General features: G+C 71.9%; 54 protein-coding genes, 2 pseudogenes and 1 riboswitch (1 of these 57 cut by a window edge). Of the genes and pseudogenes, 12 read left to right on the plus strand and 44 right to left on the minus strand.

Translation table 11 applies throughout. From position 1 onward, the window contains the following. Positions 1-586: 586 nt before the first annotated feature. Positions 587-1,879, minus strand: coding sequence for a tyrosine--tRNA ligase (gene tyrS / locus ABZU43_RS26285; protein ID WP_355009238.1), 1,293 nt, complete (start codon positions 1,877-1,879; stop codon positions 587-589). Between the two features lie 99 nt (positions 1,880-1,978). Between tyrS and ABZU43_RS26290 the strand changes: the two genes are divergently transcribed. Further along, positions 1,979-2,368 carry a PaaI family thioesterase gene (locus tag ABZU43_RS26290; protein WP_355009142.1) on the plus strand — a complete coding sequence of 130 codons (390 nt, stop codon included), beginning with the start codon at positions 1,979-1,981 and terminating at the stop codon, positions 2,366-2,368. Between the two features lie 22 nt (positions 2,369-2,390). Here the strand turns inward: ABZU43_RS26290 and ABZU43_RS26295 are convergent, their stop codons facing one another. From ABZU43_RS26295 to ABZU43_RS26315, 5 genes are all read right to left on the minus strand, one after another. Then, the gene (locus ABZU43_RS26295) at positions 2,391-3,728 is read right to left on the minus strand and encodes a hemolysin family protein (RefSeq protein ID WP_355009143.1); all 1,338 of its coding nucleotides are present in this window, start codon (positions 3,726-3,728) and stop codon (positions 2,391-2,393) included. A gap of 177 nt (positions 3,729-3,905) precedes the next feature. Beyond that, positions 3,906-4,547, minus strand: a complete 642-nt coding sequence (locus ABZU43_RS26300) for a hypothetical protein (protein ID WP_355009144.1) — start codon at positions 4,545-4,547, stop codon at positions 3,906-3,908. A gap of 9 nt (positions 4,548-4,556) precedes the next feature. Then, on the minus strand, positions 4,557-5,057 hold the full coding sequence (locus ABZU43_RS26305; RefSeq protein WP_355009145.1) for a GNAT family N-acetyltransferase: 501 nt from the start codon (positions 5,055-5,057) through the stop codon (positions 4,557-4,559). A gap of 46 nt (positions 5,058-5,103) precedes the next feature. After that, positions 5,104-6,579, minus strand: coding sequence for a serine hydrolase domain-containing protein (locus tag ABZU43_RS26310; protein WP_355009146.1), 1,476 nt, complete (start codon positions 6,577-6,579; stop codon positions 5,104-5,106). Between the two features lie 52 nt (positions 6,580-6,631). Beyond that, positions 6,632-7,132: a helix-turn-helix domain-containing protein gene (locus ABZU43_RS26315; protein ID WP_355009147.1), complete on the minus strand. Its 501-nt coding sequence runs from the start codon at positions 7,130-7,132 to the stop codon at positions 6,632-6,634. A gap of 128 nt (positions 7,133-7,260) precedes the next feature. On the opposite strand from ABZU43_RS26315, the gene ABZU43_RS26320 reads away from it, so the two are divergent. Further along, a complete protein-coding gene (locus ABZU43_RS26320; RefSeq protein ID WP_355009148.1) occupies positions 7,261-8,133 on the plus strand; it encodes a universal stress protein in 873 nt (290 codons plus the stop codon). Here the strand turns inward: ABZU43_RS26320 and ABZU43_RS26325 are convergent. The 5 genes from ABZU43_RS26325 to ABZU43_RS26345 form a co-directional block, all read right to left on the minus strand. Next, a complete protein-coding gene (locus ABZU43_RS26325) occupies positions 8,126-8,761 on the minus strand; it encodes an FMN reductase (RefSeq protein WP_355009149.1) in 636 nt (211 codons plus the stop codon). The genes ABZU43_RS26320 and ABZU43_RS26325 overlap by 8 nt on opposite strands. Further along, complete coding sequence (locus ABZU43_RS26330; protein WP_355009150.1) at positions 8,758-9,900, minus strand: LLM class flavin-dependent oxidoreductase; 1,143 nt, start codon at positions 9,898-9,900, stop codon at positions 8,758-8,760. Before ABZU43_RS26330 ends, ABZU43_RS26325 begins: the two co-directional genes overlap by 4 nt. Positions 9,901-10,063: 163 nt before the next feature. After that, on the minus strand, positions 10,064-10,339 hold the full coding sequence (locus ABZU43_RS26335; protein ID WP_355009151.1) for a ubiquitin-like small modifier protein 1: 276 nt from the start codon (positions 10,337-10,339) through the stop codon (positions 10,064-10,066). Positions 10,340-10,341: 2 nt separating this feature from the next. Further along, positions 10,342-11,427 (minus strand): exo-alpha-sialidase, encoded by a 1,086-nt coding sequence (locus ABZU43_RS26340; RefSeq protein WP_355009152.1) that lies wholly within the window; start codon positions 11,425-11,427, stop codon positions 10,342-10,344. An 86-nt stretch (positions 11,428-11,513) separates the two neighbouring features. Next, the gene (locus ABZU43_RS26345) at positions 11,514-12,155 is read right to left on the minus strand and encodes a DNA-3-methyladenine glycosylase (protein ID WP_355009153.1); all 642 of its coding nucleotides are present in this window, start codon (positions 12,153-12,155) and stop codon (positions 11,514-11,516) included. Positions 12,156-12,339: 184 nt separating this feature from the next. On the opposite strand from ABZU43_RS26345, the gene ABZU43_RS26350 reads away from it, so the two are divergent. From ABZU43_RS26350 to ABZU43_RS26360, 3 genes are all read left to right on the plus strand, one after another. Then, a complete protein-coding gene (locus ABZU43_RS26350; RefSeq protein ID WP_355009154.1) occupies positions 12,340-12,795 on the plus strand; it encodes a hypothetical protein in 456 nt (151 codons plus the stop codon). An 86-nt stretch (positions 12,796-12,881) separates the two neighbouring features. Next, positions 12,882-13,307, plus strand: coding sequence for a DNA-binding protein (locus ABZU43_RS26355; protein ID WP_355009155.1), 426 nt, complete (start codon positions 12,882-12,884; stop codon positions 13,305-13,307). An 81-nt stretch (positions 13,308-13,388) separates the two neighbouring features. After that, positions 13,389-13,742: an MmcQ/YjbR family DNA-binding protein gene (locus ABZU43_RS26360; protein WP_355009156.1), complete on the plus strand. Its 354-nt coding sequence runs from the start codon at positions 13,389-13,391 to the stop codon at positions 13,740-13,742. A gap of 43 nt (positions 13,743-13,785) precedes the next feature. On the opposite strand, the gene argH is transcribed toward ABZU43_RS26360, so the two are convergent. The 8 genes from argH to argC form a co-directional block, all read right to left on the minus strand. Further along, positions 13,786-15,249 carry an argininosuccinate lyase gene (argH, locus tag ABZU43_RS26365; protein ID WP_355009157.1) on the minus strand — a complete coding sequence of 488 codons (1,464 nt, stop codon included), beginning with the start codon at positions 15,247-15,249 and terminating at the stop codon, positions 13,786-13,788. Between the two features lie 76 nt (positions 15,250-15,325). Beyond that, complete coding sequence (locus tag ABZU43_RS26370; RefSeq protein WP_355009158.1) at positions 15,326-16,537, minus strand: argininosuccinate synthase; 1,212 nt, start codon at positions 16,535-16,537, stop codon at positions 15,326-15,328. Further along, positions 16,534-17,049, minus strand: a complete 516-nt coding sequence (locus tag ABZU43_RS26375; protein ID WP_355009159.1) for an arginine repressor — start codon at positions 17,047-17,049, stop codon at positions 16,534-16,536. Before ABZU43_RS26375 ends, ABZU43_RS26370 begins: the two co-directional genes overlap by 4 nt. Continuing rightward, on the minus strand, positions 17,046-17,999 hold the full coding sequence (gene argF, locus ABZU43_RS26380) for an ornithine carbamoyltransferase (protein WP_355009160.1): 954 nt from the start codon (positions 17,997-17,999) through the stop codon (positions 17,046-17,048). Before argF ends, ABZU43_RS26375 begins: the two co-directional genes overlap by 4 nt. After that, complete coding sequence (locus ABZU43_RS26385) at positions 17,996-19,225, minus strand: acetylornithine transaminase (RefSeq protein WP_355009161.1); 1,230 nt, start codon at positions 19,223-19,225, stop codon at positions 17,996-17,998. The genes argF and ABZU43_RS26385 overlap by 4 nt, the downstream gene beginning before the upstream one ends. Then, positions 19,222-20,127 carry an acetylglutamate kinase gene (gene argB / locus ABZU43_RS26390; protein ID WP_355009162.1) on the minus strand — a complete coding sequence of 302 codons (906 nt, stop codon included), beginning with the start codon at positions 20,125-20,127 and terminating at the stop codon, positions 19,222-19,224. Before argB ends, ABZU43_RS26385 begins: the two co-directional genes overlap by 4 nt. Before the next feature lie 114 nt (positions 20,128-20,241). Then, positions 20,242-21,414, minus strand: a complete 1,173-nt coding sequence (argJ, locus tag ABZU43_RS26395; RefSeq protein ID WP_355009163.1) for a bifunctional glutamate N-acetyltransferase/amino-acid acetyltransferase ArgJ — start codon at positions 21,412-21,414, stop codon at positions 20,242-20,244. Further along, complete coding sequence (gene argC / locus ABZU43_RS26400; protein ID WP_355009164.1) at positions 21,411-22,412, minus strand: N-acetyl-gamma-glutamyl-phosphate reductase; 1,002 nt, start codon at positions 22,410-22,412, stop codon at positions 21,411-21,413. The genes argJ and argC overlap by 4 nt, the downstream gene beginning before the upstream one ends. 158 nt (positions 22,413-22,570) lie before the next feature. Here argC and ABZU43_RS26405 point away from each other — a divergent pair. Then, positions 22,571-22,777: pseudogene (locus ABZU43_RS26405) on the plus strand (IS5/IS1182 family transposase); the annotation flags it as partial. Positions 22,778-22,787: 10 nt separating this feature from the next. Here ABZU43_RS26405 and ABZU43_RS26410 read toward each other — a convergent pair. After that, positions 22,788-23,441, minus strand: a complete 654-nt coding sequence (locus ABZU43_RS26410; RefSeq protein ID WP_355009165.1) for a type 1 glutamine amidotransferase domain-containing protein — start codon at positions 23,439-23,441, stop codon at positions 22,788-22,790. 281 nt (positions 23,442-23,722) lie between these two features. Here ABZU43_RS26410 and ABZU43_RS26415 point away from each other — a divergent pair, with 281 nt between their 5' ends. After that, positions 23,723-24,721: an alcohol dehydrogenase catalytic domain-containing protein gene (locus tag ABZU43_RS26415; protein WP_355009166.1), complete on the plus strand. Its 999-nt coding sequence runs from the start codon at positions 23,723-23,725 to the stop codon at positions 24,719-24,721. A gap of 53 nt (positions 24,722-24,774) precedes the next feature. Here the strand turns inward: ABZU43_RS26415 and ABZU43_RS26420 are convergent. The 13 genes and pseudogenes from ABZU43_RS26420 to ABZU43_RS26480 form a co-directional block, all read right to left on the minus strand. Further along, a pseudogene (locus ABZU43_RS26420) lies at positions 24,775-25,194 on the minus strand (kinase); the annotation flags it as partial. Positions 25,195-25,421: 227 nt separating this feature from the next. Continuing rightward, positions 25,422-28,385 carry a hypothetical protein gene (locus ABZU43_RS26425; RefSeq protein WP_355009167.1) on the minus strand — a complete coding sequence of 988 codons (2,964 nt, stop codon included), beginning with the start codon at positions 28,383-28,385 and terminating at the stop codon, positions 25,422-25,424. Beyond that, positions 28,382-30,490 carry an NB-ARC domain-containing protein gene (locus ABZU43_RS26430; protein WP_355009168.1) on the minus strand — a complete coding sequence of 703 codons (2,109 nt, stop codon included), beginning with the start codon at positions 30,488-30,490 and terminating at the stop codon, positions 28,382-28,384. The genes ABZU43_RS26425 and ABZU43_RS26430 overlap by 4 nt, the downstream gene beginning before the upstream one ends. Before the next feature lie 16 nt (positions 30,491-30,506). Beyond that, positions 30,507-30,833: a hypothetical protein gene (locus ABZU43_RS26435; protein WP_355009169.1), complete on the minus strand. Its 327-nt coding sequence runs from the start codon at positions 30,831-30,833 to the stop codon at positions 30,507-30,509. Positions 30,834-31,173: 340 nt separating this feature from the next. Continuing rightward, on the minus strand, positions 31,174-33,756 hold the full coding sequence (pheT, locus tag ABZU43_RS26440) for a phenylalanine--tRNA ligase subunit beta (RefSeq protein ID WP_355009170.1): 2,583 nt from the start codon (positions 33,754-33,756) through the stop codon (positions 31,174-31,176). 40 nt (positions 33,757-33,796) lie between these two features. Then, on the minus strand, positions 33,797-34,876 hold the full coding sequence (gene pheS, locus ABZU43_RS26445; protein ID WP_355009171.1) for a phenylalanine--tRNA ligase subunit alpha: 1,080 nt from the start codon (positions 34,874-34,876) through the stop codon (positions 33,797-33,799). A gap of 219 nt (positions 34,877-35,095) precedes the next feature. Continuing rightward, positions 35,096-35,947 carry an RNA methyltransferase gene (locus tag ABZU43_RS26450; RefSeq protein WP_355009172.1) on the minus strand — a complete coding sequence of 284 codons (852 nt, stop codon included), beginning with the start codon at positions 35,945-35,947 and terminating at the stop codon, positions 35,096-35,098. A 29-nt stretch (positions 35,948-35,976) separates the two neighbouring features. After that, positions 35,977-36,369, minus strand: coding sequence for a 50S ribosomal protein L20 (gene rplT, locus ABZU43_RS26455; protein ID WP_030488429.1), 393 nt, complete (start codon positions 36,367-36,369; stop codon positions 35,977-35,979). Between the two features lie 31 nt (positions 36,370-36,400). After that, positions 36,401-36,595, minus strand: coding sequence for a 50S ribosomal protein L35 (rpmI, locus tag ABZU43_RS26460; RefSeq protein WP_007458415.1), 195 nt, complete (start codon positions 36,593-36,595; stop codon positions 36,401-36,403). Positions 36,596-36,614: 19 nt separating this feature from the next. After that, entirely contained in the window at positions 36,615-37,265 is a 651-nt protein-coding gene (gene infC, locus ABZU43_RS26465; protein WP_088947485.1) for a translation initiation factor IF-3, read from the minus strand. A 785-nt stretch (positions 37,266-38,050) separates the two neighbouring features. Then, entirely contained in the window at positions 38,051-38,524 is a 474-nt protein-coding gene (locus tag ABZU43_RS26470) for a PH domain-containing protein (protein ID WP_355009173.1), read from the minus strand. Positions 38,525-38,839: 315 nt separating this feature from the next. Then, entirely contained in the window at positions 38,840-39,685 is an 846-nt protein-coding gene (gene hisG, locus ABZU43_RS26475; RefSeq protein ID WP_355009174.1) for an ATP phosphoribosyltransferase, read from the minus strand. A 49-nt stretch (positions 39,686-39,734) separates the two neighbouring features. Next, entirely contained in the window at positions 39,735-39,998 is a 264-nt protein-coding gene (locus tag ABZU43_RS26480) for a phosphoribosyl-ATP diphosphatase (RefSeq protein WP_030335709.1), read from the minus strand. 133 nt (positions 39,999-40,131) lie between these two features. Between ABZU43_RS26480 and ABZU43_RS26485 the strand changes: the two genes are divergently transcribed. The 3 genes from ABZU43_RS26485 to ABZU43_RS26495 are packed head-to-tail and all read left to right on the plus strand — an operon-like array spanning position 40,132 to position 42,584. Beyond that, positions 40,132-40,995, plus strand: coding sequence for an ABC transporter substrate-binding protein (locus ABZU43_RS26485; protein ID WP_355009175.1), 864 nt, complete (start codon positions 40,132-40,134; stop codon positions 40,993-40,995). Continuing rightward, the gene (locus ABZU43_RS26490) at positions 40,995-41,837 is read left to right on the plus strand and encodes an amino acid ABC transporter permease (RefSeq protein WP_355009176.1); all 843 of its coding nucleotides are present in this window, start codon (positions 40,995-40,997) and stop codon (positions 41,835-41,837) included. Before ABZU43_RS26485 ends, ABZU43_RS26490 begins: the two co-directional genes overlap by 1 nt. Positions 41,838-41,840: 3 nt before the next feature. Next, on the plus strand, positions 41,841-42,584 hold the full coding sequence (locus ABZU43_RS26495; protein ID WP_355009177.1) for an amino acid ABC transporter ATP-binding protein: 744 nt from the start codon (positions 41,841-41,843) through the stop codon (positions 42,582-42,584). 28 nt (positions 42,585-42,612) lie between these two features. On the opposite strand, the gene ribH is transcribed toward ABZU43_RS26495, so the two are convergent. From ribH to rpe, 7 genes are all read right to left on the minus strand, one after another. Further along, the gene (ribH, locus tag ABZU43_RS26500; RefSeq protein ID WP_030335701.1) at positions 42,613-43,113 is read right to left on the minus strand and encodes a 6,7-dimethyl-8-ribityllumazine synthase; all 501 of its coding nucleotides are present in this window, start codon (positions 43,111-43,113) and stop codon (positions 42,613-42,615) included. 2 nt (positions 43,114-43,115) lie between these two features. Next, entirely contained in the window at positions 43,116-44,381 is a 1,266-nt protein-coding gene (locus tag ABZU43_RS26505) for a bifunctional 3,4-dihydroxy-2-butanone-4-phosphate synthase/GTP cyclohydrolase II (protein ID WP_355009178.1), read from the minus strand. After that, complete coding sequence (pnuC, locus tag ABZU43_RS26510) at positions 44,378-45,061, minus strand: nicotinamide riboside transporter PnuC (protein WP_355009179.1); 684 nt, start codon at positions 45,059-45,061, stop codon at positions 44,378-44,380. The genes ABZU43_RS26505 and pnuC overlap by 4 nt, the downstream gene beginning before the upstream one ends. Further along, the gene (locus ABZU43_RS26515) at positions 45,061-45,705 is read right to left on the minus strand and encodes a riboflavin synthase (RefSeq protein WP_355009180.1); all 645 of its coding nucleotides are present in this window, start codon (positions 45,703-45,705) and stop codon (positions 45,061-45,063) included. The genes pnuC and ABZU43_RS26515 overlap by 1 nt, the downstream gene beginning before the upstream one ends. A 1-nt stretch (position 45,706) precedes the next feature. Further along, a complete protein-coding gene (gene ribD / locus ABZU43_RS26520; RefSeq protein ID WP_355009181.1) occupies positions 45,707-46,768 on the minus strand; it encodes a bifunctional diaminohydroxyphosphoribosylaminopyrimidine deaminase/5-amino-6-(5-phosphoribosylamino)uracil reductase RibD in 1,062 nt (353 codons plus the stop codon). A gap of 165 nt (positions 46,769-46,933) precedes the next feature. Beyond that, a riboswitch (FMN riboswitch) is annotated at positions 46,934-47,104 on the minus strand. A 78-nt stretch (positions 47,105-47,182) separates the two neighbouring features. Next, a complete protein-coding gene (locus tag ABZU43_RS26525; protein ID WP_238686775.1) occupies positions 47,183-48,139 on the minus strand; it encodes a response regulator in 957 nt (318 codons plus the stop codon). Position 48,140: 1 nt separating this feature from the next. Further along, the gene (gene rpe, locus ABZU43_RS26530; protein WP_238671589.1) at positions 48,141-48,821 is read right to left on the minus strand and encodes a ribulose-phosphate 3-epimerase; all 681 of its coding nucleotides are present in this window, start codon (positions 48,819-48,821) and stop codon (positions 48,141-48,143) included. Positions 48,822-49,075: 254 nt separating this feature from the next. Between rpe and ABZU43_RS26535 the strand changes: the two genes are divergently transcribed. Both ABZU43_RS26535 and ABZU43_RS26540 read left to right on the plus strand, forming a co-directional pair. Further along, the gene (locus ABZU43_RS26535; RefSeq protein ID WP_355009182.1) at positions 49,076-49,966 is read left to right on the plus strand and encodes a septum formation family protein; all 891 of its coding nucleotides are present in this window, start codon (positions 49,076-49,078) and stop codon (positions 49,964-49,966) included. Positions 49,967-50,048: 82 nt separating this feature from the next. Then, entirely contained in the window at positions 50,049-50,939 is an 891-nt protein-coding gene (locus ABZU43_RS26540) for a septum formation family protein (protein ID WP_355009183.1), read from the plus strand. Positions 50,940-51,035: 96 nt separating this feature from the next. Here the strand turns inward: ABZU43_RS26540 and ABZU43_RS26545 are convergent, their stop codons facing one another. The 4 genes from ABZU43_RS26545 to ABZU43_RS26560 form a co-directional block, all read right to left on the minus strand. After that, positions 51,036-52,472, minus strand: coding sequence for a transcription antitermination factor NusB (locus ABZU43_RS26545; RefSeq protein ID WP_355009184.1), 1,437 nt, complete (start codon positions 52,470-52,472; stop codon positions 51,036-51,038). Continuing rightward, positions 52,469-53,395 (minus strand): methionyl-tRNA formyltransferase, encoded by a 927-nt coding sequence (gene fmt / locus ABZU43_RS26550; RefSeq protein ID WP_355009185.1) that lies wholly within the window; start codon positions 53,393-53,395, stop codon positions 52,469-52,471. The genes ABZU43_RS26545 and fmt overlap by 4 nt, the downstream gene beginning before the upstream one ends. A 5-nt stretch (positions 53,396-53,400) precedes the next feature. Further along, positions 53,401-53,958 (minus strand): peptide deformylase, encoded by a 558-nt coding sequence (gene def, locus ABZU43_RS26555; RefSeq protein WP_355009186.1) that lies wholly within the window; start codon positions 53,956-53,958, stop codon positions 53,401-53,403. Between the two features lie 84 nt (positions 53,959-54,042). Beyond that, on the minus strand, positions 54,043-55,927 hold the 3' portion of the coding sequence (locus tag ABZU43_RS26560) for a tetratricopeptide repeat protein (protein ID WP_355009187.1). The gene runs 599 nt beyond the window's last position; 1,885 of the gene's 2,484 nt are visible here — the last part of the coding sequence; its start codon lies off the right edge, out of view — the gene reads right to left on this strand; it ends in the stop codon at positions 54,043-54,045.

Genomic DNA, 55,927 nt, shown 5'->3' on the forward strand with positions numbered 1-55,927 from the left:
AGCCAGCAAAAACTGACCAGTCCGGGGTATAAATCATAATTGGCACTGGCTTTACAAGCACCCTGTTGAGTTCTCAAAGAACAACCACACACCGATCAAAGCACCACACTCAGCGGCACCCATCACGGGGCTTTTCCACACTCCGCGCCCCGCGCTTTCAGCGCCAGGCACTTTTACTACGTTACCCGCTCGTTTCCGCCCTGTCAAACCGATATTTCACGGTTCGTCATGCTTCAACCCGATAAAGCGGGCACCATGTCGCAACCGGCTTGCGCCGCTCTCGTCATGGATTCGGCAGGCCGGCCGTCGCGATTTCCCGCGACCCGCCCGGTGCCCTGCCGGTTCGTAACCATACCCGGTCGGTTTCGCAGCGCCAAATCCGCCTCGCGGCGTTTCTGGCGGCACCTCCCGGTTGGGGCTCCGGTGGGCGTGCCCACCCGACCCCCAGGCCGTTGGCCTGCGCTCCGGCCGCTTCAGGCTTTCGCCTGTTTCGTCCGTTCCGCGCTGGCAGAGAGAAAGTTACGCGTCCGGCGGGATGATCGTCAAATCCGCCGGACGCGTCCCCCGTCACATCGTCGACAGGTGGCTATTCGCCCAGCTCAACGCCCGCGAACGAACGCTTCCCCCGGCGCAGCACCAGGTATCGCCCATGCAGCAGGTCGGTCGGCGACACCCCGGCGTCCACAGCGGTCACCCGGTTGTTGTTGACGTAGGCGCCGCCCTCGGCGATCACCCGCCGAGCCTCCTTGAGGCCACTCACCAGACCGGAGTCCCGCAGTAGACCCGCCACATCCGGCAATTCGCCGGTGAGGCGTACGAGGCCCGCCTCGGCGAGGGCCGCGCGCAGGGTCTCCGGCGACAGCTCGTCCAACGATCCGCGGCCGAAGAGCGCCTGGCTGGCGGCGATCGCCTGTCGGGTCTCGTCGGCACCGTGCACCAGTGTGGTCAGCTCCTCGGCGAGCGCCCGCTGCGCCAGGCGGGCCGCCGGCCGCTCGGCTGTCGCCTTGGCCAGCTCTTCCAGCTCGTCGCGGGTGCGGAAGCTGAAGTACCGCAGGTAGCGGTCGACCTCCTGGTCCTCGACGTTGAGCCAGAACTGGTAGAAGGAGTACGGGCTGGTCATCGTCGGGTCGAGCCAGACAGCACCGCCCTCGCTCTTACCGAACTTCGTACCGTCGGACTTGGTGACGAGCGGCGTGGTGAAGGCCTGCACCGGCCCCGCGCCCCGTCGGCGTACGTAGTCGACGCCGGCGGTGATGTTGCCCCACTGGTCGGAGCCACCGAACTGGAGCTGACAGCCGTGCCGGCGGTGCAGCTCGAAGAAGTCGTTGGCCTGGAGCAGTTGGTAGCTGAACTCGGTGTAGCTGATGCCGGTCTCCAGCCGGGCCCGCACCACCTCTCGCGCGAGCATCTTGTTCACCGGGAAGTGTTTGCCCACGTCGCGGAGGAACTCGACGATCGACATCTCGCCGGTCCAGTCCAGGTTGTTGACCAACTGCGCCGCGTTCTCGCCGGAGTACGACACGAAGGGCGCGAGCTGGTCGCGGATCCGCTCGACCCAGCCGGCGATCACCTCGGTCGGGTTGAGCGCCCGCTCGGCGCTCTCCTTCGGGTCACCGATCTGCCCCGTAGCGCCGCCGACCAGCAGCAACGGGCGATGGCCGGCGAGTTGCAGCCGGCGGGCCATGAGGACCTGCATGAGGTTGCCGACGTGCAGGCTCGCCGCGGTGGGGTCGAAGCCCACGTAGTACGTGGCGGACTTCCCACCGTCGAGCAGCTCGCGCAGCTCGTCGAGGCCGGTCGAGTCCTGTATCAGGCCACGCCAGAGCAGGTCATCGGTCAGGGAGTCCCGCCCGGACGGCGGAGGGCTGCTGTCGGTCACGGTCACCGATTCTCCCCCATCGCCGGCACCAACCCATACCGGGTTTGGCCCAACCCGCCCCGGCTAGGCTTGCGCCAGTTGATCGAGGAGGGCCTTGCCATGGAGATTCCGGACCTGACGGGCGGCTTCGTCGCCCTGCTCGGCCTCAAGTTCGAGGAGGCCAGCGCCGACCGGGTGGTCATCAGCTGGCAGGTCGGCCCGCAGCTGCACCAGCCGTTCGGCATCCAGCACGGCGGGGTGTACTGCTCGGTCGTGGAGACCGCGGCCAGCGTGGGTGGCGCCCTCTGGCTGGCCGACCGGGGCACTGTGGTCGGGGTGTCGAACCAGACCGACTTCCTGCGGGCCGTCCGGGAGGGCGAGCTGAGGGCGATCGGCACCCCGGTGCACCGGGGCCGCAGCCAGCAGCTCTGGCAGGTGGAGATCACCGACGCCGACGAGCAGCTGGTCGCCCGTGGTCAGGTCCGGCTGCAGAACCTCTCGCCCGCCTGAGCGACGGCGTTCGCCGCACCGGTCAACTGCGGGCCTCGTCCAGCACCGGCTCCGCGGGCTGGTCGGTGTCGCCGTCGCCGTCGGTTTCATCGGGTACACGGCTGAGCCGTACCTCGGTGATCGCCCGGTGGTCGATGCCGGCCACCATCAGCACCCAACCGTCGAGCGTGACGTCCTCCCCGGCGACGGTGGGGATGTGCCCGAGCCGGGCCAGCACCAGCCCGGCGACTGTCGTGTAGTCACCGGCCGGGCGCGACGGCAGCTCCACGCCGATGTCCGGCAGGTCGTGCACCGGGAAGGTGCCGGGCAGCACCAGCGCACCGTCGGGTTCACGCCGCACCGAGCGCACGTCCCGGTCGGTCTCGTCGTAGATCTCACCGACGATCTCCTCCAGGATGTCCTCCAGCGTCACGATGCCGTCGACGGCGCCGCGCTCGTCCACGACGAGCGCGATGTGCTGACGCTCGGCCTTGAACTGGCGCAGCGCCTCCACCACCGGCAGCGAGTCGGGCAGCAGCATCGGCGGTCGGGCGATCTCGTCGACCGGGCGGTCGTCGGGCACACCCACCAGGTCACGCAGGTGAATCACCCCGGCCGTGTCGTCCAGGCCGCCGTGGCGCACGACCGGAGCCCGGGAGTGCCCGGTGGCGGCCAGCACGAGCCGCGCGGCCTCCGCCGTGGTCCCGCTGTCGAGCGTGAAGACCTGCAACCGGGGTACGAGGACAGCCCGCAACCGCCGGTCGGCGATCTCCACGGCACCCGCGATGATGGTGCGCTGCTCCTTGGTGAAGCCGTGGTTGCCGGCGACGATGTCGCGCAGCTCGTCCGGGCCGATCTCCTCCGGCTCGTGTTTGGGGTTGAGCCCGACCAGGCGGACCACCACGTCGCTGGTGGCGCCGAGGGCCCAGACGGCCGGCCGGGTGAGGCTGGCGAGCAGGTCGAGCGGGCGGGCCACCAGCAGCGCCCACCGCTCGGCGGACTGCATGGCGATCCGCTTGGGCGCCAGCTCGCCGAAGACCAGGGTGACGAAGGTCAGCGCGAGGGTGACCGCCACGATCGCCACCGTCTCGGCGGCGCTGCCGAAGGCCCCGAGCAGCGGCACCAGGGGTTTCGCCAGCGAGACCGCCGCGGCGGCGGAGGCCAGGAAGCCGGCGAGGGTGATGCCGATCTGGATGGTGGCCAGGAAGCGGTTCGGGTCCTTGGCGAGCCGGGCCAGCACCCGTCCGGCCCGGCTGGTGCGCTCCAGCCGCTGGATCTGGCTGTCTCGCAGCGACACCAACGCCATCTCGCTGCCCGCGAAGAGCGCGTTGATCACGACCAGGACTCCGACCAGGGCCAGTTGGCTCCCGTAGCTCTGCACGCCCGGTTCGCTCCCTCGTGGTGGTGGCACCGGCTGCTCCGCGCGGCACCCGCCGGTCGGCGAGCCCGCCCGGCGTAGGCGTGTCTTTGCCCCGTCCGGCGCCGGCCGAATCCTGCTCCGGCGAGGCTACGCCGAACCGGACGACGGTGACGCTACGCCGACTGGGGCATCGGTGGGTCAGGCCGACTGGGGAGTTGGCGACGCCGGCAGGTCGAGGACGTACGAGTCGCCGTCCGGGCGGAAGCCGAGCCGGTGGTAGTAGGGGGCCACCATCCGGGGCGGGCTGACCACCCGGTGGAAGCCCCGTTCGGTGAACAGGTGGCTGCGCCGGTAGACGAACTCGCCCGGGGTGAAGTCCCGGAATTTCGGGGTCACGTAGTCCAGGTCGATCTGGGCGACACCGGGCGCCTCGGCGTGCGACAGCACCACGCCGACCACCTCGTCAGCGGTGACCACCAGGAACGCCGAGCGCCCCGACGCGTCCGGGTCCCAGTGGAAGCCGGGGTTGAACCGGGTGATGTCGGCGGCGTGCACCCGCAGCGTGTGCGCGAGGAACTGGTCGCCGACGCCGACCTCCACCACCTGGTAGGTCTTCTCGTCGTGCCGGGTGGCGAGCATCCCGCGCAGGTACCAGATGTTGATCACCGCGAGCACGACGTTGAGCCCGACGCCGGGCCAGACCTCGATCGCGGCGTTGTAGCCGATCAGCACGAAGCAGCCGACGAGGTTGAGCGCCCGGAGCCGCAGGATGCGCGACTGCAGCAGCGACCAGACCAGCACCGCGGAGCCGGCCCAGCCGACGAGATCCAACCAGTTCACGCCGCGAGACTAGTGCCCGCCCAGGTCAGAGGCGTCGGCGGGCAGCTCCAACAGCCACTCCTCGACGTCTTCGCCGCGGCCGTTGGCGTACCCCGAGTCTTCACCGATCACCACGAACCCGCACTTGCGGAGCACCGCGAGGGAGGCGGCGTTGTCCTTGGCGGCGCGGGCGTGCACCGGCCGGGGCAGCTCGCGCAGCAGGGCGGCCAGGGCCGACGTGGCGTGGCCCCGACCCCAACGTGCCGGGTCGATCCAGTAGCTGACCTCGGTCTGGTCGCCGACGGGGAAGGCCGTCACGTAGCCGACCACCTCGCCGTCGACCTCGGCGGTGCGGACCAGGTTCTGCGGGTTGGTGAGCACCCGGGCCCAGTGTGCGGCGAACTCCCGACGGTCGGACGGGTCCTTCGGGCCGAACGCGGCCATCCGGTTGGCCTCCGGGTCCTGCTGGTGCAGGAAGAACTCGACGAGGTCGTCCTCACGGACCGGGCGCAGCAGCAGATCGGAGGTCATCGGCCGAGGGTACGTAACGGCGGTGACGACACGCCGAGGCGTGGAGTCAGCCGACGACGGCCACGACCGCCAGCACGGCGGCGCCCAGGGAACTCGCCACCGACAGCAGTCGACGCCACGGCACCCGCGCGTCGACCACCGGCAGGGCGCGCCACCGGGTCGCCGCCAGGGCCACCCCCGCCGCCGACAGGCCGGCGCCGAGCGGCCACAGCCAGGCCGGCACCATCGACCAGTCCCCCATTCGGTGCCCCAGGCCGAGGTAGGCGAACGCCCAGACCGCCGCAGCCAGCAACGTCACCTGGTCCAGTTGGCGACGGCGGGCGGTGCCGAGAAGGGAGAGGCCGCCGAGGAAGGTGAAGGCAACCGCGAGGCCGGCGCCGATCCACGGCAGCACCATCGACGTCGCCGAGTCGGCCTCCTTCGGTGGCACCCCGAGCAGCCGCAGCCCGATCGGCTCGACGCCCTTGTCCGTGTTGCCGAGCACCACCACCGCCCGCCCGGTCGCCCGTTCGAGGCCGACGTAGGACCGGAAACCGCCGGTAGCGCCGTTGTGCCAGACGATCTCGCGGTCGCCGTGCCGGGTGGTGAACCAGCCGTACCCGATGCGGGTGTCGTCGTCCTCGCGGAAACGGGCGGTGGCGGCGTCGGCACCGGGTGCGGTGCCGACGAGAGTCGCGGCGAGCAACCTGCCCAGATCCTCGGCCGTCGACCAGGGGCCGGCGCCGGCCGGGGCGTAGCCGGCTCCTGCCCACGGGTCGAGCGGCCGGCCGCCGGCCCGGCTGCCCTCGGCGCGATCGGCCGGCAGGTCGTCGACGCGGGTGGCGACAGTGGTGGCCGTCATGTCGAGCGGCCGTAGCAGCCGGTCGTGCAGCAACTCGGGGTACGCGACGCCGGCCTTCGCGGCGAGCGCGTGGCCGAGCACGGACGGCCCGAGGTTGGAGTAGTGGACCTCGCCGCGCTCGTCGTCGTCGGTGTCGACCCGGTCGGTGGCGCTGCGAACGGCGTCGACGCCCTGCCCGGCGTAGGGGTTTGCGCCGGAGACGTTGGACCAGAGGATGCGTGCCCACCCCAGGGGGGAGCCGGGGGCCAGCCGGGGCAGGCCGGCGCGGTGGCTGGCGAGTTCGGCGAGCGTGACGTCGCGGGCGGGGCCGGTGATCTCGGGCCAGGTGGCGCCGAGCCGGTCGTCCGGGCCGACGACACCGGCGGCGACCTGGTCGGCGAGGAGCATGCCGGTCAACGCCTTGGTGACCGAGCCGATCTCGAACGGGGTGCCCGGCTCCACGGGTCGACCGGTGAGGTCCCGGTCACCCAGTCCGGCGGTGCGGATCCGGCCGTTCTCGACCAGGGCGACGGCGAGCCCGCGCAGCCCTGACTGGTCGGGCGTAACCGAACGGGCGGCGGCGGCCAGGTCGCGGTCGCCGGTGCTCTGCCCGCCGAGTCGGGGCACCCGGGGCATCAACGCCACCCCGACCAGGCCGGCGATCAGCGCGACGGCGAGGACGGTGACTGTCGTCCGGCGCATTGTGGTTCCTCCATCCATGGGGTCGTCGGATGGGCGGCCGGGCCGCGTCTGGTCAGCGGCCGGCGGCGGTGAGGATGGCCAGCAACGGCACCACGCGTTCGGCGGGGACCGCGTACCGGCCTCGGCCGGCGCTGCGCAGCCAACCGGCGGCGGTGATCTGGCGCAGGTGGTGATGCAGTTGGCCGGTGGTGCCCAACTCCTCGATCTCGGCCAGCTCGCTGGTGCTCTGCCGGCCGCCGAGGATCTCCCGCAGGAGCCGCAGCCGCACCGGGTGGGCCAACGCGGAGAGGGTGCTGGGCAGGTCCGTCCAGTCGGCGGCGAGCAGGTCGTCGACGGTGCGGCCGTACTGCCAGTCGTAGTGCTGGCCGGCGACGCGAACGGTGCCGGTGTAGAGCACCGCGCCCGACCCGTCGGGTGGCAGGCGCTGCTTGAGGCCGTCGAGTGCCCAGAAGGTGCCCTCCGGCGCGGGTGGTGGCGGCGCGGCGGCGGGCCGCTCGCTCAACGCGGCAACCTGTGCCTCCAGCGCGGCGAGCCGATCTTCCACGGTGTCCATGCGTCGATACTACGAACATACGTAATTACGTGCAAGTGTCGGACCGCCGCGAGTCCGGAACCGGCGCGTCCGGACCTTGCGGTGCGGCCGAGCGGTCGACAATGAGCTGACCGACCCAGGGAGCGCCGATGAACCGACCTGTCGTGGTGGGCGTGGACGGATCGCCGTCCAGCCTCGTCGCCGCCGAACACGCGGCGCGGGCCGCCGTGCTCCGGTCTCGACCGCTGCTCCTGGTACACGGGTACCTGCATCCGTCCGGCTACGGCGTGCCGCTCAACCCGTACGACATCGGGGTGCCCCCGCCCTCCGCGGAGGCGCAGCAGATGCTGGAGCGCACGGCGGCCGAGCTGACCGACCGGTGGCCCGGCCTCGCCGCCGAGGTGCGTCAGATCCTCGGGGGCCCGGGAGCCACCATGATCGAGGAGTCCCGCCGGGCGGAGCTGGTCGTGGTGGGCAGCCGTGGTCTGGGCGGGTTCACCGGGCTGCTGCTCGGCTCGGTCGGCGCGCAGGTGGCCGCGCACGCCCACTGCCCGGTGCTGGTGGTCCGCCCGGACGAGCAGCCGATCCCGGTGGACGGCCCGGTGCTGGTCGGCGTCGACGGGTCCGAGTCGTCCCGGCTCGCCGTGGGCCTGGGCGCCGAGGAGGCGGCGCTGCGGGACGTGCCGCTGGTGCTGGTGCACGTCGGTCCTGCGGACGGGGCCCGGACGGTGCCGGAGGAGATCGAGGAGTCGCAGGCCGCGTACCAGGCCGACGTGGTGCGACTCCTGGCCGACGCTTCCGCCGTGGTGCGCGCCGACCACCCCGACCTGGTGGTGCGCGAGCATCCGGTCCGGGCGGCCGGCGCGGCCCAGGGGCTCATCGAGGCCAGCGGCACGGCGGCGCTGCTGGTCGTGGGCACCCGGGGCCGGGCCGGTTTCACCGGTCTGTTGCTCGGGTCGGTCAGTCAGGCGGCGATCCAGCACGCGCACTGCCCGGTGCTGGTCGCCCACCCGGTCAGCTGACCGGCGCTCCGTCGCCTCGGCCGAGCATCTGCAGGAAGTCGGTGGTGAGGGCGAACGGATCGGCCGGCCCGGTGGCCGGCGGCCGCCGCTCGATCTGGTCGGCCAACTCCCCGGCGGCGCGCCGGATCCGGGCGCGCAACGCGCCGTCGGCGGTGCCGTCGGACCAGTCCTCCGGAGCGGCGAAGACCGCCGTCGGGACGACCACCGACCGAAGGTAGGCGAACATCGGGCGGACGGCGTGCTCCAGTGCCAACGAGTGCCGGGCGGTGCCGCCGGTCGCGCCGATCAGCACCGGCCGGTCGACGAGCGACTCGGAATCCAACACGTCGAAGAAGGACTTGAACAGCCCGTTGTACGAGGCGCTGAAGATCGGGGTGACGGCGATGAGCCCGTCCGCCCCGGTCACCGTGTCGACGACCTCGCGCAGCGCTGCCGGCGCGAACCCGGTGAGCATGTTGTTCACCACGTCGTGGGCGTACTCGCGCAGGTCGACGACGTGCAGCTGCACGTCGGAGCCGCGCCGGACCAACTCGTCGCGGGTGGCCGCGGCGAGCTGGTCGGCGAGCAGCCGGGTCGACGAGGGCTGACTCAGCCCCGCCGAGATCACGGCCAGGGTGCGGTGGGTCATCGGGTCGCCCCCTCCGGCGCCTTGCCCGTCACGTCGTCGACGGCGTGCACTGTGCTGTCCTTGGCGCCGCCCGCGGCGGCGACCAGCGAGGCGTGCGTCGGCGCCGCCGGCACGTGCGCCGGACGTCTCGCGGCGAACTCCTTGCGCAGCACCGGCACGACCTCCTCGCCGAGCAGGTCGAGCTGCTCCAGCACGGTCTTCAGCGGCAACCCGGCGTGGTCCATCAGGAACAGCTGCCGCTGGTAGTCACCGACGTACTCCCGGAAGCCGAGCGTGCGGTCGATGACCTGCTGCGGGCTGCCCACGGTCAGCGGGGTCTCCCGGGTGAAGTCCTCCAGCGACGGCCCGTGCCCGTAGACCGGGGCGTTGTCGAAGTAGGGCCGGAACTCCCGGACCGCGTCCTGCGAGTTGCGGCGCATGAACACCTGCCCACCGAGGCCGACGATGGCCTGGTCGGCGGAGCCGTGGCCGTAGTGCGCGTACCGCTGGCGGTAGAGCGCGATCATCCGCTGGGTGTGCTCCTTGGGCCAGAAGATGTGGTTGGCGAAGAAGCCGTCACCGTAGTAGGCGGCCTGCTCGGCGATCTCCGGGCTGCGGATCGAGCCGTGCCAGACGAACGGGGGCACGCCGTCGAGCGGGCGCGGCGTCGAGGTGAACGACTGCAGTGGGGTGCGGTACTTGCCCTTCCAGTCGACCACGTCCTCGCGCCACAGCCGGTGCAGCAGGTCGTAGTTCTCGATGGCCAGGGGGATGCCGGCGCGGATGTCCTTGCCGAACCAGGGGTAGACCGGGCCGGTGTTGCCGCGGCCCATCATGAGGTCCACCCGGCCGTCGGAGAGGTGCTGGAGCATCGCGTAGTCCTCGGCGATCTTCACCGGGTCGTTCGTGGTGATCAGCGTGGTGGCGGTGGACAGCAGCAGCCGCTCGGTACGCGCCGCGATGTAGCCGAGCATGGTGGTGGGTGACGACGGCACGAACGGCGGGTTGTGGTGCTCGCCGGTGGCGAAGACATCCAGGCCGACCTCCTCGGCCTTCAACGCGATGGCGACCATCGCCTTGATCCGCTCACGCTCGGTCGGCTCCCGACCGGTGGTCGGATCGACCGTGACGTCACCGACGGTGAAGATTCCGAACTGCATGACCAGCTCCTCGCGTGTCAACCGGGTGCCGTCGTGGTACCCGGACGCAGCTCACAACTTATTTGACGACGCAACTATTCCGTCGGCGGTACGCCTCGCAGTGGCGCCGGTCACCTCCGTAAGCGGACATCAGGTCGAAGGTCTCCCCACGGTGTCGGCCCTATCAGCCGCCCGCCACCGACGGCAGCACCTGCACCTCCGCGCCGTCCTTGACGGGGGTGGCCAGGCCACCGGAGTGCCGGCAGTCTTCCCCGTCGACGAAGACGTTGACGTAGCGGCGCAGCTCACCACGCTCGTCGCGGATGCGCCGGCCCAGCCGGGGGTGCGCGACGGCCATCTCGTCGAGGATCGCCCGCAGCGTCCCGGCGGCGGTGACGGTCAGCCGACTCGCGCCCCCGGCCTCGCCGCGCAGCGGGCCGGGCAGCAGCACGGTGACCACGCTCAGACCTCCGCGGCGCGGACGCAGAGCACGTCGGGCAGGTGCGCCGCGATCAGGGACCAGGAGTCACCCTCGTCGCGGCTGGCGAAGACCGAGCCGGAGCGGGTGCCGAAGTAGACCCCACCGGGGCTGGCGTCGTCGGCGCACATCGCGTCGCGCAGCACCGCCGGATAGAACGGGCCCTCGGGCAGCCCCACCGACAGCGGCTCCCACTTGCCGCCGGCGTCGACGGAACGGAACACCCGGCAGCGGTGGTCGGTCGGGAACCGCTCGCCGTCGGCCACCAACGGGAAGGTCCACACCGTGCCGCCGCGCCCCGGGTGGGCCACCATCGGGAAGCCGAAGTCGCTGGGCAGCCCGTCGGCGATCGAGGACCAGGTGCGCCCGTCGTCGTCGGAACGGTAGACGCCGTGGTGGTTCTGCGCGTACAGCCGCTCGGGGTTGGCCGCGTCCCGGGCGACCTTGTGCACGCACTGGCCGAACTCCGGCCACTCGTCGGGCATGAAGTAGGCGCGGATGCCGGTGTTGCCCGGCGCCCAGCTCGCGCCCGCGTCCTCCGAGCGGTAGACCCCACCGGTGGACATGGCGACCAGCAGCCGAGCCGGGTCACGCGGGTGAGGCAGCACCGTGTGCACGGCCTGACCACCGAAGCCGCCCTCCCACTGCGGGCGGTGCGGATGGTCCCAGAGGGAACGGACCAGCTCGAAGCTGCGGCCACCGTCGCTGGACCTGAACAACGCCGAGGGCTCGGTGCCGGCCCAGACCACGTCCGGCTCGTCGGGGCCGGCCGGCGTCAACTGCCACACCCGGCCGAGGGAGACGCCGGTGTCGGCTGGAAACGCGACCGGCGCCTGGTCGGGCTCGTCCCAGGAAGCGCCGAGGTCGTCGCTGGTGGCGACGCTGGGGCCGAAGTGGGAGCTGGTCATGCCGGCGAGCAGCCGCGGGGTGGAACGTCGGGTGTCGACGGCGACCGCGTAGACACCCGTCATCGGAAAGTGCGGACCGGTGATCTCCCAACTGCGCCGCTCGTCGGTGCTGGTGGCGAGAAACAATCCCTTGGCTGTGCCGATCGCGAGCAGTGTCGCCATGACGTCCTCCGAACCGTCGGTGAGCAGGTCCGGTGATTATGGCCACACCCTCCGACAACCCCCGCCGCCCACACGCCGCAGGTCGGTCAGCTTCGGACGCGCGGCACGTGCCGGCGGTACGCGCTGACCGTCGGGTCGCCGTCCAGCCAGAACCGCCAAGGCAGATCGTGCGCGCCGGTCACCCCGACCCGGGGACCCGCCACCACCGTCTCCGGCGGCACCGGATCGGCCGGCGGCCGTAGACGGACCGGGCCGTCGCCGAGCAGGTCCGCCCCGTACGCCTCACGGTCGATGCCGAGCGCAGAGCAGAGCCGGGCGGGCCCGCGGGCCAGATCCACCTCCCGCCGGACGGCCGGCCGGCGCTCCCGTGCCGTGGCCAGCCCGTCGACCACCGCGCCGGCGCGCAGCAGCACGGCGGAAGCCTCTCCCTCGACCCCGGTGACCACGTTCACGCACCAGTGCATGCCGTAGGTGAAGTAGACGTAGGCGTGCCCGGCGGGGCCGAACATCACGGCGTTGCGCGGGGTGCGGCCCCGATGGGCGTGCGAGGCGGGATCGCCGCCACTGCCCGCGTACGCCTCGACCTCGGTGATCCGGACGGTGACCCCGCCGGCGTACAGCCGGCAGCCCAGCAGCCCCCGCGCCGCCGGCAGCACCGGACCGGCGAGCAGGTCCGCCAGCGCCGCCAGGTCGGTGTCGGTGCTGCGGTCACCGGACGACAGGGCCATGACTCCGACCGTACCCATCCCGGTTCCCCGGCACCCGGCCGGGCGCGCCGACCACTGAGCGGCGGCCCGAACAAGACTCACGTCGCACACCAGACAGTCGGCCGAACAGTGAAACCGGACCCTCGGCTCGGGAGTGTTCCCGATGTCGTCGCACGGGGCGACGACATCACGGGAGGAATTCACCATGACCGTACGGAGCATCCGGCTACCACTGATCGCCACCGGCCTGATCGCGGCAGCCGCGACCCTGGCCTTCACCCCGTCGGCCAGCGCGAGCGTCCCGCTGCGGGCCGCGGCGCAGGCTGACAACGCGGCGCTGCCCACGATCGCGGTCGGCGCAACGGGCAAGATCGAGGCGAACGGCGCGGCGGCGATCGTGCCGGTCACCGTGACCTGCTCGAAGGCCCTCGAGTTCGACGTGACGGTCAAGGTCGCGCAGGCGGTCGGCCAGACGATGCGCGCGGGCACGACGGTTCGGAGGGTCACCTGCGCGGAGGGCACCCAGGAGGTGCGGGTCGCGGTGATCCCGGTCGAGCGTCCGTTCGCAGCGGGCGTCGCGTTCGGTGTGGTGACCGCGAGCCCCTGTGACCCGTACTGCACACCCATCTTCGGCGAGCGCCAGTTCAACCTGGTGCGCTGAGGCGTCGCCCGGCGGCACGGCATCCCCGTGCCGCCGGGCTTCAACAATCTGTTGACAATTATGCGTTCATAGGATGTGCTCGGGGTATGACGACCGAGGACATCTTCACCGTGCCGGACCCGGGCCGAGCCCGCGCCCACCGCACCCACGAGGCGTTACAGCGGATCAGCGAGCGGCACGCCGGCACCGACACCCGGCGGGGCCGGTGGGCCCACCCGTACGTGCTCGACCCGTGGGAGGCGGTCGCCCTGGTCACCGCGCTGGCCGCCGGCGGGGCCGAGCGCGAACCCGCTGAGGAGCCGATCGACGCCGCCGACCTGACCGCCGCGCTGACCCTGTTGCCCCACGTCCGCGCCGAACTGGACGCACTGGAGGCCGGCCTGCTGACGCTGGCCCGCGACCGGGGGCTGACCTGGCAGGCGATCGCGTACGGGCTGGGGTTGGGCAGCGCGCAGGCGGCCCGGCAGCGCTACGAGCGGGTCGCCGCCCGCTCGGCCGAGCAGACCTCCTGACGACCGCGCCCGTCGGACCGGCACGGCGCGTGTGCGACAGCAGTCGGGCGGGCAGACTGTGCGCACGACGAGGAGGCACCCATGGAGCGCGCGGAGATGCTGGCGTACTGCCTGGCCAAGCCGGGAGCGTGGCTGGACCAGCCGTGGGAGGGCGACGAGGTGGTGAAGGTGGGCAGCCGGATCTTCGCGTTCCTCGGCAGCGACAGCGGCAAGCCGACAGTCGGCATCAAGTGCGGGGCGACCCGGGAGGTGGCCGACGAGTGGCTGCACCGGCACCCCGACGACGCCAGCGTGATGGCCTACATCGGCCGGTCCGGGTGGAACACGCTGCGCCTCAACGGCGGGATCGACGACGACGAGCTGACCGAGGCTGTCGACTCGTCGTACGACATGGTGGTGGCCAAGCTCCCCAGGCGGGAGCGCCCGACGGCCTGAACCGCCGCGGCGCCGGCGGCAGGCGCCGACGCCACGGCACGGCTCAGCGCGGAACGACAGGCTCGGTGGCCCACTCCCGCCAGCCGGCCAGCCGGTCCGCCGCGGCGGCGAGCTGGTCGGCGACCGGGCCGGGGCCGGTGGAACCGGGGGTGGTCCGGGCCGCGAGAGCCGAACGGACCGAGAGCACGTCGCGCACCGACGGGTCGAGGTGCCCGCTGATCGTGGCCAGGTCCTCGTCGGAGACGTCGTTGAGCTCGCACTCCCGAGCAGCGCAGAGCGCCACCAACTGGCCGGTGATCTCGTGCGCGTCGCGGAACGGCACATTGCGTCGGACCAGCCAGTCGGCGACCTCGGTGGCGAGGGAGAAGCCGACCGGGGCGGCGGCGACGAGGCGGTCCACCCGGACCGTCATCGTGGAGATCATTCCCGCCAGGGCCGGAAGCAGCAGCTCCAGGGTGTCGACCGCGTCGAAGGCCGGCTCCTTGTCCTCCTGCATGTCCCGGTCGTAGGTCATCGGCAGGCCCTTGAGCATGGTGAGCACTGTCATCAGGCCGCCGACCAGACGCCCGGACTTGCCCCGGGCCAGCTCGGCGATGTCCGCGTTCTTCTTCTGCGGCATGATCGACGAGCCGGTGGCGAAGGAGTCGTCCAGCTCCACCCAGCCGAACTCGTGCGAGGTCCAGAGCACCACCTCCTCGCCGAGCCGGGACAGGTGCACCCCGATCAGGGCGGTGGTGAAGAGGAACTCGGCCACGAAGTCCCGGTCGGCGACGGCGTCCATCGAGTTGGCGAACGACGTACGGAAGCCCAACTCCTTGGCCACCGCCACCGGGTCCAGTGGGAGCCCCGAACCGGCGAGGGCGCCCGCGCCGAGCGGGCTGATCGCCGCCCGGTGGTCCCAGTCGCGCAGCCGTTCGAGGTCGCGCAGCAGCGGCTGCACGTGGGCGAGCAGCCAGTGCCCGAAGGTGACCGGCTGGGCGTGCTGGAGGTGGGTCATGCCCGGCGCGGCGGTGTCGATGTGCCGCTCGGCCTGCTCGACCAGCGCCTCCGCCAACTCGACCAGGCGGCTGGCCACGCCCCGGGCGTGGTCGCGCAGGTAGAGCCGCAGGTCGGTGGCGACCTGGTCGTTGCGGGACCGGCCGGCGCGCAGCTTGCCACCGAGGCTGCCGAGACGCTCCAGCAGACCGCGCTCCAGCGCGGTGTGCACGTCCTCGTCGTCGATGGTGGGGCGGAACGTTCCGGAGGCGCAGGCGGCCTCCAGGTCGTCCAGCGCGGCCAGCATCCGGCCCAGTTCCTCCGGATCGAGCAGGCCGGCGCCGGCCAGGACCCGGGCGTGCGCCCGCGAACCGGCGATGTCGTACGGGGCCAGGCGCCAGTCGAACTGCACGCTCACCGACAGTCGGGCGAGCGCCTCGGCGGGGCCGCCCGCGAACCGGCCGCCCCAGAGGCTCGTCCGGTTGGTGGCGGCGCTGTTCTCGGTCAGGCTCTTGTCGTCCACGTCGCCCATCATTGCGTTGGTTGCCTTTCGGTCGCGACTGCGGGGCCCGCTTGCCGCGTTTGATCAGTCTTCGCGCTCACACGTGTCACTGTCCGCCACTACCCAACCGGGCGTCCCGAGCCGCGGCCATCCGGCTCGGCAGCCCCCACAGCTGCACGAAGCCCTTCGCCAGGGACTGGTCGAAGGTGTCGCCGGTGTCGTAGGTGGCCATCTGGAAGTCGTAGAGGCTCGCCTCGGAGCGCCGGCCGGTCACAGTGGCCCGGCCGCCGTGCAGGATCATCCGCACCTCGCCGCTCACGTGCCGCTGCGCGTCGTCGATGAACGCGTCCAGCGACGCCTTCAGCGGCGAGAACCACAGACCGTCGTAGACGAGTTCGCCCCAGCGCTGATCGACGCCCTTCTTGAACCGGGCCAGGTCCCGCTCGACGGTCACCGCCTCCAGCTCCTGGTGGGCGGTGATCAGGGCGATCGCGCCGGGCGCCTCGTACACCTCGCGGCTCTTGATGCCGACCAGGCGGTCCTCGACCATGTCGAGCCGGCCCACGCCCTGGGCGCCGGCGCGCCGGTTGAGCTCCAGGATCGCCTGGTACGGGGTGACCGTCTCACCGTCGATCGCCACCGGCACACCGCCGTCGAAGGTGATCACGACCTCGTCGGGGTCGCGCTCCTGGGTCGGGTCGGAGGTGTACGAGTAGAGGTCCTCGACGGGGGCGTTCCAGATGTCCTCCAGGAAGCCGGTCTCCACCGCGCGACCCCACAGGTTCTGGTCGATGGAGTACGGCGACCTGGCCGACACGTCGATCGGCAGCCCCTTCTCCTCGGCGAAGGCGATCGCCTTGTCCCGGGTCCAGGCGAAGTCCCGGGCCGGCGCGATGATCTTCAGGTCGGGGGCGAGCGCGTTCAGGCCCACCTCGAACCGGACCTGGTCGTTGCCCTTGCCGGTGCAGCCGTGCGACACGATGGTGCCGCCGTGCGTGCGCGCCGCCGCCACCAGATGCTTGACGATCAGCGGCCGGGACAGCGCCGACACCAGTGGGTAGCGGTCCATGTAGAGCGCGTTGGCCCGGATCGCCGGCAGGCAGTAGTCGGCGGCGAACTCGTCGCGCGCGTCCACCACCTCGGACTCGGCGGCGCCGCAGTCCAGGGCACGCTGCCGGATGGCGTCGAGATCCTCACCGCCCTGCCCGACGTCGACAGCGACCGCGATCACCTCGGCGCCGGTCTGCTCCGACAGGTACGGAATGGCGACGGAGGTGTCCAACCCGCCGGAGTACGCGAGCACGACCCGCTCGGTCATGACGTGGTGTTCCCTTCAGCGGTGTCGTCCCGGCGGGCCCAACCGGCGAGCTTGTCTCCGAGCGCGGCCCCGCCGACGGCCTCACGGGCCACGACGAGGATGGTGTCGTCGCCGGCGATGGTGCCGACGATCTCGGGCAGGCCCGCCCGGTCCAACGCGCTGGCCAGGTACTGGGCTGCGCCCGGCGGTGTCCGCAGCACGGCGATGTTGCCGCTGGAGTCGACCCCGTTGAGAAGTTCGCGCAGCAGCCGTACCAACCGGGCCGGCGCGGCCTCGGCGTCGCGCAACGGCCGCTGCCCGTCCTCGGGGATCAGGTAGACGGCCGGACCGTCGCCGCCGCGCACCTTGACCGCGCCCAACTCCTCCAGGTCCCGCGAGAGGGTGGCCTGGGTGACGCCGACGCCGTCGGCGGCGAGCAGGTCCGCCAGCTCGGTCTGCGAACGGATCGGCCGGTCGCGGATCAGCTCCACGATCCGGGCGTGCCGGGCCGCGCGAGTCAGCGGCGCGGTCATCGCGGCCCTCCGGTGGCGGCATCGCCGGTCGGAGGTTCCAGCAGGAACGTCAGCAGCGCCTTCTGGGCGTGCAGCCGGTTCTCCGCCTGGTCGAAGACCGCGCTCTGCGGGCCGTCGAGCACGTCGTCGGTGATCTCCTCACCGCGGTGTGCGGGCAGGCAGTGCAGCACGATCGCGTCCGGTGCGGCCTGACCGAGCAGCTCCTTGTTGACCTGGTACGGCAGGAACGGGGTGATCCGGTCCAACCCGTCGGACTCCTGCCCCATCGAGGTCCAGGTGTCGGTGGCCAGCACGTCGGCGTCGCGTACCGCCTGGGCCGGGTCGGTCAGCACCCGCACCGACCCGCCGGTCTCCGCGGCGATCTCAGCGGCCCGTCGCACCACCGCCTCGTCCGGCGCGAACCCGGCTGGGCCGGCGATCCGCACGTGCATCCCGGCCGTCGCCCCGGCCAGCAGGTACGACTGCGCCATGTTGTTCGCGCCGTCCCCCACGTACGCCAGGGTGCGCCCGGCCGTGCCACCGCACCGCTCCCGGATGGTGAGCAGGTCGGCCAGCAGCTGGCACGGGTGGAAACCGTCGGTGAGCGCGTTGACCACCGGCACGGTCGCGCCCGCAGCAACCTCGGCGATCCGCTCGTCACCATGGGTCCGCAGCACGATCGCCGCGACGTAGCGGGACAGCACCCGCCCCGCGTCGGCGAGCGACTCCCCGCGACCGAAGTGGGTGACCTGCGTGTCCACCACCAGAGGGTGCCCGCCCAGCTCGGCGATCCCGGCGTCGAACGAGATCCTGGTCCGCAGGCTCTGCTTGTCGAAGAGCACCGCCACCGAGCGGGGGCCGACCAGCGGCCGGTGGCCGAACCGGTCCGCCTTCATGCCCGCCGCCAGGTCGAGGACAGCGGACTGTTCGGCCGGCGAGAGGTCGTCGTCGCGCAGGAAGTGCCGGGTCATCGAGTCGTCCCCGTCGTGGTGGTCAGTGTGGCTGGTGCGGTCTGCGCGCCGGCAGCGGCCGGGGCGGTCGCGTCAAGTGCTGCGGGCAGCGCCGCGAGGAAGGTGTCCGCCTGGGCGGCGGTGAGGATCAGCGGCGGGGCCAGCCGGATCACACCCGGCTGCACCGGGTTGACCAGGAAGCCGGCTTCCCGCAGCGCCTCGGCCAGCACCGACGACACCGGCGCGGTGAGCGCCACACCGAGCAGCAGCCCGGACCCGCGTACCTCGCCGATCAGCGGGTGGCCCAGCGCCTCGATGCCGCGCCGCAACCGCTCGCCGACCCGCTTGACGTTGTCGAGCAGGCCCTCGTTGGCGATGGTCGCCACCACGGCGAGCGCCGCCGCGCAACTGACCGGGTTGCCACCGAACGTGGTGCCGTGCGACCCGGGCGTGAGCAGGTCCGCGGCGGGGCCGAAGGCCAGCGTCGCACCGATGGGCAGACCGCCCCCCAGCCCCTTGGCCAGGGTGACCACGTCCGGTTCCACACCCTCGGCCTGGTGCGCGAACCAGTGCCCGGTACGCCCGACACCGGTCTGCACCTCGTCGAGGACCAGCAGCGCGCCGTGCTGGGCGGTGATCCGCCGGGCCTCGGCGAGGTAGCCGGCCGGCGGGACCAGCACGCCGTTCTCCCCCTGGATCGGTTCCAGGATCACCATGGCGGTCGCCTCGGAGACGGCCGCTTCGAGGGCGGCGACATCGCCGTAGTCGACGTGGGTCACCTCGCCGGGCAGCGGCCGGAACGGGTCGGCCTTGGCCGGTTGACCGGTCAGCGCCAGGGCGCCCATGGTGCGGCCGTGGAAGCCGCCCCTGGTGGCCACCACCTGGGTGCGGCCGGTGCGCCGGGAGAGCTTGAACGCCGCCTCGTTCGCCTCCGCGCCCGAGTTGGCGAAGAACACCCGGCCCGGTCGGCCGGCGAGCGCCAACAGCAGTTCGGCGAGGGCCACCGGCGGCTCGGCCACATAGAGGTTGGAGACGTGCCCAAGGGTCGCGACCTGCTTCGACACCGCCGCCACCACCGCCGGGTGGGCGTGACCGAGGGCGTTGACCGCAATGCCACCCACCAGGTCCAGGTACTCCCGGCCCGCGTCGTCGACCACGACGGCGCCCTGACCGGAGACCAACGCCATCGGCGGCGTGCCGTAGTTGTCCATCATGGACTGCTTCCACCGCTGCGCCAACGTGCTCATGTCGCGTCCGTCCCGTCTCCCGGCACCACCATCGTTCCGAACCCTTCCGAGGTGAACACCTCAAGCAACGTGGAGTGCGCCACCCGGCCGTCGACGACGTGCGCGGCGGGCACTCCCCCACGCACCGCTCGCAGGCACGCCTCCATCTTCGGCACCATGCCCGACTCCAGGCTGGGCAGCAGCTTCGCCAGATCGTCCGCGGCGATCTCGGAGACCAGGCTGCTGGTGTCCGGCCAGTCCGCGTACAGGCCGGCCACGTCGGTGAGCACGACCAGCTTGCGGGCCCGCAACGCAATGGCCAGCGCGGCGGCGGCGGTGTCCGCGTTGAGGTTGTGCAGCACCCCCTCCACGTCCGGCGCCACCGTGGAGATCACCGGAATCCGACCCGCCTCGATCAGGTCGGTCACCGCGGACACGTCGACCGACTCGACGTCCCCGACCTGACCCACGTCGACCGGCACCCCATCCACGTACGCCGGACGCCGCACCGCTGTGAACAGCCGCGCGTCCTCGCCGGAGAGGCCGACGGCGTACGGGCCGTGCGAGTTGATCAGACCCACCAGCTCCCGGCCCACCTGACCGACCAGCACCATCCGGACCACGTCCATCGCCTCGGCGGTGGTCACCCGCAGACCACCCCGGAACTCGCTGGCGATGCCGAGGCGACCCAGCATGGCGGAGATCTGCGGACCGCCGCCGTGCACCACCACCGGCTTCAGGCCGGCGTAGCGCAGGAAGACCATGTCGGCCGCGAACGCCCGCTGCAACTCCGGATCGGTCATCGCGTTGCCGCCGTACTTGACCACGACCGTCGAGCCGGTGAAGCGCGCCAACCAGGGCAACGCCTCGATCAACGTCTCCGCCTTGACCTGGGCACGAGCCAGATCGCTGCTCAGGCTCACCGCACCGGCCTTTCGTTCGCGACTGCGGGACTCCGCTGCGCCGCGTTCCTCGCGCTCATCGCGCCCGCCTTCCGTTCGCGACTGCGGGACTCCGCTGCGCTGCGTTCCTCGCGCTCACGTGGAGTACGCCGAGTTCTCGTGGACGTACGCGTGGGACAAATCGTTGGTCCAGATCGTGGCGGCCGACGTACCCGCGTGCAGGTCGATCCGGATGGTCACGTCCCGCCCGGTCAGGTCGACCTTCGAGCGGTCCTCGGCGGCGGCGCCGCCCCGGCACACCCACACCCCGTTTACCGCCACGTCCACCTCGTCCGGCTCGAACGCGGCAGCGGTGGTGCCGACGGCGGCGAGGATCCGACCCCAGTTCGGGTCGTTGCCGAACAGCGCCGTCTTGACCAGGTTGTTACGGGCCACCGTACGGCCCACCTCGACCGCCTCGTCCTCGTCCGCCGCGCCGACCACGTCGATGGTGATCTGCTTGGTGGCGCCCTCGGCGTCGGCCACCAACTGCTGGGCCAGGTCGTGACAGGCCGCGGTGACGGCGGCGGCCAGCTCGCCCGGCGTCGGCTCGATGCCGCTCGCACCGCTGGCCAGCAACAGCACCGTGTCGTTGGTGGACATGCAGCCGTCGGAGTCGACCCGGTCGAAGCTGACCCGGGTGGCCGCCCGCAACGCCTCGTCCAACGTCGCCGGACCGGCCACCGCGTCGGTGGTCAACACGCAGAGCATGGTGGCCATCCCGGGCGCGAGCATCCCCGCGCCCTTGGCCATGCCGCCGACCGTCCAGCCGCTCCCCCGGGTCACAGTGGTCTTCGGCCGGGTGTCCGTGGTCATGATCGCCTCGGCGGCGGCCGGGCCACCGTCGCGGGACAGCCGACGGATCGCCGAGCGGACGCCCGGCAACAGCTTCGGCATCGGCAGCCGCTCACCGATGAGGCCGGTCGAGCAGACCGCCACATCACCGGCGCCGAGGATCAACCGAGGGCTGACCGAGGTCAGCGCGGCGGCGGTGTGCTCGGCGGTGGCGTGCGTGTCCTGGAAGCCGGCCGGGCCGGTGCAGGCGTTGGCGCCACCGGAGTTGAGCACCACGGCGCGGACCACACCGCCCTGCACGACCTGCTGGGTCCAGAGCACCGGCGCGGCCCTGACCCGGTTGGTGGTGAAGACACCGGCGACACCGGCGTCCGGGCCGTCGTTGACCACCAGGGCCACGTCCGCGCCGCCGCCGGTCTTGAGGCCGGCGGCCACACCGGCCGCCCGGAACCCCCGAGGGGCGGTGACACTCAAGGGGTGACCCCCCAGATCGACAGGCCCGTCGTCTCCGGCAGGCCAAGCATCAGGTTGGCGTTCTGCACGGCCTGACCGGCCGCGCCCTTGCCCAGGTTGTCCAAGGCGCTGACCACGATCAGACGACCCGAGTCGACGTCGACGGTGGCCTGCAGGTGACACGAGTTGGAGCCGAGGGTCGCGGCCGTGTGCGGCCACCGGCCCTCCGGCAGCACGTGCACGAACGACGCGTCCGCGTACGCCCGGGCCAGCACCTCCTGCGGGTCGGCGCCACGCGCCGGCACCGCGGTGACGGTGGCCAGGATGCCGCGCGGCATCGGCGCCAGGACCGGGGTGAACGACAGCCCGGTCGCGCCGGTGGCCTGCTTGATTTCCGGGACGTGCTGGTGGGTGCCCACCCGGTACGGCGACAGGTCGCCCATCACCTCGCTGGCCAACAGGTGCGCCTTGGCGGCCCGGCCGGCGCCGGAGGTGCCGGAGGCGGCGACCACCACCACGTCGGCGGGGTTGGCCGCGCCGTCGGCGATCAGCGGCGCGAGCGCCAAAGTGATCGCGGCGGCGTAGCAACCGGTGTTCGCCACCCGGGTGGAGCCGGCGATCAGCTCCCGCTGACCGGGCAACTCAGGCAGGCCGTAGGTCCACTGCCCGGCGTGCGTGCCGCCGTAGTACTGCGCCCAGGCGTACGGGTCGGCCAGCCGGTGGTCGGCACCCAGGTCGACGATCCGCACCTCGGCCGGGAGCTGGGCCGCGAGAGCCGCCGACTGGCCGTGCGGCAGGGCGAGGAACACCAGGTCCGCATCGGCCAGGATCGTCGGATCGGTCTCGCCCAGCACCAGGTCGAGCCCGGTGAGCTGCGGGTGCACCACGTCGACGCGGTGCCCGGCCTGGCTGTGCGCGGTGGCGGCGACCAGGTCGAACTCCGGGTGCCCGGCGATCAGGCGCAGCAGCTCGCCCCCGGCGTACCCGCTCGCTCCGGCGACCGCGACTCGGATCCCCATACTCACCTCCGCATGACTATGCAGCGAAGGTTAACAGCGGCCCACTGCCCACTGCAACTTAATACAGCAGGCTGCATGGTAATGTGCCTCTATTCCAGCGGCCCACCCGGCCCGGCCCGCTCGGGTGGGCGCGGACGTGGCCGGCGGCTCCTCGCGGGTCCTACGTAACCATCCTGGCCAAGACCTGGGTCGACGCCGGATTCAAGAACCGCGTCGTCGAACACGGCGCCCACCTCGGCGTCGACGTCGAGATCATCACCAAAGACCCGCGGGTCAAGGGCTTCAGCGTGGTCAAACGCCGATCGGTCGTCGAACGCACCCTCGGCTGGCTCATGCACCACCGCCGACTCGTCCGCGACTACGAAGCCCGATCCGTTACTTGAGGATCTCCAGCAGCCGATTTCCCAGGACTGCGGCGGAGTGCGGATTCTGTCCGGTGACCAGGTTGCGGTCCTCCACCATGTACGGCTCCCAGATCGGGCCGCGGCTGTACTGGACGCCGACTTTCTCCTTCAGGTCCGTCTCCAGCAGCCACGTCACCCTGGCGGCCAGCCCGACGGCCTCCTCCTCCTCATTCGTGAAGCCGGTGACCTTGTAGCCCTTGAAGGGCGAAACGCCGTGGATCCTGGTGGCCAGCATGGCTGCGGGCGCATGGCAGACGATCGCCAGCGGGTTGCCCGATTCGAGCTGGGCGGTCAGCAGCCGGCCCGCGTCGGCGTCGAACGCGAGGTCGGACATCGGGCCGTGCCCGCCGGGCAGGTAGACCGCGTCGTAGTCCTCCAGGCGGACGTCGGACAGCTTGAGCGGCCGCCGCATGACCTCCGCATCCCGGATGATCGCTTCCAGATCGAGGGCTGCCTGCTCGCCGCCCACCATGGAGGGGCGCAGGCTCATCATGTCGACGTTCGGGGTGGTCCCGCCCGGCGTCGCGACCACGACCTCGTGGCCGGCGTCGGTGAGCAACTTGTACGGGTTTGCGAACTCCTCGGCCCAATAGCCGGTCGCATACCTGCTGCCGTCCTTGAGCACCCAGTACGTCGCTCCGCTCACTATGAACAGGACTTTCGCCATCGCCCAATCGCCTCCTCATCCCATTTGGCCTGCTGGATGGGAGTAACCATTCTCAGCGTCGACACGCATCCGCCCCGATGAACGCGTCTGGCCGCTCCGCGGTGGCTTCCCGCCCGGTCCGCTGGACCGCCCTGGGCAGCGTGCCAGCGGATCCCACTGCGCGCCGGTTTGGTCCGACTATGGCAGGGTATGTCCGGAGCGGTTGACAGCGATCGACGGCTGCGGCGAGGAGGACGACAGTGCGAGCGGTTCAGGTGGCCACGGCTGGAGGAGACTTCGAACTCGTCGAACGGGAGGTTCCGCAGCCCGGACACTGGCAGGTGCTGGTCCGGGTAGCGGCCTGCGGCATCTGCCACAGCGACGCGATGGCCAAGGGCGGCCTGGCCAGTGCCTACCCGCGGGTGCCGGGGCACGAGGTGGCCGGCACGGTCGAGGCGGTCGGCACCGGCGTGTCGCAGTGGGCGGTGGGCCAGCGGGTCGGGATCGGCTGGTTCGGCGGCGCGTGCTTCGTCTGTACGCCGTGTCGGGAGGGCGACTTCATCTCCTGCGTGCAGCGCTGGGTCACCGGACTCACCAGGGACGGCGGGTACGCCGACTACGTGCTCGCGCCGGCCGACGCGCTGGCCGCCGTGCCCGACGAGCTGAGCGACGTCGAGGCGGCGCCGCTGATGTGCGCCGGAGTCACCTGCTTCCACGGCCTCCGGGAGAGCGGCGCCCGCCCCGGCGACGTGGTGGGCATCGTCGGCCTGGGTGGCCTCGGACACCTCGGCGTCCAGTTCGCCGCCAAGATGGGCTTCGAGGTGGTCGCCATCGCCCGCGGCGCGGAGAAGGGCGACTTCGCCCGCCAGCTCGGCGCCCACCACTACATCGACAGCACCCGGGAGGACGTCGCCTCCAGATTGACCCGCCTCGGCGGCGCCAAGGCGGTGCTCTCCACGGTCACCGACGCGGCGGCCACCACGGCGGTCGTCGGGGGTCTGCGTACCCGCGGTCAGCTCGTCGTGGTCGGCGTCCCGGTCGCGCCCATGGAGATCTCCGCACCCGACCTCATCCTGAGCAGCCGGACCGTCGGCGGGCACGCCTCCGGCACGGCCAAGGACAGCGAGGACACGCTACGGTTCGCCGTCCTGACCGGGGTGCGGCCGATCGTGGAGACCACCTCCCTGGACCAGGCCGGGCCCGCCTACGACCGGATGATGGCCGGGCAGGCCCGGTTCCGAATCGTGCTCACCACCTGAACCCCGCCGCTTCCCGCGCCTCGGGCACGCGCCACGCTGCGCACCCTCGTCGCGTCGTCGCGTCCAGTCTGGGATAGCCCAGCCACAGCGGCGATGGCCTTGACTGCCTCGTTCAGACCGGTGGTCTCGGGTAGGACGAGTTCGTCGGGCCAGCCCAGAACGTCGTGAGCGGCGTACCAGCCGCCCATCTGGTCGGTGGTGAACTGAGTGGCCTGCGGGCGGGTGAGGTGCCGGCGGAGGGTCTCGGGCAGGGACACGTCGAGGTAGCAGAACTGGGACCGGCCGCGGTGGCTGTCCCGCAGGGCGTTCAGCATCCCCCGGTAGCGGCTGGTGTGCATGATGCCTTCCAGCACGACGTGGTAGCCGTGGTCGAGCGCGAACCGGACGGTCTGCCCGATCAACGCCGGTGCCACACCGCCGGGCTTGTCCCGCTCGCGCAGCAGGATGCGGCGCAGGTAGTCCTGCTCGACCAGGGTCTTGATCATTGGTGCGCCGCCGGGGGCTTGAACCCGAACCCGCACACAAGAGATCGCGGGGCGGGGACGAGCCGGTCCAGTTTCGCGCCGCGCAGGCTGACCCGAGGCGCTCCGCCGCGGCGGCGATCGCTGCGTCCCGTGCCGTGACCGCCTCCTCGACGAGGAGCGTCCGGCCTGTGCCCGTGCGGCCGCGGCGACCAGGTCGAACTCCGAGTGGCCGGCGATCAAGCGCAGCAGTTCAGCCCCGGCGTACCCGCTCGCTTCGAAGCGCTGGGATGACGGTCGAAGAAGTACGGCAGCCAACGCCGACAGAACGCGCCGAACGGCCGGACCGCCGGGCAGACCCGCCGGTTGAGGCCGGACAGGGACACCACGTCCGGCCGGTCGGCCTGGTTGAACAGGCCGATGGTGACGTCGAAGACCCCTCGTTGTACGGCTGCCTGGACACCTGTGGCCAGAATGTCCGCATCCACCTCGTCGACGGTGGCGTCCCGCCTCAGCAACTCGCCGGCCACGGCCGGCAACAGGTTGTTGCTGATGACCGTGATCAGTTTCGGGTTCGGCGCGAGATCGACGACGGGCGACGAGTAGCCGGAGACGTTGACGAAGGCCTCGGTGAAGGGCAGCAGGACCTTCGCCGTGCCCCAGCCCTCGACCAGTTCCGGCGCCGACCGCGACACCTCGGAGACCAGGTAAAGGTGGGTGGCGAGGACGGCGTACCGGACCCGCGGATCACCGGCCAGCAGCTGCGCGATCCGGAACTCCTCAGCGCTGAAACAGAGCCGGGCGAGCATGTACACGCGGGCCAACTCCCGCGCCTCGGCGGTCGTCAACAACACCTCGGCCGACCCCGCCCTCGGCCCGGGGACGCCCGACGACCGGCGCGAGCGGCGGCCCTCCTCGCCCGCGACGCCGAACGCGTCGTCAAGCGTCGAGAGGATGCGCTCGGCCGGCAGCGGTGCGGCGTCCGGGCCGCCCCGACACCGTCGGGCAAGGTCCGGCCAGTGCGTCGACAAGCGGCTCATGACATCCCGGCACGCCTCGGCGTGAGACTGGCCCCGTCGTGACGCGAGCCGCTCGATGCCCCGGAGCAGGTGCGCGGCCGGCGAGCCCGGGGTGGTCTCCTCGCGTAGCCGAGCGACAGCGTCCGGCAGGCTCCGGCCGGCCGTCAGCCCGAAGTAGCCGTCGAGGGTGTCGAGATCGGCAGCGCCGAAGCGCATCGCCACCGACTTCCCGGCCACGACCCGCTCCCAGTAGTACGCGTTGAGCGCGGCGGGATCCGCCAGCAGCGCGCCGAGATCGCCGGACTCCGGCGAGGGTCGCCCCGGCGGCAACACACGCCGCAGCAGCGTGCGAACGAAATCGTCGTTGCGCGCGGTCACCTCGGCGGAAGCGGCCTGAAACCAGACCTCGGACGCCAGCTTGGCGGTCTGCCTCTCCTCGTTCACGGATTCGAGATAGGTGGCCAGCTTCTCCTTCTCCGGAGGTGCCGGGCATCGTTCGCCCAGCGAGGGGGCCGCCAACCGGATGTACATCCCGAACAACTCGCCGGTGATCTCGCGGCCCGGAGCGCCCAGGTCGAAAAGGTCGTCGGCCAGCACGGAGCCGAGGGCACCGAACACACATCCGGTGGCCAGGGAAGCTTCGTCGGCGATGTCAGCGGCCGCGACGCACAGATCGACGATGAAGCGTCGCAGGGACAGCGCGGCCGCGTTCCCGTCGGTCGAACCCCAGACCGGGCCGGCGGGCCGGGACGCGACCGCCGTCGACAGGAGCTGCCGCAGAACGACCAGCGCGCTGTGCAGCTCATCGGCGAGTTCGCTGACCGGCCGGCGCGGCGCCGCGGACTCCGCGCGCAGGAGCGCACCGAGGTCGTGCCGCGTGACGATGTCCCGGATGTGCTCCGGCGTCATCTCCCGGATCACGATCCGCGCCCGCTTCCGCACCTCCTCCCGCAGGTCGGTGTAGAGCGGCATGTTGAGAGCGCCCTGCAGGTCGTACTGCATGCGCAGAACGAGGCGCTGCACGACGGGCGTGTCGTCCTCGACGGCCGAGGCCAGCGTGGCGCGGCGCAGTCGGTCGAGGGAGACGCCCGCGCTCTGCCGCTCGTACCAGGCACGGAAACCCTCGTCGCGCAGGAGATGCCGGTCCGGGTCGACGACGAAAGCGGGCCGGGACGCGGCGGCCGCGAGCGCCGCGACGACCCGCGGCATCTCGTCGGCGAGAAGCTCCAGGAAGGAGCGCCCGTCCCCGGTCGCCAACAGGAAGCGGTCGAGAGCCGACCCCGGAAGGTCATTGGCGCCGAGGAAGCCGGTGCCCTCGTCGGTCCGGTGGAACGCCGCCATGATCGCGCTGCGTGGCCCGCCGGCGGACGTACGGTACCGGTGATGGACCAGCCGACTCGCGGCGAAGATCGTGTGACACGGCGCCGGGATGTCCTCAAGGTGGACGACTCGCGGGAGGCCGTCGTCGAAGAAACGGGCCTGGGCGGCGAGCGCCTCGTCCACCCGGGTCTGCGAGGGAAAGATGCAGCTGTCCTCGTCGCTCCACACGGTGCCGTCGTCGTCCACGTAGCACTGCCGCAGGAGCCGATTCGTGCGGGGCAGGTAGGTGAGCCCCTGCCCCGAGGGCCCTCGACCGGTGCCCATCGTCCAGGTGACGATCACCTTGAACTCGTCCATGAAGGGGCTGTTGTCGACGTGCAGGGTGTTGTCCCGCGCCACGACGTCGAGTGGCTGCGTGTCCTTCGCCCGCAAGTCGATGATCTTCACGGGCCCGCCGAGGGCGTGCGCGACGAGCGCGACCAGCAGCGGATGGGAGAACGCCTCCCGGAAGTCAGGGTGCTCGACCAGGGAGCCCGCGTCCGCGACGTTCAGATAGTTGTGCAGCGAGCCACGGCTGCCCCTGGTGTCGATCGCCGAGTCGTACACCCGCCGCGCGCTGTCGAAACGCTCGGGTGGGACGAGCCCGGCGAAGCTGAGGGCACCCTCGGCCGCGAGGTTCCCGCTCAGCGACGTGAAGGTGTTCCGCAGGAGCGGGCCGTCCGCCTCCGCCCGGCAGGCTCTGTCGACCATTGCTTCGATCTCGCGGCGGAACCTCGTGGCTTCCCGCTCCCGCCGCAGTTGCCGATAGGACGCGGGGCTGGCCAGCTCGTCAGCCGGGACGAGCGGCGCGTACCGAGGACTCATGTCGCCGGACTCCCGACCACCAACGTCGACTGGGTGAGATCCGGGTAGTGCTCCAGGCGGGCCAGTGCCCGTTGGACCTCTTCCACGGCGCTCGCGTTCCCGCACTGACCGTACGCCTGCTCGAGCTGGCCCAGGATCGTCCGGACGGAACGGAAGTTGCCGAGGGACTCCTCCACCCGCCAGGCCCGCTCCAACCAGGTGCAGCCCTCTTCGACCTCGCCTGACCGCAGGCCGGTCGCGCCGAGCAGACGCAGGGCCAGAGCCCGGCCGTAGTCGTTGCCGCGCTCCTCGCACATGGCGAGGCTGCGCAGGCCGAGCCCCCGGGCCCACGAATAGTGACCCGTCTCGTTCAGGGCTCGCGCCGCGTCGTACAGACCCCGGGCCTCGCGGACGACGTTGTTGCCGCTTCTCGATTCCCGGGCCGCGCGCAACCCCCAGCGGAGCGCCTCCCGGTGGTCACCCGACCGGAGGCAGAGCTCGGCCATGGCGTGATGCGACGACGCCCGACCCGAATCGTCGCCGGACGCCGCGTCCAACGCCATCGAGGCGCGCAACTGCTCCTTCGCCGGCTCAAGCTGGCCGATGTCCGCGAGGGCCCGTCCCAGGGCGCGTCGGGACAGCGCCTCCATTGCCGGGTCACCGGCGGCCGCAGCGGCGACAGCCTCCCGCTGGACGGACAGGGTTCTCGTGACGTCCTGTCGCCAGTAGAGGAACGTGTTGACCGCCCGCGCGAACCGGGTGATGAAGGCGAAGTCGTGGTCGGCCCGGGCCTGTTCGATCAGGTAGGTCATGGACGCGGTGATCGACTCGAACCAGGAGAGGGCCTGCGCCACGGTGAGGCTGACCGATCCGGCGACCGCCAGCAGCTCCTGGTCCACCGGCAGGGAGTCCCGGTGCGGATCGATGGCGCGATCGGCGGCGTAGCTCAACGCCAGGTACACGGTGCGGATGCGGCGCGCGGTCAGCTCCTGCTCGGCGGCGTCCAGCACCTGCCCGAGCGTCTCCGCGAGATAGGCCTTCATCAGGTCGTGGAAGCGGTAACGGCCAGGGCTGATCTCGTCGATCAGAGACGCCAGGCACAGGGCTTGAAGACTGCGGTCACACACCCGCCTGGGCTGGTCGAGGACGAGGCACAGCACCGCGACCGAGCATTCGTTGCTGGGCAGCATGGACGCGACGTAGAGGACCTTCGTCGTCGCCGCGTCGAGGTCGTCCAGTGACCAGGAGATGACGCGTCCGACCTCGATACCCAGACCGGCGTCGTCGAGGAAGCGAAGTGGGCTCTGCTCCTCCTCGATTCCCCTCGCCGCGTCGTCGATCGTCCAGGTGGTCTGGATGGCGAGCTTCGCCGAGACGATTGCCAGCGCCAACGGATGCCCCTCCAGAAGCTGCACGATGCGCCGTGCGGCTGCCTGCTCCCGTTCGACGCGGACGAAACCCACACGTTCGGCGATGAGCTCCACCCCCTCGTCGAGGGTCAGCAACGGAAGTTTGAGGACCCGGGCGTCGTGACGAACGCTCATCTCGGGGATCGCCCGGCGGCTGGTCACCACCAACACCGACCCGAAGCCCGGCACCAGGTCCCGAATCTGCTCGTAGGAACCGACGTTGTCCACGATGACGAGGCACCGCCGGCCGGCGGTGACGGCGCGGAAGACGCCGCCCCACTCCGCCTCGTTCTCCGGAAGGTCGGACCGGTTGATCCCCAGCGTGGCCAGGAAGCTACGCAGGGCGTCCCGGGCCTCGATGCGCGGTGTGCCGGAGTACGCGCACATGTCGACGAAGAACTGCCCGTCGGGGTATTCGGCGATGCGCGAGCTGGCCCAGGCGACGGCGAGGGTGGTCTTCCCCGAGCCGGCCAGACCCCAGAGCATGCAGCAGCGCGAGCCCGGCGTCGTCATCGCCTCGTCCATCTCGTGCAGCAGGTGGTGCCTGCCGACGATCCTCCCGATGCCACCCGGGAGCATGTGCGGCGGCTCGGGCACGCGCGCGGCAGTGCGCGGCTGTTCGACGTAGATCGCGCCGGAGGTGCCCACCTGGAGGACCTGCTGCGCCAACAGGCCCTCGGCGACGTTGTGCGACGAGCTGCCGGAGGCGGGCTCCATGTCGGTCACCTTCCGGCTACATCGTGATGTCGCCGACGCGCTGGGCCTGCACCAGCTTGCCCACGTTGCTGGAGGCCACCACGTTCGTGCTGCCAGCCGGCGTCGCGCCCTGCCGGAGCTCCCGCAGAAACTCCGGATCCTCGGCCGCGAGACGGGCCAGAAGCGCACGGAGCTGAGCCATGTCGTCCGCCGAGGCGTCGCCCCGCGTGACCCGGTCCAGGGATTCGAGCATCCCCGCCGGCTCGTCCCCGCGGACGAATCGCCGCCGGATCATGTCGACGAGAGCCGCCCCGGACCCCTCGGCGATCTTGACGAGCGCCCCGGCGACAATTGCCTCGATCATGCGCTGCTCCTTGACCTGAAGGCCTGCGACAGGCGTCGGCGCTCACCCCTTCGCCAGGCAAGGCTACCGATTCGTGTCGACAGCGGAAAGGCTCGTGAGACGGTCGGCGACGTCGACGCCAAGCCCTCGGCCGGCCACCCGAACGCCGTCTCGTATCGACGTCGACACATGCCATTGGCGACGGATGCCTGGTGCCCAGCCACCGCTACCTGCCAGGGGACGCCATCGCCGGCGGCGAAGGCTGGCGCGGCGTGTCGGAAGCCCGACACGGCGGAGCCGGCGGCGACACGACGACGGCCCCGCTACCCGCTGCGGGGTACCGGGGCCGTCGTGAGTCGCGTCAGGCGCCGCGAAGGGTGGCGCCGAGGCGCTCCGCCGCGACGGCGACCGCCGCGTCCCGTGCCGCGACCGCCTCCTCGACGGTGAGCGTCCGGTCCGGTGCCCGGAAGGTCAGCTTGTACGCCAGCGACCGGCGGCCGGCACCGAGCTGCGCGCCGGAGTACACGTCGAACAGCCGCACGTCCTCCAGCAGCTCACCGGCGCCCGCCTCCAGCGCCCGGCGCACCTGCTCCGCCGGCACCGACTCGTCCACCACCAGAGCCACGTCGATCAGCGCCGGCGGGAAGCCGGAAACCGTCGGCGCCGGCGTCACCGGGGTCGGCGGCAGCGTGTCGAGGTTCAGCTCCATCGCGCTGGTGCGGCGGGGCAGCTCCAGCGCCGCTACCACCACCGGGTGCAACTCCCCGGCGTGTCCGACGACCGAGCCGTCGACCCGCAGCTCGGCGCAGCGACCCGGGTGCCACGGGGCGTACTCGGCGGCACACACCTCGACCCGCTCGTCGGGGATCCCGGCGGCGGCCAGCACGTCACGGGCCGCCTCGATCGCGTCCGCCCAGCCGGCCGGGCGACCCGCACCCCACCAGCCGGCCGGGTCCAGGTCACCGGAGAGCACCACCGCGACGTGCACCGGTTGCGCCGGCACCACGGCGTCGGCGGCTGCGAACTCCTCGTCGGTGGGGCGACGGTCCACGCCCATCGCCGGCGGGCTGCCGGCGCCGACGCGCGGGTGGAAGACCGCACCGATCTCGTAGAGAGCGAGGTCGCGGTGACCCCGGCCGAGGTTGCGCTTGAGGATGCCGAGCAGCGGGCCGAGCAGCGTGGTGCGCAGCAGCGGCTCCTCTTCGGACAGTGGGTTGGCCAGCCGCACCGCGGGCCGACGACTGTCGTCGGCCGGCAGGCCGAGCTGGTCAGCCAGCTCCGGCGACACGAACGGGTGCGCGAGCACCTCCACGTACCCCCGCTCGGCCAGCGACCCGGCGACCGCCCGGCGGCGACGCTGCCGCGGGGTCAGACCGCGCCCCGCAGGCGCGGTCGGCAGCACCGACGGCACCCGGTCGTACCCGTCGAGGCGGACCACCTCCTCGACCAGGTCGGCCGGGTCGGTCAGGTCGGGCCGCCAGGTCGGCGGGGTGACGCTCAGCACCGTCCCGACGCCGCTGGCCGCGCGGACCGCGCCCGGGTCCTCGGACAACCGGTCCGCGCCCTGCGCGACAGTGCAGCCCACCTGCTCCAGCAGGGCGACCACCCGCGCCGGCGGGTACTCGACACCGACCCGCCGGGTCGGCAGGTCCGCCGGAAGACTGATCGGGGTACGCGGCCGGACGTGGTCGATGTCCAGGATCTCCACGCTCGGGGTGCCACCGCCGTGCTCGGTGAGCAGCCGCACGGCACGCTCCAGCGCGACCAGCGGCACGGCCGGGTCGACGCCCCGCTCCCAGCGCTTCGCGGCCTCGCTGAACAGCTTGTGCCGACGGGCGGTACGCCCGACCATCGCCGGGTCCCAGTGCGCCGCCTCGAAGAGCACAGTGGTGGTGACCCCCGTGACGACCTCGCTGGTCTCACCGCCCATCACCGCGGCGAGGGAGATCGGGACGCCGGCGCCCTCGCCTGCGAGGGCGTTGGGCAGCCCAGCGTCGCAAATCACCATGTCGTCGGCGGTGAGCACCCGGCTGACACCGTCCAGGGTGGTCAGCTTCTCCCCCGCCTCGGCGCGACGGACCACCAGCGGCCCGGCGATCCGGTCGGCGTCGAAGGCGTGCATCGGCTGGCCCAGCTCCAACATCACGTAGTTGGTGATGTCGACCGGCAGCGAGATGCTGCGGATGCCGGCCGTCACGAGCCGCTGGGCCATCCACGACGGCGTGGGCGCGCCCGGGTCGACGCCCCGCACCAGGCGGGCGGTGAACCGGTCGCAGCCGACCGTGTCGCGGACCTCCACCGGGTACGCCGGCGTCTCGGTGCCGGCCGGGGCGGGCACCAGGGCAGGATCACGCAGCGGCAGGTCGAACGCGTGCGACAGCTCCCGGGCCAGGCCGCGCAGGCTCAGCGCGTACCCCCGGTCCGGGGTGATCTCCAGCTCGAACACGACGTCGTCGAGGCCGACGACGGGCCGCGCGTCGTCGCCCGGCTTGGCCGCGCCGTCCGGCGGGAGCACGATGATGCCCGAGTGGTCGTCGCCCAGGCCCAGCTCCTTGGCGGAGCAGATCATGCCGGCCGAGTTGTGCCCGTACGTCTTACGGGCGCCGATCGCGAACCCGCCGGGCAGCACACCACCGGGCAGGATCACCACCACCCGGTCACCGACGGCGAAGTTGCGCGCCCCGCAGACGATCTCCTGCGGCTCGCCGGTGCCGTTGGCGGCGCCCACGTCCACCCGGCAGAACCGGATCGGCTTCTTGAAGCCGGTCAGCTCCTCGATCTCGCGCACCTCGCCGACGACGAGCTGCCCGGTGACGCTCTCGCGAAGGTCCACCACGGACTCGACCTCGATACCGAGGTCGACCAGGGCCTGCTCCAGGTCACCGGTGGGCAGGTCGGCGGGGAGGTCGACGTACTCCCGCAGCCAACTGACAGAAACTCGCATGACTTCAGACCACCGTTCCCGTGTCTCGTACCCGCATCGCCTACGCCCCGGTCCCGAGCGCGCGGCTGAACCGCACGTCGCCCTCGAAGAGATGGCGGATGTCGCTGACCCCGTGCCGGACCATCAGGGTCCGGTCGATGCCCATGCCGAAGGCGAATCCGGAGTAGACCTCCGGGTCGACGCCGCAGGCGCGCAGCACCCGTGGGTTGACCATGCCGCAGCCACCCCACTCGACCCACTGCGGGCCGTCGCGGTGCTCCGGGAACCACACGTCGAACTCCGCCGACGGCTCCGTGAACGGGAAGTAGTGCGGCCGCCAACGGGTCTTCGCCTCCGGGCCGAACATCGCCCGGGCGAAGTGGTCCAGCGTGCCCCGCAGGTGGGCCATCGTGATGCCCTTGTCGACCACCAGACCCTCGGCCTGGTGGAACACCGGGCTGTGGGTGGCGTCGATCTCGTCCGTGCGGTAGACGCGACCCGGCACGATCACGTAGATCGGCGGCTTGCGGCTGAGCATCGTGCGGGTCTGCACCGTCGAGGTGTGCGTTCGTAGAACAAGGCCGGAGCCCGCGGAGCCATCAGGGGATGCGATGTGGAAGGTGTCCATCAACCCGCGCGCCGGGTGGTCGGCGGGGATGTTCAACGCGTCGAAGTTGACCCACTCCAGGTCGACCTCAGGCCCCTCGGCCACCTCGTAGCCCATCCCGACGAAGAGGTCGCTGATCGACTCCATCAGGGTGCTCAACGGGTGCCGGGCGCCACGCGGACGCCGGTCGTAGGGCAGTGTGACGTCCACCCGCTCCTCGACCAGCACCCGCTCGGCCTGCTCGCGCTCCACCACCTCGGCGCGCTCGGCGTACGCGGACTCGATCGCCCGGCGGGCCTCATTGACCCGCTTGCCGGCGTCGGACTTCGCGGCCGGCGGCAGCGCGCCGATCTCCCGACGCGCGAGGGAGACCGGTGACCGGTCACCCAGGTGCACCGAGCGCAGCGCGGTCAGCGCGTCCGGGTCGGCGGCGGCCTCGAACGCCTTCGTGGCGTCCGCCACGGCCTCGGCCAGGGCGGCGGGGTCGAGCAGGGCGACCTGCTTCGGGTCGTACGGATCGTTGCGGTAGCTCATGGCGTACGGGCACTCCCTCACGGCGGCGCCAGCCCTCACCGGGGCGGCTAGGCGAGTCTACGGACGCGCGGCTGTGCCGCAGCCCGCCGGTAGGAGTTGCGCAGGGAGCAGGTCAGGCCCGCCGCCCGCCGACACCGGCGGGCTGGCTAAACGAACGCCGTGTCGCGTTCATGGACGGACGCTCTCCCCTGCTGTCAGTCGCGCCACAGGCGTTCACCCTCAGCGCTGTGCTCTCGCTGAAGCGTACAGGCAGACCGCCGCGGCGGCAGCCAGGTTGAGGCTCTCCGCGCGCCCGTACAGCGGCACCCGCACAGTGGTGTCGGCGGCGGTGGTCAACTCCTCGGGCAGCCCGTGCGCCTCGGAACCGAACAGCCAGGCGGTGGGCCCGACGAGCCGACCGTAGTCGGTCAGGTCGTCCAGGTCGTTGTCGCCGTACCCGGTGGTGGCGAAGATCGACAGCCCGGCGGCGCGCAGCGCGCCGACCACCGCGACCGGGTCGGGGGCGCGCACCACGTCGACGTGGAAGAGGCTGCCGGCCGAGGCTCGCACACACTTGCCGTTGTACGGGTCGACGGCGTCCCCGGCGAAGATCACCGCACCCGCACCGGCCGCGTCGGCGGTGCGCAGCACCGTGCCGGCGTTGCCCGGGTCGCGGATCTCGGCGAGCACCGCCACCAGCCGGGGCGCACCCGCGAGGGCCTGTTCCAGTGAGACGTCCAGGTGCCGGCAGACGGCCACCAGCCCCTGTGGGGCGACGGTCTCGGTCAGCGCCGCGAGGGCGTCGTCGGTCACCTCGGAGACCGGCACGTCGGCGCGGGCCGCCGTGGCGGCCAACTCCGGGTACCGGTCGAGCGCGGTGGTCGTACCGAACAGTTCGGTGACCACCTCCGGCCGCGCGAGGGCCTCGCGGACCGCCTGCGGGCCCTCGGCCAGGAAACGGCCGGTGGCGTCGCGGTCCCGGCGGCGTTGCAGGCGGCGGGCGGCGACAACCCTTGGGGTACGCGGGGTGAAAGCCATGGTGTGCGCTCCTCCGGCACGATTGAGGCGCCCCCCGAACGGCGGTGCCGACACGGGAGACGCCTCGCTCTGGTGCGTGGGGATCAGGCGGCCTGAGCCGCCGCGCCGCCGGTGCCCTCGGCCGTGACCGCAGCCCGGGCCAGCTCGACGATCGCCGCGAAAGAGGCGGCGTCGTTGACAGCCATGTCGGCCAGGATCTTGCGGTCGACCTCGATGCCGGCCAGACGCAGGCCCTGGATCAGACGGTTGTAGGTCATCCCGTTGGCCCGGGCGCCCGCGTTGATCCGCTGAATCCACAGCTGCCGGAAGTCGCCCTTGCGGTCGCGACGGTCCCGGTAGGCGTACTGCATCGAGTGCAGCACCTGCTCCTTGGCCTTGCGGTACAGGCGGGAGCGCTGACCGCGGTAACCACTCGCGGACTCCAGCAGGGTACGACGCTTCTTCTGGGCGTTTACAGCCCGCTTGACGCGTGCCATCTCAACTCCTAATTACGTAAGGTGGCGCGCGTCAGCGGCCGAGCAGCTTCTTGATGCGCTTGACGTCGGCCTTGGCCAGCACGACCGTGCCGGTCAGCCGGCGGGTCTGGGTGGAGGGCTTCTTCTCCAGGTTGTGACGGAGGCCGGCCTGCTGGGCAACGATCTTGCCCTTGCCGGTCACCTTGACCCGCTTACCCATACCCGTGTGGCTCTTCATCTTCGGCATGTGGAACGTCTCTCCCCTGTTACTCGCCGCTGGTGTCGGCGGCGAGGCCGGTGTCACCGGCTGCTGCGGTCTCGCCGACCGCTGCGGTCTCATCGGCTTCCGGAGCGGCGGACTCGTCCCCTGCCCGGTCCCGAGGTCCACCGCGAGACGCCGTAGCGGCGACCGCGGAGGCCTTGACGGCCCGATGCGGAGCGAGAACCATGATCATGTTTCGGCCGTCCTGCTTCGGAGCGGCCTCGACGTATCCCAGTTCCGTGATCTCGGATTCGAGTCGACGCAGAAGCCGGTAACCCAGCTCCGGACGACTCTGCTCGCGACCGCGGAACATGATCGTCACCTTGACCTTGTCGCCCGCCTTGAGGAACCGCACCACGTGACCCTTCTTGGTCTCGTAGTCGTGCGGGTCGATCTTCGGCCGAAGCTTCATTTCCTTGATGACGGTCTGCTGCTGATTACGCCGCGCTTCGCGCGCCTTGAGTGCGCTCTCGTACTTGAACTTGCCGAAGTCCATGAGCTTGCACACCGGCGGGCGCGCCATCGGCGCAACCTCGACCAGGTCCAGATCGACGTCCGCGGCCAGCTGAAGAGCGCGCTCCAGCGGGACGATGCCCACCTGCTCACCCTCTGGGCCGACCAGTCGGACCTCACGTGCCCGGATCTGCTCGTTCACGCGTGGTTCGACGCTGATGGGGCCTCCTCGAGTCGTTTCTGCTCTGTCGCCGACCCCTGCGGCTCCCGGGAGGGAACCGACCCGAAAAGCAGAAGGCCCCGGCGCATGCCAGGGCCCGCTCGACCGGTCAGCACGATCACAAGGATCGCGCATCCGGCACCGGGACATGCCCGGAACCGGTGACCGGACCCGGCCACCGTAGCGGCGACTCGGGTGGGAGCAGGCGCTCCGCTTTCAAGGCTGCCTGCTCGCACGCGGAGACAGCCTGGTCGACTCGACAACACTACACCGGCACCCCGGCGACCCCCAAACCGGGCACGACCTGCGGCCAGTCACGGGCGCGGCCGACCATTGCGCCGCGCCGCCGCGCCGCCCTGGCGCGCGCCCGGCACCGCATTGGCGCCGCCCCGTCCCGCCTTGCGCCCCTGGCCGCCCGCCCTGGCGCGCCCTGGCGCCGCTTCAAGATCCGCGCACGTTCCCTGAAACTGCTGCCTCAGGGCGCCGGGAGGCAGCAGTTTCAGGGAGGTTGTCCAGATCTTGGCGAGGGGTGCGCGGCAGGCCTGGCCGCTGGGCGGCGACGCGAGGTCGACGGCGGGCGGTTCCAGCCGCGAAGCGGCAGCGGCGGTTCGGCCGCCGACCGGCGTGGGCGGTTCGGCCGCCCAACCGGCGTGGGGGGGTTCGGCCGCCAACCGGCGTAGGGGTTCGGCCGCCAACCGGCGTAGGGGTTCGGCCGCCAACCGGCGTAGGGGTTCGGCCGCCAACCGGCGTGGGCGGTGTCGCCAGGGTCAGCGGCCGACGGCGCGTTCGGCGAGGCGGACCTGGTGGGCCTCGTGCAGCCGGCGCAGCGCGCGGACCCCGTCGACGGCCAGCTCCTTGTCGGCGGCCTGCAACGCGACCATCGGCAGCAGGTCGTCATCGTGCAGCTCCAGGCTGGCCCACGGCGCGCCCCGGTCGAAGCGGACGCCCCGGACAACCTCCCAGGGCAGCTCGTAGGAGCTGATGACGTTACGGACCCGAATGCTCCGGGCGTCGGCCTCCACCCGAGGACGGGTGAACAGCAGGAAGCCGAGCGCACCGAAGATGCCCAGACCGATCATGGCGATCTGGTCGCCGCGCTGGAAGCTGCCGTAACCATCGCCGGTCGGGCCACTCAGCGAGGTAGCGACCAGAGCGAACACCACCACCAGAGCGGCCGCCGCCGACCAGCAGACCACCCGGATGCGGCGGGGCTTCAGGCGGACCAGTTCGGTTTCACTCACCCCACCAGTCTGCCATCCGCGCTCGGTCATCGAACGCACCACCCGCCGAGCCACCACCCCGAGCCCACCGAAGGCCAGCAAACAAGATCGTGCTCGATCCAGGATCCAGTGGCCTCCGTCGAGATCGAGGCCACTACTTCAATGATCGAGCACGATCTTCCGCGTCCAGCAGCCCCAGAACACCCGCCGCCGCGTCGATCATGGAGTTGTGGTGGTGGACGTAAGGAGCGAAGGCGGCTGAAACGGCCACCATAACTCCATGATCGACGCGAGCGGCGGGGGCGGGGGCGGGGGCGGGGGCGCGGGGGGCGGGGGTTAGAGGCGGCAGGCGTGGATGTTGGTGACGAGGATGGCGCGGGCGCCCAGTTCGTAGAGCTCGTCCATGATGCGGTGCACGTCGTCGCGGAGCACCATTGCCTGCACCGCCACCCAGCCCTCGCGGTGCAGCGGCGACACGGTGGGCGACTCGATGCCCGGGGTGAGCCCGCTGGCCCGGTCCAGCAGACCGGCCGGCACGTCGTAGGCGAGCATCACGTAGCGGCGGGCCACCAGCACACCGTGCAGACGGCGCAGCAACTGCTCGGCCTGCGGTTGCGCCGGCGCGCCGGCACGCCGGACCAGCACCGCCGACGAGCGCAGCAGCGGCTCGCCGAAGACCACCAGGCCCGCCTGGCGCAGGGTCGCGCCGGTCTCCACCACGTCCGCGATCACGTCGGCGACGCCGAGGCGTACGGCGTTCTCCACCGCGCCGTCGAGGCGGATCACGTCGGCCTTGACGCCCACCTCGCCGAGGTGCCGTTCGACCAGACCCGGGTACGCGGTGGCGATGCGGTGGCCGCCCAGCTCCTGCACGGAGGCGATGTCGTCGGGGCGGGCGGCGAAGCGGAAGGTGGCCCGGCCGAAGGCGAGGTCGACGACCTCCTCGGCCGGCGCGGCCGAGTCGATCAGCAGGTCCCGGCCGGTGATCCCGAGGTCGAGGTCACCGGAGCCGACGTAGGTGGCGATGTCCTTCGGACGCAGGTAGAAGAATTCGACGTCGTTGGCCTCGTCCCGGCAGACGAGGTCCTTGGAGTCGGTGCGCTGGCGGTAGCCCGCCTCGCGCAGCATCTGGGCGGCCGGTTCGGCCAGGGTGCCCTTGTTGGGAATGGCGACACGCAGCATGACGGAGTGCTCCTTCGATCCGGTTGGCGATCAACAGGGGTGGAGGCACTCACAGATGTCGGTAGACGTCCTTGAGCTCGAGACCGCTGGCAAGCATCAGCACCTGGACCTGGTAGAGCAGCTGGGAGATCTCCTCGGCGGTGCGCTCCGGCCCCTCGTGCTCGGCGGCCATCCACGACTCGGCCGCCTCCTCGACGACCTTCTTGCCGATGAAGTGCACGCCCTTGTCCAGCGCGGCGACGGTGCCCGAGCCCGGGGTGCCGGCGGCGGCCTTGGCCTGCAGCTCGGCGAACAACTCCTCGAACGTCTTCACGGGAAACGATTCTTCCAGCCACCCCGGCGGCACCCCGCGTCCGGGTCCGCCAAAATCCAGCAAGCGGACAATTCCCTACCAACATGGTAGGACAATTGTCGATCGATGCCCATGGAGCTCTACGCTGTCCGCCATGGCCAGCCGCTCACGTCTCCTCGCGCTCACCTTCGCCGGTGCCGTCGTCGTAGCCACCGCCGGGTGCGCGCCACAGGACGAAGATCCGACCCCCACTGTCACCGCAGCGCCGTCCTGCGCCAAGGACAGCCTGCCCACGCGTACGCCGGGCAAGCTGACCATCGCCACCGACCAGCCCGCGTACGAGCCGTGGTTCGCCAAGGACAAGCCGGACAGCGGTGAGGGCTTCGAATCCGCTGTCGCGTACGCGGTGGCCGAGAAGCTCGGCTACGCCCGCGCCGACGTCACCTGGACGCGGGTCAAGTTCGACACCGCCATCGCGCCGGGGCCGAAGGACTTCGACTTCGACATCAACCAGTTCTCCATCACCGACGAGCGCAAGCAGGCTGTCGACTTCTCCGCGCCGTACTACCTGGTGCGGCAGACCGTCATCGCCTTGAAGTCCTCGAAGATCGCCGGCCGGAAGTCGCTGGCCGAGCTGCGGGACGCTCGGCTCGGCGCGCAGGTGGGCACCACCAGCTACCAGGCGATCACCGACGTGATCAAGCCGGCCGCCAAGCCGCAGGTCTACAACAGCAACGACGATGCCAAGAAGGCCCTTCAGAACGGGCAGCTGGACGGTCTCGTGGTCGATCTTCCGACCGCCTTCTACATCACCGGTGCGGAGATCACCGACGCTGTGATCGTCGGGCAGGTGCCGCAGGTCGGTACGCCCGAGGCGTTCGGGTTGCTGCTGGACAAGAACTCCCCACTGACCTCCTGCGTGAGCGGGGCGGTCGGTCAGCTCACCACCGCGGGGACGTTGAAGGAGCTGGAACAGAAGTGGCTCGCCCAGGTGGCGGGGGCGGCCGAGCTGCGGTGATGCTTCTGGATCGGGTGCCCTCGGAGGCGCAGCTGCGGCGGTCGGCGTACCGGCGTCGGCAAACCGTCTACAGCGTGCTCGTCGCGGCGTCCTCGACGGCGGCGCTCGGCACGCTGCTGGTGCTCGCGGTGACCGGGGCGCCGGGCTGGGACCGGGTCCGGCGCTCGTTCCTGGATCCGGAGATCGCCCGCGACGCGCTGCCGACGGTGCTGAGCGGGCTCTGGCTCAACGTACGGCTGCTGGTCTGCTGTGCGGTCGGCGCGCTGCTGCTCGGGCTGGTGCTCGCCGTGCTGCGGACGCTGCGCGGGCCGGTCTTCTTCCCGGTCCGCGCGCTGGCCGCCGGCTACACCTACACCTTCCGCGGCCTACCGCTGATCATCGTGCTGTACCTGCTCACCCTCGGCGTGCCGGGGCTGCGGTTGCAGGGCATGCCGCCGGTGCTGGTGCTGGGTGGGATCGCGTTGGTCCTCACCTATGGCGGCTACCTCGCCGAGGTGTTTCGGGCCGGCATCGAGTCGGTCCACCCCAGCCAACTCGCCGCTGCCCGCTCGTTGGGCCTGACCCACCGGCAGACGATGCGGCACGTGGTCCTGCCGCAGGCCGTCCGCCGGGTGGCGCCACCCCTGCTCAACGACGTGGTGGCGTTGCAGAAGGACGTCGGGCTGGTCTCGCTGGCTGGGCCGATCGACGCGGTCCGCGCCGCGCAGATCGCCACCGCCCAGACCTTCAACTACACGCCGTACATCGTGGCGGGGGTGCTCTTCGTGCTGCTCGCAATCCCACTGATCGCCGTCACCGACTGGGTGACGCTGCGCGCGGCCCGCCGACAGTCGGGAGGCTGATCCATGGCGTTGCTGCGCTGCCGGGGCCTGCGCAAGGAGTTCGGCGGGCACGCCGTGCTCGACCAACTCGACCTGACCGTCGCCGAGCATCAGGTGGTGGCCCTGATCGGCGCGTCCGGGTCCGGCAAGTCGACCCTGCTGCGCTGCGTCAACCTGCTGGAGGAGCTCGACGACGGCACCATCGAGTTGGACGGGGAGGACATCTCCGATCCCCGGGTGGACCCGGACCGGGTCCGGCGGCGGATCGGCATGGTGTTCCAGGCGTACAACCTCTTTCCGCACCTGAGCGTGTTGGACAACATCACCCTCGCGCCGCGACGCGTACACGGGCGGGGCCGGGCGGAGGCCGAGGCGCAGGCCCGGGAGCTGCTCGACCGGGTGGGGCTCGCCGCCAAGGCGGACGCCTACCCGGACCGGCTCTCCGGCGGGCAGCAACAGCGGGTGGCGATAGTCCGGGCGCTGGCCAACTCACCTCGACTGATGCTGCTCGACGAGGTCACCTCCGCGCTCGACCCGGAGCTGGTCGGCGAGGTGCTGGCGATGATCCGCGACCTTAAGGCCGACGGCATGACAATGGTGCTGGCCACCCACGAGATGGGCTTCGCCCGGGACGTCGCCGACGAGGTGTGCTTCCTCGACGCCGGCCGGGTGGTCGAGAGCGGGCCGCCCGAGCAGGTGCTCGGCGAGCCGACGCAGCCTCGTACCCGACAGTTCCTGCGCCGGATCATCGAGGCCGGCCGCCTCTGAAGGCGGGCCTTCAGAGGCGGCAGAGGCGTCAGCCGCCGAAGCCGACCCGTTGGGCGTTGCCCGCAGCCACCGTCCGCACGGCCAGCGCCGCGTCGAGCGCCGCCACCGTGGCGGCCCAGCCCTTGTCCTCCGCCGAGCCGGGCAGCCCGGCGCGGTCGCGGGCCTGCTCGATGGTCTCCACCGTCAACACGCCGTGCGCCACCGGCTTGCCCTCGTCCAGCGCCACCCGGGTCAGTCCGTCGGTGACCGAACGGCAGACGTAGTCGAAGTGGGCGGTGGCTCCACGGACCACCACGCCGAGGGCGACCACCACGTCGCAGCGGCGGGCGAGGGCCTGCGCGACCACCGGCAGCTCGACCGAGCCGGCGACCCGGGCGACAACGGAACGCGCGCCGCACGCCTCGGCGGCGGCCACCGCACGCTCCAGCATGTGGTCGGTCAGCTCGCCGTGCCAGCGTGCGGCAACGACCCCGACGGTCAGCCCCGCGGCGTCGACCGCCTCGACTCCCGGCTCACCGAAACCCGCCATCGTCATGCTCCGATCTCGTCGTTGGCGACCGGACGCCCCAGCGGCGCCTCGGAGACCTCGTCCAACTCGTCCAGCAGGTGACCCATCCGGTCCCGCTTGGTGCGCAGGTAGCGCATGTTCTCCGGGTGCGCGCCGGCCGGCAGCCCCTCGCGGCCGGTGATGGTCAACCCGTACCCCTCCAGGCCGGCCCGCTTGGCCGGGTTGTTGGTCAGCAGCCGCATGGACCGCACGCCAAGGTCGTAGAGGATCTGCGCGCCGGTGCCGTAGTCGCGGGCATCGGCCGGCAGGCCCAGGTCGAGGTTGGCGTCGACGGTGTCGCGGCCGGAGTCCTGCAACTGGTACGCCTGCAGCTTGTGCAGCAACCCGATGCCGCGCCCCTCGTGCCCACGGACGTAGAGCACCACGCCCCGGCCCTCCTGCCCGACCCGAGCCAGTGCGGCGTCCAGCTGCGGTCCACAGTCGCAGCGCAGCGAGCCGAACACGTCCCCGGTCAGGCACTCGGAGTGCACCCGGACCAGCACGTCCTGGCCGTCACCGATGTCACCGAGCACCATCGCGACATGTTCGGCCGGGTCGTGCTCGGCGCGGTAGCCGAGCGCCCGGAACACCCCGTGCTTCGTCGGCATCCGGGCGTCGGCGACCAGCTCGACCTGCTTCTCGGTACGCCGGCGGTAGGCGATCAGGTCGGCGATGGTGACGAGCGTGAGGCCGTGCTCGGCGGAGAACTTCTCCAGGTCCGGCAGGCGCATCATGGTGCCGTCGTCGTTGACCAGCTCGCAGAGCACGCCGGCCGGACGCAGCCCGGCCAGCCGGGTCAGGTCGATCCCCGCCTCGGTGTGCCCCGGCCGGCGCAGCACCCCGCCCTCGCGAGCGCGCAGCGGCACCACGTGGCCGGGGCGGGCCAGATCGGTCGGGTCGGTCGCCGCGTCGGCGAGCAGCCGGCTGGTGTGCGCGCGGTCGGCCGCCGAGATGCCGGTGCTGACGCCCTCGCGGGCGTCCACCGTCACCGTGTACGCGGTGCCGCGCCGGTCCTGGTTGGTGTGGTGCATCGGCGGCAGGTCGAGCCGGTCGGCTTCGCTCTCGGTGAGCGCCACGCAGACGTAGCCGGAGGTGTAGCGCACCATGAACGCCATCAGCTCCGGCGTGGCCAACTCGGCCGCGAAGATCAGGTCGCCCTCGTTCTCCCGGTCCGCGTCATCGACCACGACGACCGGCCTGCCGGCCGCGATGTCCGCGATCGCCTGCTCGATATCCCCAAAGCTGGTCATGCGACGGCCTCCCGGTAGATGGGCTTACGAACGGTGGCCGTGGCGCGGGAGGTGCGCCACCAGGCGGCGAAGCCCCAGACGCAGAGGGCGCCGTAGATCAGGTACATGACGGCCGAGGGGTAGAACCCGCCGCGCAGCAGCAGCGGCACCCCGACCGCGTCCACAGCGATCCAGAGCAGCCAGAACTCCACCCAGCCGCGGGCCATGCCGTACGTGGCCAGCAGGCTGCCGGTGAGGATCCAGGCGTCGGGCAGCGGGCCCCACGAACCGAGGGCCTTGAGCAGCGGGTACGCCGCGGCGGTGCCGACCACGGCGGCCAGCAGCATAATCAGCCGCTCCCGCCCGGTGGCCCAGCGCGGAACGACAGCGGCCTGCCCGGAGTCGCCGCGACGGTTGCGCTGCCAGCGCCACCAGCCGTAGACGCTGACCGCGAAGAAGAACACCTGCCGGCCGGCCTGCCCGTACAGGTCGTGCTCCTGCGGGGTGGCGAACACCCCGCCGAGGAAGACGGTGAGGAGAAGCGCGTTACCGACCATGCCGACCGGCCACGCCCAGACCAGCCGGCGCAACCCGAGCAACGCCGAGACCAGCCCGAACGCGTTGCCGACGATCTCCCTGGCCAGCACCGGCGACCCGGCGACGTGCACCTGGGCGTCCAGCAGCCAGCTGAGCGGGCCCATCAGGCCACCCCGCCCTGGTCCGAGGCCAGCCCGCGGGCGTCGGCGTGGGTGAGCCGGTCGCCGAGCAGCCGCTCGACGTACTTGGCCAACACGTCGACCTCCAGGTTGACCGGGTCGCCGACGCCTTTCGCGCCGAGCGTGGTCAGCTTGAGCGTGGTCGGGATCAGCCCGACGGCGAACTCGTCCGCGCCGACGGCGGCGACTGTCAACGAGACACCGTCGATGGTGATCGAGCCCTTCTCCACCACGTACCGGGACAGGGCGGCGGGTAGCCGGAAACGGACCGTCTCCCACTGCTCGGCCGGCTCCCGGGAGATCAGTTCACCGACACCGTCGACGTGGCCCTGCACCAGGTGCCCACCGAGCCGGCTACCGAGCGCGGCGGCCCGCTCCAGGTTGACCGGGTCGCCGGGGCGCAGCGCGCCCAGCGCGGAGCGGCGCAGCGTCTCCCCCATCACGTCGGCGGTGAAGACACCGTCGGCCACGTCCACGACGGTCAGGCAGACACCGTTGACGGCGATCGAGTCGCCGTGGCGGGCGTCGGACGTGACCAGCGGGCCGCGTACGCCCAGCAGCGCCGAATCGCCTGCCGTCGGCGCGACCCGGACGATCTCGCCCAATTCCTCAATAATGCCGGTGAACATCTCAGCCCTCCCTTTTCCGGGGCAAAGCAGTGATCCGGAGATCCGGACCGATCTGCGTAACGTCGACGAACTCCAGATCGATGGCCTCGGCGATGGTGGTCACTCCCGCGTCGACCAGAGCCGTCGGGCCGGCGCCGAGCAACCGCGGCGCGACGTACCCGACGATCTTGTCGACCAGGCCGGCCTCCAGGAACGCGCCAGCCAGCCGGGGGCCGCCCTCCAGGAGCACCGCGCGGACCCCGCGCTGGTGCAGCGCCGCGAGCAGCGCCGACAGGTCGACCCGGCCGTCCGGGTCGGCGCCGACCTCGTCGGCGGTCGCGATCCAGGTGCGTGCGGCGCCGTCGCGGACCTTGGCGTCAGCCGGGGTACGCCCCGAGCTGTCCACCACCACCCGCAGCGGCTGCCGGATGGCAAGGCTGCCGTCGCGCAGGTTGCGGGCGGTCAACCGGGGGTCGTCGGCGAGCACGGTGCCCACCCCGGCGATGACCGCGTCGACGGTGCCGCGCAGCGCGTGCACGTCGATCCGGGCCGCCTCCGAGGTGATCCACATGCTGGTGCCGTCCGCCGCGGCGGAGCGACCGTCGAGCGTGGCGGCGTACTTCCAGATCACGTACGGCCAGCCTCGGCGCATCGAGGTCAACCACGCGACGTTGCCGGCCTCGGCCTCCTCGCCGCGTACCCCCAGATCGACCCGGACCCCGGCGGCGCGCAACGTGGCGGCACCCCCGGAAGCGACCGGGTTCGGGTCGGGTACGGCGATGACCACCCGGCCCACCCCGGCCTGGACGAGCGCGGAACTACAGGGGCCGGTGCGGCCGGTGTGATCGCAGGGTTCCAGAGTGACGATCGCGGTGCCGCCCTTGGCCCGCCGCCCGGCCTGCGCCAGAGCGACGATCTCGGCGTGCGGTCCCCCGGCGTACGCGTGGAAGCCCTCGCCCACGACCTCGCCGTCGGAGTCGAGGAGCACGCACCCGACCACGGGGTTGGGGCTGGTGGTGCCGAGCCCGCGCGCTGCCAACTCGATCGCACGCCGCATCGCCTCATCAACGGAGACGCTGGCCATCGCGCTGCCCCTGCCCTCTCACTCGCCGTCCGCGCGCTGGCGGTCAGGGAGGCGGTGGCCATGGGGCCACGGGCAGGCGGTGGCGGATTCCGGGAACGGCACAGCCGCCCCGGGGGGTCGGCACGGCACGCTGAAGCCAGCGGCCGGCTCGGACCCGTCCGTCCCGCGCGCTGTCTCCCATCCGGACTTTCTGGGCGCGGACGAACCGCCCCCAACCGTCGGCCCCGGATTTTCACCAGGTCCACCGGACAGCAGAGCCGTCCGGGTCGCGGGCTGACCACGGTCAAACCGTGGATCACCGCCGGTTCGGAATTTCACCGAGTCCCGCCAGCGCGTGGTGGGTACACGGGAAGTCTTACACGCCGATCCGTCTCCGTCGCCACCTAGGCGAGCTACTTCACAGCGTTATCACGCTCAGGTGACGCCTCGACGCCGGTCCACCGCCACGTACGAGCCCGGTTGACTCTTGGCCACCGTCTTCATCTCCGAGGCCACCGCGATCGCTTCGAGCGGGTCGGTGAACCGCTTGCCCGCGTCGGAGAGGGACACCCCGATGGAGAGCGTGACCAGGGCCGCCCGCCGGATGTTGCCGCGTCGATCCTTCAACTCGACGAAGCCGCGCTCCCGGTCGGTCTGGTCGTAGAGCGTGTCGGCGGCGTTCTCGAAGTCGACGACCGCCCGGGACGTGAGTGGGCGCACCTGGTCCGGGGCGCAGACGATGACGAAGTCGTCGCCACCGACGTGACCGAGGAAGGCCGGTGGCAGCCCGACGCCCACCACCGCCCGGTGCAGGCTGCGGGCCAGCGCGGAGATGAAGTCGTCGCCGCGCACGAAGCCGTACCTGTCGTTCACGCTCTTGAACCGGTCGATGTCGACGTAGCCGACGGCGTAGTCCACGCCGTTGCGGACCCGATCGCTGATCTCCCGACGGATCCGGCTGTTGCCGGGCAGCCCGGTCAGCGGGGAAACCTCCCGGAACTCCTTGTTCCGGCGCAGCGTGGACGAGACCCGGGCCACCAGCTCGGCGGTGTCGAACGGCTTGACCAGGTAGTCGTCGGCGCCGGCGCTGAGCCCGTGCACCTTGTCGACGGTCATCCCCTTGGCGGTCAGCATGATCACCGGAAGGGCGGACGTCATCGGGTCGGCGCGCAACCGGCGGGTCAGCTCCAACCCGTCGATCCGGGGCATCATGAGATCGACCACCGCCAGGTCCGGCCGTTGGCGCTCGATGACCTCCAGGGCCTCCTGGCCGTCGCTGGCGTGGATCACCTCGAAGCCGTGCAGCCGCAGGTTGAACTCGACGAACCGGGCGATGTCCTCGTCGTCGTCCACGACGAGAATGATGTCCTTGCGGTCGGCCTCGGGCTCCACCTCAGGCCCCGGGCGCCGCGCGTTCCGCCAGTGCCCGCAGGTGCCGTACCGCCTCCGCCGGGTCGGCGGCCCCGTACACGGCGGTGCCGGCCACGAACGCGTCGGCGCCGGCCGCCGCCGCCTGCTCGATGGTGTCGGCGGCGATCCCGCCGTCCACCTCGATGCGCAGCTCCAGGTGCCCGGCCGACGCGTGCCGCCGGGCCGTCCGCACCTTCTCCAGGAGCTGCGGAATGAACCGCTGCCCACCGAAGCCCGCCTTGATCGTCATGATCAGCAGGGTGTCGAAGCTGGGCAGCAGGTCCAGGTAGGGCTCGATCGGGGTGTCCCGGTCGATGGCCAGGCCCGCCTTCGCGCCTGCCGAGCGCAGGTCCTTGGCGAGCGCCACCGGGTCGTCGGACGCCTCCGCGTGGAAGGTGACGTTGTACGCCCCGGCGTCGGCGTACCCGGGGGCCCACCGGCGCGGGTCCTCGATCATCAGGTGCACGTCGAAGGGCATCGCCGTGACAGCCCGCAGGCTCTGCACCACGGGCAGCCCAATGGTCAGGTTCGGCACGAAATGGTTGTCCATCACGTCGACGTGCAACCAGTCCGCGGCGTCCTCGACGGCACGGACTTCTTCGGCGAGGCGGGCGAAATCGGCGGCCAGGATGCTCGGCGCGACGATCGGCGGCGGTACGGTCACGGGGCCAGTGTACGAACGTGGCCACCCGCCACCCGCATCGCGGCACCTTTGGGGACGCCCTGTGACCCAGCAGTGACCATTGGTGCAGAATTGGACGCTCCGGGCCCCCGAATCCGGACGAACAGACATCAGCCACTGGCCGATCGACGGAAACGCGACGACACTCCAACCGGGACGGTGCCGTAAGCTGCACGCCCGCCGGGGTCTCGCCGCGGGGCGCGGCGACCGGCCGCCAGCTCCCGGGAGGGCGGACGATGCGACGGTGGCTTCCAGCGCTGGCGCTGGCCAGCGTCACGACGATGCTGCTGGCCGGCTGCGCGCCGGCGCGAGGCGCGGACGGTGATCTCACCGACGACTGGCCGACGCTGCGGGTTCCCAAACCGTTCACCCCCGCCACCGACACCTGCCTGCCACGGATCACCACTGTCGTGCAGGCCAGCACGTACGAGACGGTGGACTGCGCGCGCAACCACCTGGCCGAGGCCATCCACGTCGGCACCTTCGTCGGGCCCGACGCGCTGACCGAGGCCCGACCGGAACCCGGATCGCAGGCGCTGCGCACGGCTCGCGCCGAATGCGACCAGCGGGCCCGGGAGGTGCTCGGCGGCGACTGGCACACGGCCCGACTCGCGCTCTCCCTCGCCTTGCCGTCCGCGCCCGCCTGGGCCGGCGGCGCCCGCTGGTACCGCTGCGACCTCAGCGAGACCGGCAGCATCGACAACACCCGCCCGGTCAACCGCACCGGCAGCCTGCGCGGCGCGTTGATCGGCGACACGCCCCTGACGCACCGCTGCTTCGACCCCAAACTGATCGGCGACAACCTCAACTACATGGCGCCGGTGCTCTGCACCGAGCCGCACCGCGCCGAGTTCGTGGGCGTCTACGACGAGCGGGACATCAGCTGGGCGGAGTTCGCCAAGTCCGCCGAGCAGGCGCACCGGCGCTGCATGGCGCTGATCGCCGAGTACGCGGCGGTACCCAACAACAGCGAGCTGCCGTACCGGGCCGGGTCCATCTACTACCCGCCGTCACAGCGGGAGTGGGAGGAGGGCGACCGTGGGGTGCGCTGTTTCCTGTGGAGCGACGACCGCAAACTCACCCGCTCGATGCGCGACGTCGGCCCGGAGGGACTGCCCGCGATCTGAGCATCAGTGCCGTATGCTGCTGCGCCGTGGCGCAATCGACCGGCTGGGTCCGGTCGGGGGCCAGCAGCGGCGGGAGGTCGGGATGCGACGGTGGTTGGCGGCGTTCGCCGGGGGTGGGGCGCTGGCCCTGGCGCTGGCCGGGTGCGGCGCACCCGCCGGGGTCGACCGTGACCTCACCGACGACTGGCCGGCACCCGTCGCGGCGCAGCAGTTCGTCCCCTCCGCCGACGTCTGCCACCAGAGCTCCCAGCAGGTCGGCTTCCTGACCGGCTACAACCCGACGGCGTGCACCGAGGCGCACCGGGTGGAGACCATGCACGTGGGCACCCTCACCGGTCCGGGCGCCGAGGCCGGCACGCCCCCGCAGCCCGGCTCGGCCGGCATGCGGGCCGCGCAGACCGGATGCGACACGGCGGTCAACAAGGCGGTGGGGGCCGACTGGCGTTCCGGGCGGCTCGGCCTGACCGTCGTCCTGCCGTCGCCGCAGGCCTGGTCGGGCGGCGCCCGCTGGTACCGCTGCGACGTCACCGAGATCGCCAGCATCGACGACACCGCTGTCGACCTGCGCACCGGCAGCCTCCGGGGCGCGCTGTCCGGGCCGGCCCCGCTGGCGTACCGCTGTTTCAACCCGAAGCTGGTCAAGGACGACATCGACGAGATGGTGCCGGTTTCCTGCACGGCCAAGCACCACGCCGAGTTCGTCGGGGTGTGGCAGGCGCCGGACACCAGCTACGCCGAGTTCACCCGCGGCACCAAGCGGACCCACCGGGCCTGCCAGACGATGATCGCCAAGTACGCCAAGGTCCCGGACAACTCCCAGCTCGACTTCCGCGCCGGCACGATCTACTACCAGCCGTACGAGGAAGAATGGCGCAACGGGAACCGGGGCGTGCAGTGCTTCCTCTGGATCTCCGACCGGAACCTGACCCGCTCGATGAAGAACGCCGGCACCAAGGGCCTCCCGGTCACCTAGGCCTCCCGATCACCTAGGCCTGCGGAAGCCCGGTCGCGCAGAGCGTGAGCGCACGCGTCCGGCCGGTCGGCTGACCGGCCGGACGCGTCGAACGGATCAGCCTCGGCGCAGGACGGCGAGGAACATCGCGTCGGTGCCGTGGCGGTGTGGCCAGAGCTGCACTGTCGGCCCGTCACCGAGACCGGGCATGCCGGCCGGCAGCAGCGGACGGGCATCCACGAAGTCCACCGGAACCCCGCTACGGCGGGCCGCCTCGGTCACCGTCACGTGCGTCTCGACGGTGTGCGGCGAACAGGTCACATAGGCGACCAGGCCACCCGGGCGGACCGCCCGCAGCGCCGCGCCGAGCAGTTCCCGTTGCAGCCGGGTCAGCGGCGGCAGATCGGACGGCTGGCGACGCCAGCGTGACTCCGGCCGACGACGCAGCGACCCCAGTCCGGTACACGGCGCGTCGACCAGCACCCGGTCGAAGTGCTGCTCCGGCAGTTTCGGGTCGCCACCGACCTCACGGCCGTCCATCGTCAGCACGGCCACCGGCAGATCCCGGGTCGCCAGGGAGACCAGCCGAGCGCGGTGCTCGGCCACCTCCACAGCCGTCACCCGGGCACCCCGCTGCGCGGCCAGCGCGCCGAGCAACCCGGCCTTGCCACCAGGGCCGGCGCACAGGTCCAGCCAACGTCCGTCCGGGCCGTCGAGCGGCGCGTCGGCGAGCGCGGCGGCCACCAACTGGGAGCCCTCGTCCTGGACGTGGGCCCGGCCGTCGACCACCGCCGGGATGTCGCCCGGCGAGCCGCCGGCAAGATAGACGGCGTACGGCGAGAAAGCACCGGGCGCACCGCCGACCTGGTCGGCCAGCTCGACCGGGTCGATCAGGCCGGGCCGGGCAGCCAGGTGCACCGGCGGGCGCTCATTGTCCTCGATCAGGAGGCGCTCCGTCTCACCCAGATCGCCACCGAGCGCCTCGGAGAAGGCCCGCACGATCCACTGCGGGTGGCTGTACGCCAACGCGAGGTGCCCGACCGGGTCGGTCTCCATCGGCGGTGCGAGCTTCGCCACCCAGGCGTCCGCGTCACGGGTGGACACCTCCCGCAGCACCGCGTTGGCGAAACCGGTAGCGCCCGGTGCTACCGAACGGACCAGGTCCACGGTCGACGAGACCGCGGCGTGCGGCGGCACCCGGGTGTGCAGGAGCTGGTACGCCCCGAGCCGCAGCGCGTCGCGTACCGGCGGGTCGATCCGGGCCACGTCCCGGCCGGCCGCGTCGGTCAGGATCGCGTCCAACGTGCCCAGGTGGCGCAGGGTGCCGTAGGTCAGCTCGGTGGCGAAGGCCGCGTCCCGACCGAACAGCCCCTCCTCCCGCAGGATGATGGGCAGCACCAGGTTGGCGAACGCGTCGTCCCGGTGCACCGCCGCCACCGCCTCGTACGCGGCGCGGCGCGGTCGGTCCATCGGTGGCCGGACCGGGCGGCGGTCCCCGCCACGGCCGGTCGACGGGCCGGAGCGCGTCGGTCGGGTTCCCTCCGGTGCCGTCACGCGAAGTCCTCTCCAGTGCCGACCCGGACGCCGCGCGCCCAGTCGGTCGCGTTCATAGCCCGCTTGCCCGCGGCGCGGACCTCGCCGAGACGTACCGGCACTGTCGCCGTGCCGGCCAGCACCCGGGACTTCTCCACCAGCAACTCCCCCGGCTTGAGCTCGGGGCCGTCGGGCACCGGGACGACCGGGCCGAGCTTCACCCGCTCGTCGCGGAACGTCGTCCAGCCGCCCGGCGCGGGTGTGCAGGCCCGGATCCGCCGGTCCACGGCGAAGGCCGGGTCGCTCCAGCGCACCCGCGCGTCCTCCACTGTCAGCTTCGGCGCCAGCGACACCCCGTCGGCCGGCTGCGGCTCGGCGCGGGCGGTGCCCTCGTCGATCGCGTCGAGCACCGCCACCAGCAGCCCGGCGCCGGAGTCGGCGAGCCTTCCCAGCAGGTCGCCGGAGGTGTCGGTGGCGCGGATCTCGTCGGTCAGCGTGCCGTAGACCGGGCCGGTGTCCAGGCCCTCCTCCAGCTGGAAGACGCTGGCCCCGGTCAGCTCGTCACCGTGTAGCACGGCGTGCTGCACGGGCGCGGCGCCACGCCAGGCGGGCAGCAGGGAGAAGTGCAAATTGATCCAGCCGTGCCGGGGGATCTCCAGGGCCGCCGGCGGCACCAGCGCGCCGTAGGCGACCACCGGCACGCAGGCCGGCTCCAGCTCGCGAAGCCGGTCGAGGAACTCCGGGTCGCGGGGACGGGCCGGGGTGAGCACCTCGACGCCGTGCTCGTCGGCCCACGCGCCGACCGGGGAGCGGGACAGGCCCCGTCCACGCCCGGCGGGCGCGTCGGGCCGGGTCACAACGGCCACCAGCTCGTGTCGGGAGGCGGCGACGGCGGCCAGGGCGGGAACGGCGACGGCCGGCGTACCGGCGAAGATCACGCGCATCCGGGTCAGCGCCCCAGACCGAACGGGTCGCTGATGTGCGGGCTGAGCTTGACCGTGGGCGGGGCTGCCCCGTCGTACCACTCGGCCTGGCGGATCGCCTTCATGGCTTCCTTGCGCCCCTCCGGGTCCAGTCGGTCCAGAAAGAGCACCCCGTCGAGGTGGTCGGTCTCGTGCTGCACGCAGCGCGCCATCAGGCCGGTGCCGACGATCTGCATCGGGTCGCCGAACGAGCTGAAGCCCTTGGCGATGACGTTCTGCCGACGCTTGGTGTCGAAGTAGAGCCCGGGGATGGACAGGCAGCCCTCCGGGCCGTCCTGCTCCTCCTCGTCGGGGAACTCCAGCACCGGGTTGATCAGGTGCCCGAGGACGTCGTCGACGTCGAAGGTGAACACCCGCAGGCTCACACCGAGCTGCGGCGCGGCCAGGCCGGCGCCGTTCTGCTCACGCATCGTGTCGGTGAGGTCGGCGACGAGCCGACGTAGCTCGGCGTCGAAATTGACCACCGGATCGGCCGGCGTGCGCAGCACCGGATCCCCAAACAGACGGATGGGCTGAACGGTCACGCGGGACGGCTCCTTCTTCGAATGGACGAGGGTGCCGTACCAGTCTACGGAGTGCCCGGCCGGACGCCGGGCGGCGCACCTCGCTCAACCACCGCCGGTGTGCCCAGCGTCACCGGCGGACTGCCCGGCCAACAGCTCCCGCACCCGCTCGGCGTCCGGGTGGCCGAGATCGTCGAGGATGACCAGGGCCCGCCGCCAGGTACGCGCGGCGCCGGCAGCGTCCCCCACCGCCTGCCGGCTCTCGCCGAGCCGGGACAGGGTGTCCGCCTCGTCGTAGCGGTCGCTGACCCGCCGGTAGAGCCCGAGGGCCCGTTGGAAACAGCGGATCGCCACCGGGTGGTCAGCCAGTCGGGCGTGGATGAAGCCGAGGCTGTCCCAGGTGTTCGCCTCGCCGTGCCGGTCCCCTGTCGTCCGCAGCAGCGCCAACGCCTCCCGGCAGTGCCCGAGCGCCGGCTCGTACCGGCCGAGCTGGGCGTACGCCCACCCGACCGCGTTGCGGGCGCTGGCCTCCCCGGCGACGTGCCCGGCGGCCCGGTACAGCGCCAGGGCCCGCTCGCTCTGTTCCAGGGACTCGGCGTGCCGGCCGAGCCCGTCGAGCATCGCGCCGAACGCCCGGTGGGTGCGCGCCTGGCCGGTGTGGTCGGTCAGCTCCGCGAAGATCGCCAGGGCCTGCCGGTAGTTCCTCGCCGCCTCGTTCACCCGGCCCAGCCGGGACAGCACCCTGGCGAGGTCGCGGTGGGCGTTCGCCTGCCCGGGTCGGTCGCCGGCCCGCTGCGCCCCGGCCAGGGCGTTGCGCTGGGCCACGGCCAGGTCCGGCCACCGCCCCCGGCGTTGCAGGAAGTCCACCAGTGTCCAGGCCAGCTGCCACGCGTGACCGTCGAACCCGGCCCGCCTCGCGTGGGCGACGGCCGCGAGCAGCACCGGATACTCGACGCTGAACCAGGCGAGCGCCTGACCGAGGTCGGTGATCTCCTCGGGCAGCACACCCGGCGCGGCGGCGGTGAGGGTGACCGGGTCCCGACCCGGTTGCAGCAGCAGTGCCGCCGCGTGGGCGGTGTGCAGGTAGTGGTCCAGCCCACGCCGGATCGCGGCCCGCCGGGCCGGCTCCGGTTCGAGACGTTCGACCTGCTCGGCCGCGTACGCCCGGAGCAGGTCGTGCGCGCCGAACCGACCGGGGGCGTGCTCGGTGACGAGGTGCGCGTGGGCCAGTTCGGCCAGCAGTCGGGGCACCTGGGCCCGGGGCAGCCCGGCCAGACTGGCCGCCGCGGCGAACCCGATGTCCGGTCCGGGATGGCAGCCGAAGAGCCGGAACAGGCGGGCCGCCGCCGGGGTCAGGCCCCGGTACGACCAGGAGAAGACGGCCTGCACGTCGGTGCCGGCGTCTCCTCCGTCGAACGAGTCGAGTGGCCGGGGCGCCGCCCGCAGTTCGGCGGCGAGGGCGGCCAGCGGGAACGTCGGCTTCTCCGCACCTCTCGCGGCGAGCACGGCCAGCGCCAGCGGCAGCCGCGCACACCGCTCGATGATCTCGTCCACCGCCTGCGGCTCGGCCGACAACCGGTCCGTGCCGAGCCTCCGGGCCAACAGTTGCCAGGCCTCGGCGGTGCTGAGCAGGTCGACGCCGATCGGCCGGGCGCCCTCGGCCGCGATCAGCCCGGCGAGCCGGTTGCGGCTGGTCACCAGGACCAGGCAGTTCGGGCTGCCGACCAGCAGGGGTCGGATCTGGTCGGCGTCGCGGGCGTTGTCCAGCAGCACCAGCATCCGGCGGCCGGCGAGCAGGCTGCGGTAGAGGCCAACCTGCGCGGGCAGGTGGGTGGGGATGCGTTCGGGCGGCACCTCGAGGGCCTCCAGGAAACCTCGGACCGCCTCGACGGCCGTCACCACCGTTCCGGTGGCGTCGAACCCGCGCAGGTCGACGTAGAGCTGGCCGTCCGGGAAGCGGTCGGCGACCCGGTGCGCGAAGGTGACAGCG

Origin of the sequence: Micromonospora sp. NPDC005205, assembly GCF_040608275.1 — a bacterium.
Classification (GTDB): Bacteria; Actinomycetota; Actinomycetes; order Mycobacteriales; family Micromonosporaceae; genus Micromonospora.

Coding starts and splice junctions, on each gene's coding strand:
- ABZU43_RS26290 (WP_355009142.1), top strand. CDS start 1,979: ATGGAGATTCCGGACCTGACGGGCGGCTTCGTCGCCCTGCTCGGCCTC.
- ABZU43_RS26305 (WP_355009145.1), bottom strand. CDS start 5,057: ATGACCTCCGATCTGCTGCTGCGCCCGGTCCGTGAGGACGACCTCGTC.
- ABZU43_RS26310 (WP_355009146.1), bottom strand. CDS start 6,579: ATGCGCCGGACGACAGTCACCGTCCTCGCCGTCGCGCTGATCGCCGGC.
- ABZU43_RS26315 (WP_355009147.1), bottom strand. CDS start 7,132: ATGGACACCGTGGAAGATCGGCTCGCCGCGCTGGAGGCACAGGTTGCC.
- ABZU43_RS26320 (WP_355009148.1), top strand. CDS start 7,261: ATGAACCGACCTGTCGTGGTGGGCGTGGACGGATCGCCGTCCAGCCTC.
- ABZU43_RS26325 (WP_355009149.1), bottom strand. CDS start 8,761: ATGACCCACCGCACCCTGGCCGTGATCTCGGCGGGGCTGAGTCAGCCC.
- ABZU43_RS26330 (WP_355009150.1), bottom strand. CDS start 9,900: ATGCAGTTCGGAATCTTCACCGTCGGTGACGTCACGGTCGATCCGACC.
- ABZU43_RS26340 (WP_355009152.1), bottom strand. CDS start 11,427: ATGGCGACACTGCTCGCGATCGGCACAGCCAAGGGATTGTTTCTCGCC.
- ABZU43_RS26345 (WP_355009153.1), bottom strand. CDS start 12,155: ATGGCCCTGTCGTCCGGTGACCGCAGCACCGACACCGACCTGGCGGCG.
- ABZU43_RS26350 (WP_355009154.1), top strand. CDS start 12,340: ATGACCGTACGGAGCATCCGGCTACCACTGATCGCCACCGGCCTGATC.
- ABZU43_RS26355 (WP_355009155.1), top strand. CDS start 12,882: ATGACGACCGAGGACATCTTCACCGTGCCGGACCCGGGCCGAGCCCGC.
- ABZU43_RS26360 (WP_355009156.1), top strand. CDS start 13,389: ATGGAGCGCGCGGAGATGCTGGCGTACTGCCTGGCCAAGCCGGGAGCG.
- argH (WP_355009157.1), bottom strand. CDS start 15,249: ATGGGCGACGTGGACGACAAGAGCCTGACCGAGAACAGCGCCGCCACC.
- ABZU43_RS26370 (WP_355009158.1), bottom strand. CDS start 16,537: ATGACCGAGCGGGTCGTGCTCGCGTACTCCGGCGGGTTGGACACCTCC.
- ABZU43_RS26375 (WP_355009159.1), bottom strand. CDS start 17,049: ATGACCGCGCCGCTGACTCGCGCGGCCCGGCACGCCCGGATCGTGGAG.
- argF (WP_355009160.1), bottom strand. CDS start 17,999: ATGACCCGGCACTTCCTGCGCGACGACGACCTCTCGCCGGCCGAACAG.
- ABZU43_RS26385 (WP_355009161.1), bottom strand. CDS start 19,225: ATGAGCACGTTGGCGCAGCGGTGGAAGCAGTCCATGATGGACAACTAC.
- argC (WP_355009164.1), bottom strand. CDS start 22,412: ATGGGGATCCGAGTCGCGGTCGCCGGAGCGAGCGGGTACGCCGGGGGC.
- ABZU43_RS26425 (WP_355009167.1), bottom strand. CDS start 28,385: ATGAGTCCTCGGTACGCGCCGCTCGTCCCGGCTGACGAGCTGGCCAGC.
- ABZU43_RS26430 (WP_355009168.1), bottom strand. CDS start 30,490: ATGGAGCCCGCCTCCGGCAGCTCGTCGCACAACGTCGCCGAGGGCCTG.
- ABZU43_RS26435 (WP_355009169.1), bottom strand. CDS start 30,833: ATGATCGAGGCAATTGTCGCCGGGGCGCTCGTCAAGATCGCCGAGGGG.
- pheT (WP_355009170.1), bottom strand. CDS start 33,756: ATGCGAGTTTCTGTCAGTTGGCTGCGGGAGTACGTCGACCTCCCCGCC.
- pheS (WP_355009171.1), bottom strand. CDS start 34,876: ATGAGCTACCGCAACGATCCGTACGACCCGAAGCAGGTCGCCCTGCTC.
- rplT (WP_030488429.1), bottom strand. CDS start 36,369: ATGGCACGCGTCAAGCGGGCTGTAAACGCCCAGAAGAAGCGTCGTACC.
- rpmI (WP_007458415.1), bottom strand. CDS start 36,595: ATGCCGAAGATGAAGAGCCACACGGGTATGGGTAAGCGGGTCAAGGTG.
- hisG (WP_355009174.1), bottom strand. CDS start 39,685: ATGCTGCGTGTCGCCATTCCCAACAAGGGCACCCTGGCCGAACCGGCC.
- ABZU43_RS26485 (WP_355009175.1), top strand. CDS start 40,132: ATGGCCAGCCGCTCACGTCTCCTCGCGCTCACCTTCGCCGGTGCCGTC.
- ABZU43_RS26490 (WP_355009176.1), top strand. CDS start 40,995: ATGCTTCTGGATCGGGTGCCCTCGGAGGCGCAGCTGCGGCGGTCGGCG.
- ABZU43_RS26495 (WP_355009177.1), top strand. CDS start 41,841: ATGGCGTTGCTGCGCTGCCGGGGCCTGCGCAAGGAGTTCGGCGGGCAC.
- ribH (WP_030335701.1), bottom strand. CDS start 43,113: ATGGCGGGTTTCGGTGAGCCGGGAGTCGAGGCGGTCGACGCCGCGGGG.
- ABZU43_RS26505 (WP_355009178.1), bottom strand. CDS start 44,381: ATGACCAGCTTTGGGGATATCGAGCAGGCGATCGCGGACATCGCGGCC.
- pnuC (WP_355009179.1), bottom strand. CDS start 45,061: ATGGGCCCGCTCAGCTGGCTGCTGGACGCCCAGGTGCACGTCGCCGGG.
- ABZU43_RS26515 (WP_355009180.1), bottom strand. CDS start 45,705: ATGTTCACCGGCATTATTGAGGAATTGGGCGAGATCGTCCGGGTCGCG.
- ribD (WP_355009181.1), bottom strand. CDS start 46,768: ATGGCCAGCGTCTCCGTTGATGAGGCGATGCGGCGTGCGATCGAGTTG.
- ABZU43_RS26535 (WP_355009182.1), top strand. CDS start 49,076: ATGCGACGGTGGCTTCCAGCGCTGGCGCTGGCCAGCGTCACGACGATG.
- ABZU43_RS26540 (WP_355009183.1), top strand. CDS start 50,049: ATGCGACGGTGGTTGGCGGCGTTCGCCGGGGGTGGGGCGCTGGCCCTG.
- fmt (WP_355009185.1), bottom strand. CDS start 53,395: ATGCGCGTGATCTTCGCCGGTACGCCGGCCGTCGCCGTTCCCGCCCTG.